At 71.1% G+C, this 57,671-nt stretch carries 47 protein-coding genes (1 of these 47 cut by a window edge); 19 read left to right on the top strand and 28 right to left on the bottom strand.

What is annotated here, in order from left to right:
- A protein-coding gene (locus tag AB0F88_RS07970) for an MDR family MFS transporter (protein ID WP_362678732.1) crosses the window boundary here: on the bottom strand, nt 1-314 show its 5' end (the start). It extends 1,144 nt beyond the left edge of the window; 314 of the gene's 1,458 nt are visible here — the first part of the coding sequence; the start codon lies at nt 312-314; its stop codon lies beyond the left edge, outside the window.
- 55 nt (nt 315-369) lie between these two features.
- Between AB0F88_RS07970 and AB0F88_RS07965 the strand changes: the two genes are divergently transcribed.
- Nucleotides 370-900: a PadR family transcriptional regulator gene (locus AB0F88_RS07965; protein WP_362678729.1), complete on the top strand. Its 531-nt coding sequence runs from the start codon at nt 370-372 to the stop codon at nt 898-900.
- Nucleotides 901-1,013: 113 nt separating this feature from the next.
- On the opposite strand, the gene AB0F88_RS07960 is transcribed toward AB0F88_RS07965, so the two are convergent.
- Nucleotides 1,014-3,419, bottom strand: a complete 2,406-nt coding sequence (locus AB0F88_RS07960) for a transporter substrate-binding domain-containing protein (protein ID WP_362680575.1) — start codon at nt 3,417-3,419, stop codon at nt 1,014-1,016.
- 275 nt (nt 3,420-3,694) lie between these two features.
- Between AB0F88_RS07960 and AB0F88_RS07955 the strand changes: the two genes are divergently transcribed.
- Nucleotides 3,695-5,245: a sigma factor-like helix-turn-helix DNA-binding protein gene (locus AB0F88_RS07955; RefSeq protein WP_362678726.1), complete on the top strand. Its 1,551-nt coding sequence runs from the start codon at nt 3,695-3,697 to the stop codon at nt 5,243-5,245.
- A gap of 644 nt (nt 5,246-5,889) precedes the next feature.
- Nucleotides 5,890-6,672 (top strand): methyltransferase domain-containing protein, encoded by a 783-nt coding sequence (locus AB0F88_RS07950; RefSeq protein ID WP_362678723.1) that lies wholly within the window; start codon nt 5,890-5,892, stop codon nt 6,670-6,672.
- 143 nt (nt 6,673-6,815) lie between these two features.
- Here AB0F88_RS07950 and AB0F88_RS07945 read toward each other — a convergent pair whose 3' ends face one another.
- The 3 genes from AB0F88_RS07945 to AB0F88_RS07935 all read right to left on the bottom strand — a co-directional run bounded on the left by AB0F88_RS07945 (nt 6,816) and on the right by AB0F88_RS07935 (nt 9,593).
- Nucleotides 6,816-8,033, bottom strand: a complete 1,218-nt coding sequence (locus tag AB0F88_RS07945; protein WP_362678720.1) for an NADP-dependent isocitrate dehydrogenase — start codon at nt 8,031-8,033, stop codon at nt 6,816-6,818.
- Between the two features lie 116 nt (nt 8,034-8,149).
- Nucleotides 8,150-8,437: a DUF3017 domain-containing protein gene (locus AB0F88_RS07940; protein ID WP_362678716.1), complete on the bottom strand. Its 288-nt coding sequence runs from the start codon at nt 8,435-8,437 to the stop codon at nt 8,150-8,152.
- A gap of 34 nt (nt 8,438-8,471) precedes the next feature.
- Nucleotides 8,472-9,593 (bottom strand): citrate/2-methylcitrate synthase, encoded by a 1,122-nt coding sequence (locus AB0F88_RS07935; protein ID WP_362678713.1) that lies wholly within the window; start codon nt 9,591-9,593, stop codon nt 8,472-8,474.
- A gap of 181 nt (nt 9,594-9,774) precedes the next feature.
- On the opposite strand from AB0F88_RS07935, the gene AB0F88_RS07930 reads away from it, so the two are divergent.
- Entirely contained in the window at nt 9,775-10,431 is a 657-nt protein-coding gene (locus AB0F88_RS07930) for an FHA domain-containing protein (RefSeq protein ID WP_344749230.1), read from the top strand.
- A 78-nt stretch (nt 10,432-10,509) separates the two neighbouring features.
- Here AB0F88_RS07930 and AB0F88_RS07925 read toward each other — a convergent pair whose 3' ends face one another.
- From AB0F88_RS07925 to purN, 4 genes are all read right to left on the bottom strand, one after another.
- Nucleotides 10,510-11,370: a bifunctional methylenetetrahydrofolate dehydrogenase/methenyltetrahydrofolate cyclohydrolase gene (locus AB0F88_RS07925; RefSeq protein ID WP_362678709.1), complete on the bottom strand. Its 861-nt coding sequence runs from the start codon at nt 11,368-11,370 to the stop codon at nt 10,510-10,512.
- 58 nt (nt 11,371-11,428) lie between these two features.
- Nucleotides 11,429-11,611, bottom strand: a complete 183-nt coding sequence (locus tag AB0F88_RS07920) for a hypothetical protein (protein ID WP_362678706.1) — start codon at nt 11,609-11,611, stop codon at nt 11,429-11,431.
- Nucleotides 11,612-11,761: 150 nt separating this feature from the next.
- Nucleotides 11,762-13,306, bottom strand: a complete 1,545-nt coding sequence (gene purH, locus AB0F88_RS07915; RefSeq protein WP_362678703.1) for a bifunctional phosphoribosylaminoimidazolecarboxamide formyltransferase/IMP cyclohydrolase — start codon at nt 13,304-13,306, stop codon at nt 11,762-11,764.
- Between the two features lie 46 nt (nt 13,307-13,352).
- Nucleotides 13,353-13,973, bottom strand: coding sequence for a phosphoribosylglycinamide formyltransferase (gene purN / locus AB0F88_RS07910; RefSeq protein ID WP_362678700.1), 621 nt, complete (start codon nt 13,971-13,973; stop codon nt 13,353-13,355).
- A gap of 79 nt (nt 13,974-14,052) precedes the next feature.
- Between purN and AB0F88_RS07905 the strand changes: the two genes are divergently transcribed.
- Nucleotides 14,053-14,463: a hypothetical protein gene (locus AB0F88_RS07905; protein WP_362678697.1), complete on the top strand. Its 411-nt coding sequence runs from the start codon at nt 14,053-14,055 to the stop codon at nt 14,461-14,463.
- A 218-nt stretch (nt 14,464-14,681) separates the two neighbouring features.
- On the opposite strand, the gene AB0F88_RS07900 is transcribed toward AB0F88_RS07905, so the two are convergent.
- The 6 genes from AB0F88_RS07900 to AB0F88_RS07875 form a co-directional block, all read right to left on the bottom strand.
- The gene (locus AB0F88_RS07900; RefSeq protein ID WP_362678694.1) at nt 14,682-16,097 is read right to left on the bottom strand and encodes a hypothetical protein; all 1,416 of its coding nucleotides are present in this window, start codon (nt 16,095-16,097) and stop codon (nt 14,682-14,684) included.
- A complete protein-coding gene (locus AB0F88_RS07895; protein WP_362678691.1) occupies nt 16,084-16,602 on the bottom strand; it encodes a SigE family RNA polymerase sigma factor in 519 nt (172 codons plus the stop codon). The genes AB0F88_RS07900 and AB0F88_RS07895 overlap by 14 nt, the downstream gene beginning before the upstream one ends.
- A gap of 210 nt (nt 16,603-16,812) precedes the next feature.
- Entirely contained in the window at nt 16,813-18,357 is a 1,545-nt protein-coding gene (locus AB0F88_RS07890) for a DUF6350 family protein (protein WP_362678688.1), read from the bottom strand.
- Nucleotides 18,358-18,741: 384 nt separating this feature from the next.
- Entirely contained in the window at nt 18,742-19,617 is an 876-nt protein-coding gene (sucD, locus tag AB0F88_RS07885) for a succinate--CoA ligase subunit alpha (protein ID WP_362678685.1), read from the bottom strand.
- Entirely contained in the window at nt 19,617-20,798 is a 1,182-nt protein-coding gene (sucC, locus tag AB0F88_RS07880) for an ADP-forming succinate--CoA ligase subunit beta (RefSeq protein WP_362678682.1), read from the bottom strand. The genes sucD and sucC overlap by 1 nt, the downstream gene beginning before the upstream one ends.
- Before the next feature lie 346 nt (nt 20,799-21,144).
- Nucleotides 21,145-21,552, bottom strand: coding sequence for a cobalamin B12-binding domain-containing protein (locus AB0F88_RS07875; RefSeq protein ID WP_362678679.1), 408 nt, complete (start codon nt 21,550-21,552; stop codon nt 21,145-21,147).
- Between the two features lie 426 nt (nt 21,553-21,978).
- On the opposite strand from AB0F88_RS07875, the gene AB0F88_RS07870 reads away from it, so the two are divergent.
- Together AB0F88_RS07870 and AB0F88_RS07865 are read left to right on the top strand one after the other, a co-directional pair.
- Nucleotides 21,979-22,890 carry a hypothetical protein gene (locus AB0F88_RS07870; protein ID WP_362678676.1) on the top strand — a complete coding sequence of 304 codons (912 nt, stop codon included), beginning with the start codon at nt 21,979-21,981 and terminating at the stop codon, nt 22,888-22,890.
- 265 nt (nt 22,891-23,155) lie between these two features.
- Entirely contained in the window at nt 23,156-24,064 is a 909-nt protein-coding gene (locus AB0F88_RS07865) for a hypothetical protein (protein WP_362678673.1), read from the top strand.
- A gap of 174 nt (nt 24,065-24,238) precedes the next feature.
- On the opposite strand, the gene pcrA is transcribed toward AB0F88_RS07865, so the two are convergent.
- Nucleotides 24,239-26,497 (bottom strand): DNA helicase PcrA, encoded by a 2,259-nt coding sequence (gene pcrA / locus AB0F88_RS07860; RefSeq protein WP_362680572.1) that lies wholly within the window; start codon nt 26,495-26,497, stop codon nt 24,239-24,241.
- A gap of 126 nt (nt 26,498-26,623) precedes the next feature.
- Between pcrA and AB0F88_RS07855 the strand changes: the two genes are divergently transcribed.
- Both AB0F88_RS07855 and AB0F88_RS07850 read left to right on the top strand, forming a co-directional pair.
- Nucleotides 26,624-27,343: a PIG-L deacetylase family protein gene (locus AB0F88_RS07855; protein WP_362678670.1), complete on the top strand. Its 720-nt coding sequence runs from the start codon at nt 26,624-26,626 to the stop codon at nt 27,341-27,343.
- 168 nt (nt 27,344-27,511) lie between these two features.
- Nucleotides 27,512-28,297, top strand: a complete 786-nt coding sequence (locus AB0F88_RS07850) for an ABC transporter permease (protein ID WP_362678667.1) — start codon at nt 27,512-27,514, stop codon at nt 28,295-28,297.
- On the opposite strand, the gene AB0F88_RS07845 is transcribed toward AB0F88_RS07850, so the two are convergent.
- The 6 genes from AB0F88_RS07845 to AB0F88_RS07820 form a co-directional block, all read right to left on the bottom strand.
- Complete coding sequence (locus AB0F88_RS07845; RefSeq protein ID WP_362680569.1) at nt 28,246-29,220, bottom strand: CPBP family intramembrane glutamic endopeptidase; 975 nt, start codon at nt 29,218-29,220, stop codon at nt 28,246-28,248. The two genes, AB0F88_RS07850 and AB0F88_RS07845, sit on opposite strands and share 52 nt — an antisense overlap.
- Before the next feature lie 118 nt (nt 29,221-29,338).
- Nucleotides 29,339-29,602 (bottom strand): WhiB family transcriptional regulator, encoded by a 264-nt coding sequence (locus tag AB0F88_RS07840; protein ID WP_362678664.1) that lies wholly within the window; start codon nt 29,600-29,602, stop codon nt 29,339-29,341.
- A gap of 223 nt (nt 29,603-29,825) precedes the next feature.
- Nucleotides 29,826-30,500 carry a neutral zinc metallopeptidase gene (locus tag AB0F88_RS07835; protein WP_362678661.1) on the bottom strand — a complete coding sequence of 225 codons (675 nt, stop codon included), beginning with the start codon at nt 30,498-30,500 and terminating at the stop codon, nt 29,826-29,828.
- A 181-nt stretch (nt 30,501-30,681) separates the two neighbouring features.
- Nucleotides 30,682-32,151: a glutamate-cysteine ligase family protein gene (locus tag AB0F88_RS07830; protein ID WP_362678658.1), complete on the bottom strand. Its 1,470-nt coding sequence runs from the start codon at nt 32,149-32,151 to the stop codon at nt 30,682-30,684.
- 92 nt (nt 32,152-32,243) lie between these two features.
- The gene (locus tag AB0F88_RS07825) at nt 32,244-32,882 is read right to left on the bottom strand and encodes a response regulator transcription factor (protein ID WP_362678656.1); all 639 of its coding nucleotides are present in this window, start codon (nt 32,880-32,882) and stop codon (nt 32,244-32,246) included.
- Nucleotides 32,883-33,063: 181 nt separating this feature from the next.
- Nucleotides 33,064-34,278, bottom strand: coding sequence for a PspC domain-containing protein (locus AB0F88_RS07820; RefSeq protein WP_362678653.1), 1,215 nt, complete (start codon nt 34,276-34,278; stop codon nt 33,064-33,066).
- A 142-nt stretch (nt 34,279-34,420) separates the two neighbouring features.
- Here AB0F88_RS07820 and AB0F88_RS07815 point away from each other — a divergent pair, with 142 nt between their 5' ends.
- From AB0F88_RS07815 to AB0F88_RS07790, 6 genes are all read left to right on the top strand, one after another.
- The gene (locus tag AB0F88_RS07815) at nt 34,421-36,079 is read left to right on the top strand and encodes a PspC domain-containing protein (protein WP_362678650.1); all 1,659 of its coding nucleotides are present in this window, start codon (nt 34,421-34,423) and stop codon (nt 36,077-36,079) included.
- On the top strand, nt 36,069-36,275 hold the full coding sequence (locus tag AB0F88_RS07810) for a hypothetical protein (protein ID WP_362678647.1): 207 nt from the start codon (nt 36,069-36,071) through the stop codon (nt 36,273-36,275). Before AB0F88_RS07815 ends, AB0F88_RS07810 begins: the two co-directional genes overlap by 11 nt.
- A 75-nt stretch (nt 36,276-36,350) precedes the next feature.
- On the top strand, nt 36,351-36,926 hold the full coding sequence (locus AB0F88_RS07805) for an ABATE domain-containing protein (protein WP_362678644.1): 576 nt from the start codon (nt 36,351-36,353) through the stop codon (nt 36,924-36,926).
- Nucleotides 36,927-37,123: 197 nt separating this feature from the next.
- Nucleotides 37,124-37,567 (top strand): VOC family protein, encoded by a 444-nt coding sequence (locus AB0F88_RS07800; protein WP_362678641.1) that lies wholly within the window; start codon nt 37,124-37,126, stop codon nt 37,565-37,567.
- A gap of 6 nt (nt 37,568-37,573) precedes the next feature.
- On the top strand, nt 37,574-38,464 hold the full coding sequence (locus AB0F88_RS07795; protein ID WP_362678638.1) for a pyridoxamine 5'-phosphate oxidase family protein: 891 nt from the start codon (nt 37,574-37,576) through the stop codon (nt 38,462-38,464).
- A 184-nt stretch (nt 38,465-38,648) separates the two neighbouring features.
- Nucleotides 38,649-39,758, top strand: coding sequence for an SRPBCC domain-containing protein (locus AB0F88_RS07790; RefSeq protein WP_362678636.1), 1,110 nt, complete (start codon nt 38,649-38,651; stop codon nt 39,756-39,758).
- Nucleotides 39,759-39,770: 12 nt separating this feature from the next.
- Here the strand turns inward: AB0F88_RS07790 and AB0F88_RS07785 are convergent, their stop codons facing one another.
- Nucleotides 39,771-41,036, bottom strand: coding sequence for a hypothetical protein (locus tag AB0F88_RS07785; protein ID WP_362678634.1), 1,266 nt, complete (start codon nt 41,034-41,036; stop codon nt 39,771-39,773).
- On the bottom strand, nt 41,033-41,572 hold the full coding sequence (locus AB0F88_RS07780; protein WP_362678632.1) for an RNA polymerase sigma factor: 540 nt from the start codon (nt 41,570-41,572) through the stop codon (nt 41,033-41,035). The genes AB0F88_RS07785 and AB0F88_RS07780 overlap by 4 nt, the downstream gene beginning before the upstream one ends.
- Nucleotides 41,573-41,787: 215 nt before the next feature.
- Here AB0F88_RS07780 and AB0F88_RS07775 point away from each other — a divergent pair, with 215 nt between their 5' ends.
- Complete coding sequence (locus AB0F88_RS07775; RefSeq protein ID WP_362678628.1) at nt 41,788-44,622, top strand: CDP-glycerol glycerophosphotransferase family protein; 2,835 nt, start codon at nt 41,788-41,790, stop codon at nt 44,620-44,622.
- 50 nt (nt 44,623-44,672) lie between these two features.
- Nucleotides 44,673-45,791 (top strand): glycosyltransferase, encoded by a 1,119-nt coding sequence (locus tag AB0F88_RS07770; RefSeq protein WP_362678625.1) that lies wholly within the window; start codon nt 44,673-44,675, stop codon nt 45,789-45,791.
- On the opposite strand, the gene AB0F88_RS07765 is transcribed toward AB0F88_RS07770, so the two are convergent.
- The 4 genes from AB0F88_RS07765 to AB0F88_RS07750 all read right to left on the bottom strand — a co-directional run bounded on the left by AB0F88_RS07765 (nt 45,781) and on the right by AB0F88_RS07750 (nt 52,614).
- Nucleotides 45,781-46,824: a sulfotransferase gene (locus tag AB0F88_RS07765; RefSeq protein WP_362678622.1), complete on the bottom strand. Its 1,044-nt coding sequence runs from the start codon at nt 46,822-46,824 to the stop codon at nt 45,781-45,783. The two genes, AB0F88_RS07770 and AB0F88_RS07765, sit on opposite strands and share 11 nt — an antisense overlap.
- Before the next feature lies 1 nt (nt 46,825).
- Complete coding sequence (locus tag AB0F88_RS07760) at nt 46,826-47,836, bottom strand: sulfotransferase (protein ID WP_362678619.1); 1,011 nt, start codon at nt 47,834-47,836, stop codon at nt 46,826-46,828.
- Nucleotides 47,837-47,861: 25 nt separating this feature from the next.
- The gene (locus AB0F88_RS07755) at nt 47,862-48,872 is read right to left on the bottom strand and encodes a CDP-alcohol phosphatidyltransferase family protein (protein ID WP_362678616.1); all 1,011 of its coding nucleotides are present in this window, start codon (nt 48,870-48,872) and stop codon (nt 47,862-47,864) included.
- A gap of 244 nt (nt 48,873-49,116) precedes the next feature.
- Nucleotides 49,117-52,614, bottom strand: coding sequence for a bifunctional glycosyltransferase family 2 protein/CDP-glycerol:glycerophosphate glycerophosphotransferase (locus AB0F88_RS07750; RefSeq protein WP_362678613.1), 3,498 nt, complete (start codon nt 52,612-52,614; stop codon nt 49,117-49,119).
- 479 nt (nt 52,615-53,093) lie between these two features.
- Here AB0F88_RS07750 and AB0F88_RS07745 point away from each other — a divergent pair, with 479 nt between their 5' ends.
- Nucleotides 53,094-54,602 (top strand): NAD(P)/FAD-dependent oxidoreductase, encoded by a 1,509-nt coding sequence (locus AB0F88_RS07745; RefSeq protein ID WP_362678610.1) that lies wholly within the window; start codon nt 53,094-53,096, stop codon nt 54,600-54,602.
- A gap of 121 nt (nt 54,603-54,723) precedes the next feature.
- Nucleotides 54,724-57,624 (top strand): bifunctional glycosyltransferase family 2 protein/CDP-glycerol:glycerophosphate glycerophosphotransferase, encoded by a 2,901-nt coding sequence (locus AB0F88_RS07740; RefSeq protein ID WP_362678607.1) that lies wholly within the window; start codon nt 54,724-54,726, stop codon nt 57,622-57,624.
- Nucleotides 57,625-57,671: the final 47 nt, after the last annotated feature.

Genomic DNA, 57,671 nt, shown 5'->3' with positions numbered 1-57,671 from the left:
ATGTCCTGGGCGACGCCACACAGGAGCGAGCCGAGCAGGAACACCACCAAGCCGGTCAGCAGCAGCGGCTTGCGGCCGTAGGTGTCGGACAGCCTGCCGTACAGGGGAACGGTGACGGTGGAGGTCAGCAGGTAGGCCGCCACGACCCAGACGTAGAGGTCGGCGCCGCCGAGCTCCTGGATGATCCGGGGCAGCGCGGTCCCCACGATCGTCTGGTCAAGCATCGCGAGGAACATCCCGCCGAGCACGGCGAGCAGGAGCAGGCCCCCGCCAGGGCGGGCCTTCGAAGGGGAATTCAATACGTCAGTAGGCACATGTTGATAGTGACCTGTCAGTCTTGACATGTCAATCCATAAGTATGATGAGGGCATGTCACTCCGGATCGCGCTCCTGGGCCTGCTCACCGTCACGGGCCCCTCCAGCGGTTACGACCTCACGAAACTCTTCGAGCGGTCGATCGGCTACGCCTGGCAGGCCGGGCACAGCCAGATCTACCCGGAGCTCAACAAGATGGCCGCGGAGGGCTGGGTGACGGTCGAGCAGGAGGGCCCCCGGGGCAGGAAGAGCTACGCGGTCACCGACGCGGGCGCGCTGGAGCTCCGGCGGTGGCTGCTGGATAAGGAGCCGTCCCGGCTATACCGTGACGAGAGATTGCTCCGCGCCTTCTTCCTGCCCACCCTGGAACCGCATGAGGCCGCGGCACTGCTCCGCACGGAGGTGGAGGCCCACAACGCCCAGCTGGCACATCTGGAGGCGCTCAGGGATGACAGGGAGCGCAAGGAGGCCGGTTTCGGAGACTATGCCCTTGACCTGGGCATCCGGAAAACACAGACGGTGTGCGACTGGGCCGCGGACACGGCGGCGACGATCGAGGAGTCCGCGGGCGAGGCGCGGCCCTAGCGCGGGTCCTCCGGCCCGGGCGGGCCGGACGCGGGCCGAGGCCGGACACGGGCCGGGGTCGGGGCCGGATGCGGGCCGAGGCCGGACGCGAACAGGGTGCGATCAGGGTGCGATCAGGTGCAGGCGGCCATGGTGGGGGCGTCGTTCTCCCGCGCCGGGAACTCGACCTTGGAGAAGTGCTTGTCGAGCAGCGTGCGGATCGTGCCGCTCCGGTAGAGGTCGGCGATGGCCCCCTTGACGGCCTCGCAGGTGCGCACGTCGCCCCTCTTGAGGGCCACCGCGTAGCGCTCGTCGGTGAGCTTCAGGCCGAGCAGCTTGTAGCGGATGCTCTCCCGGTTGGCGAAACCGGCCAGCAGCAGGTCGTCGCCCGGGATCGCGTCGACCTGCCCGGCCTGCAGCATGTTGACGCACTCGGAGTACGTCTGGGCGGCGACCAGCGTGAGACTCTCGACCGCGCCCTGCAGGACGGCCACGGCCGCGCTGGAGGCCGGCTGGCACATCCTTCCGCCCTCCAGGCCCGCCAGGTTCGTGATCGGCGAGCCGTCCTTGACGAGGACGTCGACGTGGGCGAGGTAGTAGGGCCCGGCGAAGGTGACGTCGTCGGTGTCGTTGATCGAGTACGTCGCCAGGACGAAGTCGACGTCTCCGTCCGCCAGCAGTTTCGGCCGTTCGGGGCGGCCGGTGCCCCGGAAGGTGACACCGCTCGCCGGCACTCCCAGCGCCTTGGCGATCTCCAGGGCCAGGTCGATCTCGAAGCCGCTCCACCTGCTCTGGTTCTGCAGGGCGATGCCGGGCAGGAAGTCGCGCACGCCGACGACGAGCCTGCCCGTCTTGGCGGCCTTGTCCACCACGGAGGTGAACGCGGTGGGGACGGGTTCCTCCGGTCCGCCCTCCGAGGCGGCCCCCGGCCACCAGCGGACCGCGGCGGCCCCGCCGGCGATCAGCAGCAGCACGGCCACGGCGGCGGCGATCCAGCGCCCCCTGCGCGGGCGCGGCGGCGCTTCCGGGGCCCCGACGAGGGTCGTGGACGCCTGCCAGCTGGGCGGCGGCACCTCGCCACCGTGATCCGTGTAACCCGTACCGTCACCGTACGCGGGAGGCGGAGGGTGGTCCCAGTAGTCCGGCGGCGACGGATGGTCGTGACGCGCCGGTGAGCGGCGATCCGGAGAGAGGTGGTCCGGTGGGCTCTGCTGCGGGAGGCTGCGGCCCTCGGGGCGCGACTCGGGAGAGCGCTGGTCCGGGAAGTGCTGGTCCGGGAAGCGCTGGCCCGGGAAGGACGGATGCTCCACGGGAGGCGGGGCGGGGAGGTGTGACGGCCCGCCGTGGGCGGCGGGTGCGCGACGCTCGCCCTGGCCCGGCCCGGTCTGACCACCCGGCCCCGGGCGAACCCCCTGACCGCCCAGCCCGGTCTGATCGCCGTGAACGGGGTGGGGGTGCTGGTCGTGGACGGGGTGCCGGGCCTGGAATCCCGTGGACGGGAGGGGCAGGTCGCCCGAGACGCCGCCCGTCCGGGGCTTCGGGGTGCGCATGGGACTGGTGGCGTCGTGGTCACGGCCATGATCGCCGTCGTCGGCGGGTCCCCGGTCACGGCCCTGCTCACGGCCCTGCTCACGGCCCTGCTCCCGGGAGCGGGATTCATCGCGGGGCGGCTCGGGGACGGCGACCTTGGCGCCCTGGGTGAGGATCGCGGGCGAGGCGTTCACCGTCTCCGTGTGGCCGAGCAGCCGCAGCAGGAGCTGGTCGGCCGAGGGCCGCGTGGCGGGCGACTTGGCCAGCGCCGAACCGACCACGCCGCGCAACGGCTCCGGCAGCGTGCCGAGGTCGACCTCGTGGTTGAGGATGCGGTTGAGCACCACGGCGATCGAGCTTCCGGCGAAGATCGTCTCACCGGTCGCGGCGAACGCGATGGTCGCCCCCCAGGCGAAGACGTCGGTGTGCGGCCCGACGTCGGCGCCGGAGATCTGCTCCGGCGCCATGTACGCGGGGGTGCCGATGGCCCGGCTGGTGATCGTGCCGGTGGAGTCGAGGATGCGGGCGATGCCGAAGTCGACGACCCTCGGGCCGTCGGCCGCGATGAGCACGTTGTCCGGCTTGAAGTCGCGGTGCACGATCGAGGCGTGGTGGATCGCGGTGAGCGCGGTGGCCGTGCCGATCGCCAGCCGCTGCAGCGGGGCGCCCTTGAGGGGGCCGTCGGTCTCCACGACCTCGCGCAGCGACCTGCCCTCGATGTACTCGCTCGCGATGTAGGGGGTGTCGCCTTCGAGGTCGGCGTCCATCACGCCCGCCGTGCAGAACGAGGCGACCCGCTGGGCCGCCCTCGCCTCCCTGGCGAACCGGGACCTGGCGACGGTGTCGCCGGAGAACTTCACGTGCAGCAGCTTGATCGCCGCCCGCTCCCCCGCGGCGTTGATCCCCAGGTAGACGATGCCCTGCCCGCCCTCGCCGACCCGCCCGACGACGCGGAACGGCCCGAGCTGGCGCGGCTCTCCCGCTTCCAGTGGCGCGATCTCCGGCATCATCGTCCCCACGGTCTCGTAATCTTCGACGTGGCAAACTTTACGGCGCCATGACCCGCCCTCTCCCCCTGTTATCCCGACGTGACCTCACATTTCTCACGACAACGACCTGTCCCCCGCCCGTGTCACGATGGAAAACGGCAGACGCCCTCACCCCCCAATCTCCGACATTCACCCCAATCTGGCGCTCCAGCCGCTTAGATCGCTACCGTTGTACGTCCCTCAGGCAAGCCGGAGCTAAAACTTCCATGCGCCGATATATCGGTTATCGCGAGTTCGTGCAGCGCGATCAGCGTTCCCTCGTCGGCACCGCCCTTCTCCTCACCGGCAGCCACGAGCAGGCCATCCGCCTCACCCTGCGCTCCTTCCACACCGTCGCCCTCTCCTGGCCGCCGCCGCTGTGGGAGAACCCCACCACGCACGCCCAGATCGCGCTCTACCGCCGCTTCCTCCAGCGGCCGAGCGCCGCCGGCGCGACGGCCCTGGTACGGATCCCGCCCCGGCAGCGGCTCCTCGTGGTCGCCTGCCTGCACGACGGCAGGTCCCGCGCGGAGATGGCCTCCCTCCTCGGGCTCCCGGAGGAGACCGTGAAGTCGGAGATCGCCGAGGCGGTCGACACCCTCACCAAGGGCAGCGAGAGCCGTCTGATCACCAGGATGGCCACGGCCGCGGGCGAGGCCTCCGTCCCCGACCTCACCGTCCGGTCCATGCGCACGCTCAGGCGGCGTCGCGCCAGGGGGGCCCTCCTGGGCGTGGCGGCGGCGCTCGTGCCGGTCGGCCTGATCGCCGCCTTCGTCGTGTCCCAGCAGGGCGAGGTGTGGAACTCGGCGCTGGGCGAGCGCAGCCGGCCGCACGCGGCACAGGCGCAGGAGCCCGTAGGAGCGGTCTCCAGCCCGGAGCCGGACGGCTCGGGGCCGGGCGGCGGGGAGCCCGGCGCCGTCCCGGCACCGTGGCGGGCCCCGCGGACCTCCTCGGTGATCCGCTACGCGGTCCCCGGGCCGTGTCCCGACGCCCCCGTCGGGACACCTCCCGCGCGCGCCGGAGACGTCACCTGCGCGGGCTGGACGCTGACAATGGTCTCCGGCGGCCCCGAGAGCCCCGCTCCCGGCCTGGCCGGGTGCGATGGCCGGAAACCCTGTACGGCGACGCTGCGCCTCCCCGACGCCGCCCAGCGCCTCGCGCACGGCGACGAGGAGAAGAGCCCGAGACTCTCCCCCGCCATCAGCCCTGACGGGCGCCGCATCGCCTACCTGAGCGCGGCGGAGCGCCGGTACGTGGCCCACGATCTCAGCAGTGGCGTGAAGCGCTACCTGTCACCGGTCCTCGTCCCCGCCGACACCGAGAACGGCGCGCGGGTGAGCGTCTCCCCCAACGGCCGCCACTTCACCGTCACCCTCGGCGAGCGGCGGCTGCGGACCGACTTCGCGACCGGCGCCCTGACGTCTGTACCCGCAGGACAGACGCCTCCGGCGCAGCGGATCGCCCCCTGGCTCCAGAAGAGGTACGGGACCTGGTCGGACTCTCCCGGCGGGAGACACTCCGCCGCGGTCGTCGCGGGGAAGGGCGAGAACCTCGGCAGCCTCCACATCATCGACGCCGAGTCGCGACGGGTCTTCAAGCGGCTCGCGCTCCCCGAGGTGAGGCGGCCCGCCACGGCCGAGGTCGTGAGCTGGCTGAACAACCGCGAGGTGGTCGTGAGGATGAGCGCCAAGGCCGGTGGAGGCCCCCTCGGCTCCTTCCGGGTGGACGCCGTCACCGGGCGGTCGCACCGCGTGCCCGGCCTGCCGGCGAACGCCCCGCTCGTCCTGGGGGCCGTGGCGGCACCGTGACCGGCCGCCCGGCGCCGTGACGACGGCCCCGAAGCGGTTGGCCGCGGCCGGTCCGGTCAGGGGCCTCCACCGGCGCGGTGGGGAACCGCCCGCCTTCCGCGCGAGCGATATCGCACCGCGCCTCCCCGCCTCCGGTCACCACCTGTGGTCATCGGCCGGTCATCGGCTCTGATCATCGGCGGGATGTGCGGGGCGCCTCCCTTCCGCGGCTTTCACGCGAGACATTCAATGGCGGATCGTCGGCGAATCGACGTCCGGAATCGCGTACCGTCGCCACGCATGTTCACACCGTGTCGACGACACGGGAGAAAGCCTTTGCGGGCGCGAGGTCTTCGGCTTGCCCCTGCCGCCATTCCGCCTGTCCGCCTGTCCGCCCAGGTCACGAGCCCTTTCCGCACCCGGCGCATCCGCCGCACACATCTCATCACATGCCCTTAACCACTCTTGACACTCGAATCACGATATAGGAATACTTTCTTTTGGCGCGCCTGAAAATACATTTCAGGTGAAACCGCATTTCCGTTGTGAAGTGTTGGCCTCTTGGGGGAGGGGGAAAAATGCGCGACCTCATCTGGACTTAGGAGAACCTCCGCGGCGAGCCGGCGCTCCACGGTGTCAGCTCGCCGCGCGTCCGACGGACTCTTTTGCTGGTCGACGAATTCTGGACGGCGACGAACTCCGGTCACCCGTATCCCGAGGGCCCTCGCATCGGTGACGCGTTCGGCGAGCTCTATCTCAGGTCCGTCATGGGCGAGAGCGCCATGGAGATCTACGAGCGGGACGACGGGTATCTCATAGTCAGCGACGTCGCCAAATACGTCGCGCCCCCCGGCGACTGGCCCCAGGTGGAGCAGTGGGCGCTGGAAAGGGCGAGCGGGCGTGTTCTCGACGTCGGCTGCGGTGCGGGCCGAGCGGCGGTGCCCCTGCAGGAGCGCGGCGAGTTCGTCGTCGGCCTCGACATCTCTCCCGGCGCCGTCGAAGCGGCCCGCAAGCGCGGCGTACGGAGGCTTTTCGAGGGAACGGTGCGCGAACACGCGGCCGAGTCGCCCCGCTACGACACGTTTCTCCTGCTCGGCGGCAATCTGGGATTGCTGGAAAGCGCGGAAAAAGCCCCCGGGTTCCTCTCCGCCCTCAGCGCGATGTCAGCGCCCGGCGCCCGGATCATCGGGATAGGCACCGACCCCTACGAATCGACCAATCCGCTCGCGACGAGCTACAACGAGCGTAACCGGCGTCTTGGCCGCATGGCCGGCCAGCTTCGGGCCCGGATCAGATTCGAGGATCTGGCCACTCCCTGGTTCGACTACCTCAGGTGTTCCCTGGACGAACTGAACGAACTCCTGACCGGCAGCGACTGGCGGCTCGGCGACGTGAACACGGATTGGCATCCGCACTACTGCGTCGAACTTCATCTGCGACGGGCATGACGCCGAACGTTCAAAAGCCCGTGACATTCAAAAGCCCGTGGCCACCGCGCATTTCTCCGTTCCACGCTCGCCGGAAAGCGACGGCCCGGAAAAAGGAAAAGGCCGCCACCCGGCACGGTGAGTGCGGGTAGCGGCCGTTTCGACTACAGGCTCATCTTCTTCTTCAGGTTCTCGTCCAGGGCCGCCAGGAAGTCCTGGGTGGTCAGCCACTTGGCGTCGCCGCCGACCAGCAGGGCGAGGTCCTTGGTCATCTGGCCGCCCTCGACGGTCTCGACGCAGACCTGCTCCAGCTTGTCGGCGAAGTCGATCAGCGCGGGGGTGTTGTCGAGCTTGCCGCGGTGCTGCAGGCCCCGGGTCCACGCGAAGATCGAGGCGATCGGGTTCGTGGAGGTGGGGTTGCCCTTCTGGTGCTCGCGGTAGTGGCGGGTCACCGTGCCGTGGGCGGCCTCGGCCTCGACGGTCCGGCCGTCGGGGGTGAGCAGGACCGAGGTCATCAGGCCGAGCGAGCCGAAGCCCTGCGCGACGGTGTCGGACTGGACGTCGCCGTCGTAGTTCTTGGCGGCCCAGACGTATCCGCCCTCCCACTTGAGCGCCGCGGCGACCATGTCGTCGATGAGACGGTGCTCGTAGGTGATCCCGGCGGCGTCGAAGTCGGCCTTGAACTCGGTCTCGAAGACCTCCGCGAAGATGTCCTTGAAGCGGCCGTCGTAGGCCTTCAGGATCGTGTTCTTCGTGGAGAGGTAGACCGGGTAGCCGCGCGACAGGCCGTACCGCATGGAGGCGCGGGCGAAGTCGCGGATCGACTCGTCCAGGTTGTACATCGCCAGCGCGATGCCGGGGCCGGGGAAGTCGTAGACGTCGAGCTCGATCGGCTCCGAGCCGTCCTTGGGGGTGTAGGTGAGGGTCAGGCTGCCCTCGCCGGGGATCTTCAGGTCGGTGGCGCGGTACTGGTCGCCGAACGCGTGACGGCCGATAATGATCGGCTTGGTCCAGCCGGGGACGAGCCTCGGCACGTTGGACATGATGATCGGCTCGCGGAAGATGACGCCGCCGAGGATGTTACGGATGGTCCCGTTCGGGGACTTCCACATCTTCTTGAGGCCGAACTCCTCCACCCGAGCCTCGTCGGGGGTGATCGTGGCGCACTTGACGCCGACTCCGTACTGCTTGATCGCGTTCGCGGCGTCGATCGTCACCTGGTCGTCGGTGGCGTCGCGGTGCTCGATCCCGAGGTCGTAGTACTTCAGGTCGACGTCGAGGTAGGGAAGGATCAGCTGGTCCTTGATGAACTGCCAGATGATCCGGGTCATCTCGTCGCCGTCAAGCTCGACGACGGGGCCCTCTACCTTGATCTTGGGCATGCGTGTGGTTCCCCTTCTGAACTAAATTGGCCAGACAGTCCTTTTTGAGGCTCACTGGCCGTTGAGGCTATCGGACGTGGTCGATCCCCTCGTGGCGCACCCGGCCATCCGACCCGTCACATCGGTATGTGGTCCTTGAACTCAAGGATGATCCCGGCCACCATCAGCACGACGCCGAGACCGCCCAGCGTGACGACGTCGGTGGCCTTGCGGCGGACGGCGAGCCGCCCGCCTCCGAACAGCCGGGCGAGCGCCCCCAGCGTCATGACGGCGCCCATGGCGATCCCGCCCCAGTAGGGCATGCCCAGCAGCACGGCGAGGACCAGCGCGACGAGCGCGCCGCCCACCACCAGGGGGTAGGCCCCCCAGCGTTCCCTGTTCACCTCGGCCGCTCGCGCGCTCACCGGCCCACCACCCGCTCTCGCCCCTGACGTCGGCTCATCGCTCGGAGATCGGCTTCCACTTCTGGTCGCGCTCGCCGATGTACTCGCTGTCCGGGCGGATCAGCCGGTTGTCGGCGTGCTGCTCGATGACGTGTGCGGTCCATCCTGACATGCGGCTGACCGAGAAGACGGGAGTGAACAGGTCCGTCGGGATGCCGAGATAGTGGTAGACGGTCGCCGCGTAGAAGTCGACGTTCGGGTAGAGGCCCTTCGTCTCGAAGACGACCTCCTCCATCTCCTTGGACATCCGGTAGTACGTGTCGTCGCCGGAGGCCTCGCCGAGCTCCTGCGACATCTTGCGCAGGTGCGTGGCGCGCGGGTCCTCGGTCTTGTAGACGCGGTGCCCGAAGCCCATGATCTTCTCGCCGGCGGCGAGCCGGTCCCGGACGGACCGGGCGACCGAACCCGCGTCGAGCGACTCCAGGGTGCGCATGACCTGCTCGTTGGCACCGCCGTGCAGGGGGCCCTTGAGGGTGCCGATCGCCGCCACGACCGCCGAGTGCATGTCGGACAGGGTCGCGGCGCAGACGCGGGCGGCGAACGTGGAGGCGTTCATCGTGTGGTCGGCGTGCAGGACCAGGCAGGCGTCGAAGATCTCGACCTCGCGCTCACCGGGGGTACGGCCGGTGATCTGGAGCAGGAAGTTCGCCGCCACGCTCAGCTCGGGGTCCGGATCGGGCACGGTGGCCCCGGTCCTGGCCGCGTGGTAGCGGGCCACGAGGATCGGCTGCTGCGCGGTCAGCCTGGCGGCCTTGCGCAGGTTCGCCTCGGGGGCGTTGGTGCCCTTGTCCGGATCGTCGCCTCCGGCCATCGAGACCAGCGTGCGCAGCGCCTCCATGGGAGCCTGCTTCTCCGCGATCTCCTGGATGTTGGCCTCGGCGAGCGTGCCGAGCGTGCGCCCTCGGACCAGTTCCTCACCGTACGTCGACAGTTGCTCCCGCGTGGGGAGGGTGCCGTACTGGAGCAGGTGGGCGGTCTCTTCGAAGGTGGTGCGGCCGGCCAGATCGTGGATGTCGTAGCCACGATAGAAGAGGCGACCGGCCTGACCGTCGATGTCACTGAGCGCTGTGGACGCGGCTACGACATCGGCGAGACCTTTGGTGGGCTTGTCCGCCATGAGTGTTTCCTCCGCTTATCTGTGTCCGAAGTCTACCTGTGAGCAGCGGAAACCCTCCCGAGAGGTACAGACCAATTTCACGAAGGATTCTCCTTCTGGCAAAGGCGATTCCCCATCACCTCGTTTGGGTAAGCCGGAGCTGTAGGAATAGTTACGGCGGGCTACCTGGGGAGGAACTGCCGTGGAGGGGCCGTTCATACGCATCGAGGACACTGGCGAGGTGGTCCCGTTGCGCCCCGAGATCACGACGATCGGACGTGGCCGGGGAGTGGACATCCGGCTCACCGATCCGAGTGTTTCCCGGCTGCATGCGGAATTCGTCCGGCGCGGACCCTACCTGTACGTCGTTGACCTGGGCCTGTCCCGCAACGGCACTCGGGTCAACGGCCGGCCGATCGCCCGGAGGGTGCTTGACGACGGTGACGTGGTGTCCTTCGGCGCGGCACGAGGCAGGATCGGCGGAGTGCCGCGCGAGGACTTCGCCCCGGAGGTCGAGCTCCGCCGCGCCGCGGCACCGGAGCTGACCAGGCGGGAGGTTGATGTCCTGACGTCGCTGTGCCGTCCGGCGCTGTCGGACGAGGCGTTCGTCGCACCGGCCACGGCCAGGGAGATAGCCGACGATCTGGTGGTGACGGAGGCGGCTGTCAAGCAGCACCTCCTGCGTCTCTACCAGAAGTTCCGCATCCCCGAGGGGACCAACCGGCGCACCAGGCTGGCGAACGAGGTCGTCGCCCTGGGGCTGGTCAGGCCCACTCCCGTGGTGCCGCCGCAGCGCGCGGCCGGTTCCCCGGAGCCTCAGACGGCGTCGTCCACCACCGCGAACCGCAGGGCCTCGTAGCGGCTCCACAGCGGTTTCGCGGAGAGCAACGGTTTCGTAGCGGTTTCGCGGAAGAGCCGCGGGCTCCCGCGAGTGGGATCAGCCCCGCTCGCGGGCACGCCTCTCGGCGGCCTCGACCACGTTGGTGAGCAGCATGGCCCGGGTCATCGGGCCCACGCCGCCGGGGTTGGGGGTGAGGAAGCCCGCGACGTCCTCGACGCCCGGGGCCACGTCACCGGCGATCTTCCCTTCGACCCGGGAGACGCCGACGTCGAGCACGGCGGCGCCCGGCTTCACCATGTCCGCGGTGATCAGGTGCGGCACCCCGGCCGCGGCGACGACGATGTCGGCACGCCGGGTGTGGGCCGCGAGGTCCTGGGTGCCGGTGTGGCAGAGGGTGACGGTGGCGTTCTCCGAGCGGCGGGTCAGCAGCAGGCCGAGCGAGCGGCCCACGGTGATGCCGCGGCCGACCACGACGACCTCGGCCCCCTTGATCGGCACCCCGTACGCCTGCAGGAGCGTGACGATGCCGTACGGCGTGCAGGGCAGCGGCGCGTCGACCATGTGGACCAGGCGGCCCAGGTTGACCGGATGGAGACCGTCGGCGTCCTTGGCCGGGTCCATCCGCTCGATCAGCGCCTGCGTGTCGAGGTGGCGGGGCAGCGGGAGCTGGACGATGTAGCCGGTGCACTCGGCGGAGGCGTCGAGCTCGTCGACGACCGCCTCGACCTCGGCCTGGGTGGCGTCCTCCGGCAGGTCCCTGCGGATGGAGGAGATGCCGACCTCCGCGCAGTCGCGGTGCTTGCCCGCGACGTAGATCTGGCTGCCGGGATCACCGCCCACCAGGACGGTGCCGAGCCCGGGGACGACGCCCCGCTCCCTCAGCGCGGCCACCCGCGCCGTGAGGTCTGCCTTGATCTTCGCCGCCGTGGCCTTGCCGTCGAGAATCCGCGCGCTCATGCGGACAACCCTCTCACGGGATCGGCGGGAGCGACGGGTCCGCCGGAAGCAGCCGGGATCAGCCGCGCTCCGCCTCCCTCGCTTCCCTCCGCTCGATGATCCTGCGGGTGAAGGGAATCCACTCCATGGCCCGCCCGCTGAGGTAGGCCGCGCCGAGCGCGATGATGATCATCATCCAGGGGCTGATCCAGAAACCATGCATGATCACGAAGGCGTACAGGGCGTGGTCGAGCAGGGGCATAGGGGAGCTCCACGACTGGGACGAAAGGGATGCTTCAGACTAACCGCAGGTCAAACCTTTTTCATCCAGGGAGTCCTGTCTAATCCGCCACTTTCTTATCTCCTGTGTGCGGCCGCCACAGCCGTGCGGCGGCCGCACACCGGGAACGGGTCAGTGGAAGAAGTGACGGGTACCGGTGAAGTAGAGGGTCACCCCGGCCGCCTCGGCCGCCGCGACGACCTCCTCGTCCCGGATCGAACCGCCCGGCTCCACGATCGCCCGCACTCCCGCGTCGATGAGGATCTGCGGGCCGTCGGCGAAGGGGAAGAACGCGTCGGAGGCCGCCGCGGCCCCCGAAGCGCGCTCGCCCGCCCGGGAGACCGCGAGCCGCGCCGAGTCGACCCGGTTGACCTGGCCCATGCCGACACCCACGCTCGCGCCGTCCGAGGCCAGCAGGATCGCGTTGGACTTCACCGAGCGGCACGCCTTCCAGGCGAAGGCGAGGTCGGCGAGGACCTCGGCGGAGGCGGCGGGCCCGGCCTTCAGCTCCCAGGTGGACGGGTCGTCGCCCGGGGCGTCGACCCGGTCGGCGGTCTGCACCAGCAGGCCGCCGTCGATCCGGCGGAACTCCGCCGGGTTGGACGGCCCCGCGGGGCAGGACAGCAGCCGGATGTTCTTCTTGGCGGTGAGCACCTCCAGCGCCTCCTCCGTGAAGGAGGGGGCCACCACGACCTCGGTGAACACCTCGGCGATCTGCCGGGCCAGCTCCCCGGTCACCTCCGCGTTGACCGCGATCACCCCGCCGTACGCCGAGACGGGGTCGCAGGCGTGTGCCTTGCGGTGCGCCTCCGCGACGTCGGCGCCGACCGCGATGCCGCACGGGTTCTGGTGCTTGATGATCGCCACGGCGGGCCCGTCGAAGTCCCAGGCGGCCCGCCAGGCGGCGTCGGCGTCGAGATAGTTGTTGTAGGACATCTCCTTGCCGTGCAGCTGCTCGGCGTTGGCCAGGCCGTCCTTCTGCCCCGAGTACAGGGCGGCGCCCTGGTGCGGGTTCTCGCCGTAGCGCAGCGGCGACCGCAGCTCCCAGGCCGCGCCCATGTAACGCGGCCACGCGCCGTCCTCGGCGGCGTAGACGTTCGCGAACCAGGAGGCCACCGCGGTGTCGTACGCGGCGGTGTGGGCGTACGCGGCGGCGGCCAGGCGGCGGCGCTCGTCGATGGTGAAGCCGCCCGCGGCGACCGCGGCGAGCACGTCGCCGTAGGAGGCGGGGTCGACCACGACCGCGGCGGTGCCGTGGTTCTTGGCACCGGCCCGGATCATGGCAGGACCGCCGATGTCGATCTGCTCCACGCACTCGGCGTCGGAGGCGCCGGAGGCCACGGTCTCCTGGAACGGGTAGAGGTTGACCACCACCAGCTCGAACGGTTCGATCTCCAGCTCTTCGAGCTGCTTGACGTGGGACGGGTTGCCGCCGTCGGCCAGCAGCCCGGCGTGCACGCGCGGGTGCAGCGTCTTGACCCGGCCGTCGAGGCACTCGGGGAAGCCGGTCAGCGACTCGACAGGAGTGACGGGGACGCCGAAGGAGGCGATCCTCGCGGCGGTGCCCCCGGTGGAGACGATCTCCACGCCCGCCGCGTCGAGCCCGCGGGCCAGCTCCTCCAGCCCGCTCTTGTCATACACCGCGATCAACGCGCGCCGGATGGCGATGCGGGTCACTTCGTGCTCCTCCTGGTTGGTTCCGGTTTTCTCCGAGGCGCCCGGCTCATCCACCGGGTCGTCCGAATCGGACAGTCCTGCCGGTCACGGTCCAGCCCTCGCGGGCCATCCGGCCGACGGTGTCGACGAGCAGATGGCGCTCGACGGTCTTGATGCGCTCGTGCAGGGCCGCCTCGTCGTCGCCGTCCAGCACGGGCACGGCCTCCTGGGCGATGATCGGCCCGGTGTCGACACCCGCGTCGGCGAGCATCACGGTGCAGCCGGTGACGCGCACGCCGTACGAGAGAGCGTCGCGGACACCGTGCGCGCCGGGGAAGGAGGGCAGCAGGGCGGGGTGGGTGTTGAGGACCGGGAAGGCCTCCAGCGTCGGCGCGCCGAGGATCTTCATGAACCCCGCGCAGACCACGAGATCCGGCCGGTACGCGGCGATGCGGGCGGCGAGCCTCTCGTCCCACTCCTCGCGGGTGGGGTGGTCGGCCAGCCTCTCCACGAAGGTCGGAACCCCCGCGCGCTGCGCGCGCACCAGGCCCTCGACACCGGCGCGATCGGCACCCACGGCCACGATCCGGGCACCGTAGGTTTCGTCTGCCACAGCGTCCAGCAGGGCCTGTAGGTTGGTTCCAGAACCGGACACGAGAACCACAAGCCGAACGGCCTGGGATGACACCGACGCACTCCATTCGGACGGGGACTCACGCCGCTGCAAGGGTATCGGCCTGTCCGCACGAACAACGCAAGGAGGTCAGGTGACACTACCGGTCGAGGTCCGGCCTGCTGAGAGCGCCGGTCGGAGGGCGCTGTGGCTCGCGGTCGCCGCGGTGGTGATGACGCTGGTGCTCCCCCTGGCGGGAATCGTCATGGCGATCTTCGCCCTCATCACCTCGATCCGCGCGATCAGGACGCTCCGCGCCATCCCCAAGCCGGCCGGCACCGCCGTGGTGGGCGTCGTGCTGTCGGCCGGGGCGTTGCTGATCTCGATCGCGGTGACGGCGCTGCAGTTCTACTTCGGTGACGAGCTGGCCGCCTACACCGAGTGCGGCAGGGGCGCGGGCACCATCGCGTCGCAGAACGAGTGCGTGGAGCAGCTCGAACGGGCCATGGAGCAGAAGATGCCCTTCCTCCAGCCGGGCCAGGTGCAGTTCCCCTTCCCGCCCTGAGCGATCTCTGAGTGGCTCCTGAGCGGCTTATGCGCGGCCTCTGCGCGGTTGTCGGCGGACGGGCACGGCCCGCACTCCCGGAAGAGTGCGGGCAGGTCCTGCCTCCCTGATCGGTCTTGATCGGTGCCCGTGGGGTCTACAGCCCGTGAGGCTTGTGGCCTGTGAGACCTACGGCCTTGTAAGAGCCGCGGCCTTGTAAGAGCCGCGGCCGGCGGGAGCTACGGCATGTAGGACGGGGGCGGGACGCGGATCTTCGCGGCGATCCTGTCCAGTTCGCCGGCCAGGGCGGGATCGACCTTGACATGGACGGCGACCTCCGTGCTCTCGAAGAAGATCCCCCGGCGACCGTCCGGATCGGTGGTCCGTATGCCCATGAGCGGCATTTCCGTGCGTCCGGGCTCCCGCTTCTCCCCGCGCAGGATCTCGTCCACCCACTGGCTGCTGTGCAGGACCGCGCCGCGTACCACGGTGACCTCGACGTCGCGCGAGCCGTCCGACCAGCGTCCGGCCTTCGCGCTCCAGCCTTTGCCGAGCCGCGTCGTCTCCCCGGCGACCCGTCGCAGGCCGGGGGGCAGGTAGGCGACGGCGACGTGGTCGACCGCGTTACCCGGGCCGGAAGGCTTGCCGGAGGTGGAGGGCGGCTCGGCGGGGACGAGGCCCTTCACGATCCTGTCCAGTGTGGTCGCGAGGCCCTCGTTCACCTCCACGACGTATCCGAGACCGGGCTTCTCCAGCCACAGGCGTAGCCGCGAGTACGAGGCGCCTCTGCCGCCCCCGTCCGCCCGGTACCCGGGTTTGCCCCGGACCTTCTCCGGGGTGGCGGTGTACAGGTTCTGGCGGACCCTGGCCCAGGTGAGCAACGTCTCCGGGTCCGCGGCGCTCAGCCCGCGCACCGCCAGGATCCGGACCGAGGCGCCGTCGTCCCCGCTCAATCGGATCTCGGTCCACCCGGTCTGGTCGACCACGGAGGAGAGGTCCGCCAGGTGCAGGCCGGGGGGAATGTAGGTGACACGCAGTCCCTGGAAGACTCCGCCGGTCGGATCCTTGGGGACGAGACCACCGGCGATCCTCCGCAGGGCGTCCCGGTGCAGGGCGCCCACCGTGACGCGCAGGACCAGGCCGGGCCGCTCCTCCCAGACCAGGTCGTCCCCCTCGGCCCGGGTGAACGCCCCGCGTCCGCGCACCTTCGCGACGAGGACTCCCGGCAGCGTCTCGGGCGTGCCCCTGATCCCGCCGAGCACGCGCTCGGCTCCCCCGAAGGCCGGGTCCCGGTAGACCGTGACGCGGACGAGGTCGTCCCCCGCCCCCCAGGTCGCGGCGGTGCCGCGCAGACCTCCGGCGTCGGCTCTCTCCAGTACGGGGGCGCCGAGACCCGCGGGCAGGTAACCGACCTTCACCCCGTCCACGCCCACCGCCTGGGTGGGAGAGGCGACGCCGCTCCGGTCCGTCACGGTCAGGTAGCCGGGTACGGCCGCCGCCAGCACGGCCGCGGCGACCAGGGCCGCCGCCGTCGCACGAGCCCTCCTTCCCCGCCTCGCGCCCTGTACGACCCGGTGGGCGAGGCCGGGAGGCGCGCCGAGCGCGGCGGTCTCCTCGACCATGGCCAGCCGGAGTTCTCGCTCAACGTTCGGCATGGGGAAACGCCTCCTCGTGAAGGTCGGCGCCGATCAGGGCGCGCAGACGGGCCAGTCCCTTGGACGACTGGCTCTTGACCGCCCCGATCGAGCAGCGGAGGATCTCGGCGGTCTGGGCTTCGGTCTGGTCCTCGAAGAAGCGCAGGACCAGTACGGCGCGCTGGTGGGGCGGCAGGCTCCGGAGACCGGCGATCAGGACCTGACGGAGCTCGACGCCGCTCAGGGAGTCGGGTGCCGGAGTCTCCGGGGGCGAGCCGGTCAGGAAGATCCGCAGGACCGCGCGACGGCGGGCACGGCTGATGGCGGTGTTGACGATGATGCGGCGCACGTAGGGTTCGGGGTCGCTGCCCGCGTGCAGGCGGCCCCAGCTGCGGTAGGCCTTCTCCAGGGCGCTCTGCAGGACGTCCTCGGCCTCGTCACGGGACCCGCAGGTGAGGTGGGCGATCCTGAACAGGCTCGCTCCCCGTGCCGCGACGAATTCGGTGAACCCCTCGTGACCGCTCACGCGACCGTCTTAGGTCTCATACCCGTCCATACGCCCGGCCCCGTGCGAAGGGTTTCCAGGCATGACCGGATTTCCGGCCACCGAATTTCCGGTCACGGTCCCAGGCGGTCACCGGTCCTGGGCGGCACGGTCCCAGGTGGCCCTGTCCCAAGTGGCCACGCTTCCCGGCCGCCACGACCTCAGGTGTGACGGAACACAGAGGCCCGGTTCTCAGTCGCGGTCCCAGGCGTAGGGGTCGACGTAGATGACGTGGCCGCCCTTGTCGTCGCTCTCGTCGACGATGTCGCGCCGGGGCGGGCGCGGCGGGTCGGGGCGGCGGGCCTTCTGCGAGCTCTCCGACGCGGCCGAGGCGTGCTCGTCCTCCCAGTCGTCCCTGATGACCGGGATCGGCTGGGTGTCGCACTCCGTGGCGTCCAGCCAGTAGCCGGGGAGCTTCTGGAGCTCCTCCGGCTCGGCGAAGCCGACCTTGCCGGCCGCCGAGGCCGCCACCTTGGCGATCTTGACACCCGCCTTGCGCACCGGCGCGGTGGCCGTGCCGACCTTGGCGGCCGCCTTGGTGACGGCCGTGTTGTGTCCACGGAAGATCAGCCACCAGTTGGCCAGCCCGGCGGCGATCCCCGCCGCGACGCCCACCTCCAGGGTCACCGAGAGCATCACCTCCCACCCCGCCGGGCCCAGCGCGGACAGCCGCGCGCCGCCCAGCGAGCCGCCGGAGAGCGCCGCGAGCAGACCCGCCGTCGCCCCGGTCGCCAGCCCGCAGACGAACCCCCACAGCGGTGCCCCCTCGTACGAGGAGGAGGGCGAGATCCGGACGACCAGGACGCCCGCCACGGCCCCGGCCACGAACGGCACCGCGATCACCATCATCACCCAGGCCGGGGTCGGGCCCGCCTCGGGCAGCGCGCCCAGGATCGGCAGGCTCGGCACCGTACCCAGTTGCACGCCCGTCGGCGCGACCAGCGTGCCGGTGCCGACCGCGAAACCGGGACCCGCGATGTAGGCCAGCCCCCAGATGACGGCGTTGAGCAGGTAGAGCCCCTGGACCAGCAGGAGCAGCATCCCGCCGACGAACCCCGGCGCCAGGATCCCGGACAGCTCCTGGACCTGCCCGAAGTTGACCACGACGGCCCCGAGCACCATGACGGCACCCGCCATGAGCATGATCGCCAGTGCGGCGGACGTCCCGACCACGACCGAGCGCAGCCGCTCGGGCAGCAGGCGCAGCATCGACCGCCAGGGCCCGATCGTCCTGGCGACGGCCACGGAGCCCGCGATGAAGGCCAGCGCCAGGTGGCTGACCAGCACGTCGCCGAGGAAGGGCTGGGTGATCTCGTTCCTGGTGACCAGCGCGATCAGCCCGGCCAGCAGCGCGTACGGCGCCGCCAGCGAGATGCCCGCCTGCGCGATCAGGACCAGCTGCGCCCTGCGGCGGGCGTTGGACACCTCCTTCGGGGTGTTCTTGGGCAGCCGGGCGGGCAGCCGGAGCCGCAGGTCCGCGTCGCGGGCCATCCACATCCCGGCGCGGTACAGCAGGAAGGCGGGCAGGACCGTCAGCCCGAGCGGGAGCAGGCCCACCGAGCCACCGGGTATCGCGAAGCCCGCGTGGTGCGCGGCCAGCCAGAGCTGCGACGCGGTGCGGAACACCGCGGGCAGGCCCGCGCCGAGCGCACCGCGGGGAGCGGCGATCCAGCCGACCAGGGTGAGCGTGGTGAGCACCGCCAGCCCCACGCCGAGGGTCCACGCGGCAGCGAGCATCCCGGAGACGGGAAGCGGCCGGCGGACGTCATCGTCGTCACCCGTGAGGCCGGGCAGGGGGATACGGCTGAGGACGTTGCGGGGAGCCGTCCGTAGCTGATCGAAAAGGGCCGTCACAGTAGTCGATGGTCTCAGGATCTTCGGCGCGGAAGGGACTCCCGCGCCCGCGTGTCGCGCACCGTGTGACAGGAGTCCCCTGTGGTATCCGGAGTGGTGTCCGGACCGCGCCGGCACGGGAACCGCTCGCGTCCCCTCCCCGGAGAAGGACATACGGCCGTCGGACGACCACCGGTGGGAAACCGCGACGGCGCGTCGCCCCGGAGCATGTCCGGGGCGACGCGCCGCGTTCGCCCGTTCCCGGGGCCGTGACCCCGGGGCCGTGCGCTAGAGCGACTCGACGACCTCGCGCATCAGGCGGGCGGTCTCGCTCGGGGTCCTGCCGACGCGGACGCCGACCTTCTCCAGGGCGTCCTTCTTGGCCTGGGCGGTGCCGGCCGAGCCGGACACGATCGCGCCCGCGTGGCCCATGGTCTTGCCCTCCGGAGCGGTGAAGCCCGCCACGTAGGCGACGACCGGCTTGGTGACGTGCTGCTCGATGTAGGCGGCCGCGCGCTCCTCGGCGTCGCCGCCGATCTCACCGATCATCACGATCGCGTCGGTGCCCGGGTCGTCCTGGAAGGCCTGCAGCGCGTCGATGTGGGTGGTGCCGATCACCGGGTCGCCGCCGATGCCGACCGCGGTGGAGAACCCGATGTCGCGCAGCTCGTACATGAGCTGGTAGGTCAGCGTGCCCGACTTCGAGACCAGGCCGATGCGGCCCGCGCTGGTGATGTCGGCCGGGATGATCCCCGCGTTGGAGGCGCCGGGCGAGGCGATGCCGGGGCAGTTGGGCCCGATGATCCGGGTCTTGCCGCCCTTGGCGACCGCGTACGCCCAGAACTCGGTGGTGTCGTGGATCGGGACGCCCTCGGTGATGACCACGCAGAGCGGGATCTCGGCGTCGACGGCCTCCTTGACGGCGTCCTTGGTGAACGCCGGGGGCACGAAGACGACCGACACGTCGGCGCCGGTGTCCTTGATGGCCTCGGCGACGGTGCCGAAGACGGGCAGGCCCTCGTGGACGGTGCCGGCCTTGCGGGCGTTGACGCCGCCGACGACGCGGGCGCCGGAGGCGAGCATCCGGCGGGTGTGCTTGGTGCCCTCACCGCCGGTCATGCCCTGGACGATGATCTTGCTGTTCTCGTTCAGCCAGATGGCCATTACGCACCTACCGCGGCGAGCTCGGCGGCGCGCTTGGCCGCATCGTCCATGGTGTCCACCAGTTCGACGCCGGAGAGCTTGGCGTCGGAGAGAATCTGACGCCCGAGTTCGGCGTTGTTGCCGTCCAGACGGACGACCAGCGGGCGGCTCACGCTCTCACCGCGGGCGTCCAGCAGCTGGAAGGCCGAGACGATGCCGTTGGCGACCGCGTCACAGGCGGTGATGCCGCCGAAGACGTTGACGAAGATCGACTTCACCGCGGGGTCGGAGATGATGATCTCCAGGCCGGCCGCCATCACCTCGGCCGAGGCGCCGCCGCCGATGTCGAGGAAGTTGGCGGGCTTGGGCTGACCCGGGAACGCCTCACCCGCGTAGGCGACGACGTCCAGGGTCGACATGACCAGGCCGGCGCCGTTGCCGATGATGCCGACGGAACCGTCGAGCTTGACGTAGTTGAGGTCCTTGGCCTTGGCCGCGGCCTCCAGCGGGTCCTCGGCGGCCTTGTCCTCGAAGGCCGCGTGGTCCGTCTGGCGGAAGGACGCGTTGTCGTCGAGGGTGACCTTGCCGTCGAGGGCCTTCACCTGGCCGTCGGCGGACAGGATCATCGGGTTGACCTCGACGAGGGAGGCGTCCTCGTCGACGAAGGCGCACCAGAGCTTCTCGATGAGCTCGGCGGCGCCGTCGAGCGCGGCCTCCGGCAGCCCTCCGGCCTGGGCGATCTCGCGGGCCTTGGCCCGGTCGACGCCGTCCAGGGGGGAGACCGGGACCTTGGCGACCTTCTCGGGGGCGCTGTGCGCGACCTCTTCGATGTCCATGCCGCCCGCCGCGGAGCAGATGGCGAGGAACGTACGGTTGGCGCGGTCGAGCAGGAAGGAGAAGTAGTACTCCTCCGCGATCGCGCTGGCCTCCTCGATCAGGACCTTGTGGACCGTGTGGCCCTTGATGTCCATGCCGAGGATGTCGGTGGCCTTCCGCTCGGCGTCGGCGGCGTCGTCGGCGACCTTCACGCCTCCGGCCTTGCCTCGACCACCGGTCTTGACCTGGGCCTTGACAACGACACGGCCGGTCAGCTGCTCGGCTGCCGCCCGTGCCTCCTCCACGGTGTGCGCGACCACGCCGCGCGGCACCGGGATGCCGTACTCCGCGAAGAGCTCCTTCGCCTGATGTTCGAACAGGTCCACGAGGGTCCGTCCTTGCTTGTCCGGCTGGTGTACAGATGTGAGCGAGCCGACTCCATGATCCAAGGGGGAGCCCGGCGGTTTTGCGCCAATGAAGCCTAGCCCGCCTCGTGGCATGACCAGGTAACCGGGTTCCAGATCGTACGCCCCGAATGCTGTTCGCGCCGAACCGGCCGGTCCCGCGAGCCGGTTCACCGGGCCGGCGGGCGATCCGCCGGCGATCCGTCAGAGGTTCGCCGGACACCGGCTCGGGCGCCACGGCGAGAGACCCGTCGGGCGGGTGGGGACCGCCAGACGGATGAGGCGTCGTCGAACGGGCGAGAGGACCGTCAGACCGGTGAGGGGACCGTCAGACCGGTGAGGGGACCGCGCTCCGCACCCAGTCGACGATCTCCTGGGTGGTGGCGCCCGGGGTGAAGACGCGTGCGACGCCCATCTCCTGGAGCGCGGGCATGTCGGCCTCGGGGATGATCCCGCCACCGAACACCACGATGTCGCTCGCGTCGTTCTCCTTCAGCAGCTCCAGCACCTTGGCGAAGAGCGTCATGTGCGCGCCCGACAGGATGGACAGCCCGACCGCCGCGGCGTCCTCCTGGATCGCGGTGCGCACGATCTGCTCGGGCGTCTGGTGCAGGCCGGTGTAGACGACCTCCATCCCGGCGTCCCGCAGCGCCCGCGCCACGATCTTCACGCCCCTGTCGTGACCGTCCAGCCCCGGCTTGGCGATGACGACGCGGATCCTTGACACGGCATCCATCCAGACCTCCTTGTCTGCGCTCCCCTCGCGACGTGGGAGCTGTCCGCAGCGTAACCGGCCGCGCCGCGCCGGGCTCGGCGGGTCACCGCGAACCACGGTACAGCGGCGCGAATCCCACCGCCTTTCCGTACGGCGCCACGGCCCGTCTCCCCGCCGGCCGCGCCCCGATTAAACGGCCCGGAATGCGCAGGGAACCGAGGCCCCGCGAAAAAGGGAAACTGACCGTCCGTGATTGCCCGGAAACGAATTCCCGTTCCGGCGCCGCCGGATGACGGCCACAAAGGCCGGGAGGACGCCTCTGCACCGAACATGCACAATTAATTCAGATCGGCCCTTCAAATGCGCTACTGTTTTGTGATCTTTCCCCGCCAGACTATTCCTCCCCTCCCCGATCAGGGCGGAGGGGTCAATCAGGAGGACTTCCCTTTGAAGCGATACATCGCCGGGCTGGCGTGCGCCGCTACGGCCGCGCTGAGCGTTCCGGCGCTGGCATCGACCGCGCACGCGCAGGCCGCCGATCCGGTCAGCGCGCTGAGGAGCCAGCTCAAAAGTGGCAACGGCGTCGCGTTCGTCGACACCGTCAAGATTCGAAGCGGCAAGAAGAGCACGCTTCTCGCCGACCGCAAGGGTGAATTGCAGCTCGGCCCCTCCGGAGTCGAGGCGTCGGACCACACCACCCAGTTGCGGGTCGAGGGGGACCTCTTCGCGTTCGGCACGGAAGAGAATACCTTCGGCCCGAAGGATGACGACGCCGAGGAAAAGAGCGAGGCGGAGAAGGACCTCGAGAGGCTGTTCGCCGGGATGGCCGAGCCGGAACGAGTCGTGCGGGTCAAGAAGAAGGCGTATATCTGGGGTGGGGCGCTCGGCCAGTTCCTGCCGGCGGACAGGCCCTGGCTCGCGTACCCGAAGGACACGTTCGGCTTGACCGGCTCGCTGGGCCAGTTCGTCAACCCCGCCGAACCCGCGACCCTCAAGGCCCTCCTCGCGCGCGCCACGGTCAAGCGTCCGACCGCCTACTCGGGGAAGATCACTTTTGGTGAGCTCCACAAGGTCTCACCGTGGTTCCGTGCCAGGCAGGAGATCCCCCTGTCCAAGCAGCAGGCGAAGCTCACGGTCAACTGGCGGCTGTTCCTCAACGCGGACCGCCTCCCCGTACGGCTGACGACCTCGTCCCTGGATTTCACGGACGGGCCCACCACCACGATCGACACCCGCTACAGCGGCTGGGGCTCGAAGGTCACGATCGAAGCCCCGCCCGCCGACCAGATCTCCACGATCAAGGAGCTGAACGAGCGGTTCGCGGCCGACACGCCCATTCCGCTGCTCGACGTCAAGTGATCCCTCCGCGCTGATCGCACCCCGGATCACCAGAGCCGCGCCCGGCGGGCCTCACCCGCCGGGCGCGGCTCGCGGCGTTCCGCGCTCCGCACGAGACCCGGCCCGTCGAGGAGTCCCCGCTCCCCCCGATGGCACCCATGGCGTTCTCCGCTCGCACGGGTGCTGACGCCTCCGGCGATTCTTGATCCGACATTTCGGGATATAGGTAAGAATCTTGGTCCACCCTCCGCGACGACGCGAGGACACCTACGGGAGGACCCCCTCGATGAGGCGAATCATCGCCGCCCTGACAGGCGCCACCATGGCAGCCCTTGTCGTTCCCACGCTGGTGACCGTCACCCCGGCGGGCGCCACGACCACCCGGACCTCCCAGGCCGCCGCGACCGACCCGGTCTCGGCGCTGAAGCGACAGTTCAGGACCCACCGGGGCGTGAAGCTCACCGAGAACACGAAGGTCATCGGTGAGGGCAAGAAGAACCGGACGATCTTCACCCGGCGGAACGGGGTGCTGGAGTTCGGCAGGACCGGCATGGTCGCCTCGGACCTGACCACCAAGTTCAACCTGCCTGTTCCGGACAGCGAGCTCAAGGGCATGTTCGCCCCGTCACGGACGATCTCGCTGAAGGGCGTCAGCTACACCTCGGGCGGCATCTTCGCCGAGTCCATGCCCGAGGGCAAGAAGTGGCTGCGCACGCCCAGCGGCAAGGTCTCCCTGGTCAGCGCCGTCCAGCAGATCATCAGCACCGTCGAGCCCGGCACGCTCAGGGCGACCCTCGCCCACACCCGCGCCAAGCGCCCCGGCGGGACGTGGGACGGCACCCGGACCACGGTCCACTCGGGCACGATCACGCTGGCCGAGCTCTTCAGGGTCTCTCCCGCGGTGCGCACGATGCTGGGCAGGAAGCCCACCGGCCGGTCCGCGACGCTCCCGGTGACCTGGAAGATCTATCTCGGCTCCGACCAGCTGGTCCGCCGGATCGTGTCGTCGTACACGGAGTCCACCCGGGGCCTCAACAGCACCGAGCTGACCTACGTCAACGACACCCGCTACACCGGCTGGGGCACCAAGGTCACGATCAAGGCACCGCCCGCCGGCCAGGTGGTCGAGTTCGACGAGCTCCTCGGCGACGTCAGCCAGCCCGAGGACCCCATCCAGGAGCTCTTCCAGGGCTGAACCGGCCCGAGGTGATCGGGGACGAACCGGCCACGCCGATTCGTGGGCCGAACCGGCCCACGGTGCTCGGGAGGGCACCGCGGACACGGGAAGGGCCCGGGAGCAACCGCTCCCGGGCCCTTCCCGAACTTTCCCGGGCCCTTGCCGGCTTCCCCGGACGCCGTCCGGCGGAGGCTAGAGCTTCTCCAGGGGCGCGTACGCCAGCAGCAGGGTCTTCTCTCCCCCGCCGCCGAAGTCGATCTTGACCTTGGTCTTCTCCGCGACGCCGTCCACGGACACGACCGTGCCCAGGCCGAACTGGTCGTGGGTGATCCGGTCGCCGGGGGTCAGGTTGGGGATCTGCCTGCCGCCGGGCTTCCTGGCCGGGGCGGGGCGGGAGTCGCGGCGGGTGGCGGCGCTCCAGGCGCTCTTCTCCGGGTCGCTGCGCCAGTCGACGAGATCGGACGGGATCTCGGCGACGAACCGGGAGGCCGGGTTGAACGCGGGCGAGCCCCAGGAGCTGCGGACGGCCGCCCTGGAGATGTAGAGGCGCTGCTCGGCCCGGGTGATGCCGACGTAGGCCAGGCGGCGCTCCTCCTCCAGCTCCTTGGGCTCGCCGAGCGAGCGCATGTGCGGGAAGACGCCGTCTTCCATGCCGGTGAGGAACACCACCGGGAACTCCAGCCCCTTCGCGGTGTGCAGCGTCATCAGCGTCACCACGCCCTGGCCGCCGTCGGCCGCCGGGATCTGGTCGGCGTCGGCGACCAGGGAGACCTGCTCCAGGAACTCCACCAGCGTGCCCTCGGGGTTGGCCTCCTCGAACTCGGAGGCGACCGAGACCATCTCGTCCAGGTTCTCCAGGCGGCTCTCGTCCTGCGGGTCGTTGGAGGCCGTGAGCTCCAGGCGGTAACCGGTGCTCGCCAGCACCTCCTGGGCCAGCTCCGAGGGCGTCATGTCGTCGGCCTTCACCATGAGCTCGTCCATCAGCGCGACGAACTCCTTGATCGCCTTGAGCGAGCGGGTGGCCATGCCCGGCGCCTCGTCCGCCCGGCGGAGCCCCTCCCAGTAGGGGATCCGCTCCCTGGTCGCGAACGCCTCGACCATCGCCTCGGCCCGCTCGCCGATGCCGCGCTTGGGCACGTTGAGGATGCGGCGCAGCGACACCACGTCGTTCGGGTTGGACAGGAAGCGCAGGTAGGCGAGCAGGTCGCGGACCTCCTTGCGCTCGTAGAAGCGCACCCCGCCCACCACCTTGTACGGCAGGCCGGTCCGGATGAAGATCTCCTCGAACACCCGGGAGGCGGCGTTGGTCCGGTAGAACACCGCGACCTGGCCGGGCACGACGTCCTCGTGGTCGGTGAGCCTGTCGACCTCCTGCGCGACGAACATGGCCTCGTCGTGCTCGTTGTCGGCGACATAGCCGATGATCTTCGCCCCGGCGCCCTGGTCGGACCAGAGGTTCTTGGGCTTGCGGCTCGCGTTGCGCGAGATCACCGCGTTGGCGGCGGACAGGATCGTCTGGGTGGAGCGGTAGTTCTGCTCCAGCAGGATCGTCCTGGCCTCCGGGTAGTCGCGCTCGAACTCCAGGATGTTGCGGATCGTCGCGCCGCGGAAGGCGTAGATCGACTGGTCGGCGTCACCGACCACGCACAGCTCGGCCGGGGCGACCGCGCCCTCTCCGCCCTCCCTGACCACGTCCCCGTCGGCGGTGCGCGGCTCGGGACGGCCGGCGATCTCGCGGATCAGGGTGTACTGGGCGTGGTTGGTGTCCTGGTACTCGTCGACCATGATGTGGCGCCAGCGGAGCCGGTAGTGCTCGGCCACGTCGGGGAAGATCTGGAACAGCGTCACCGTCAGCATGATGAGGTCGTCGAAGTCCATCGCTCCGGCCTCGGTGAGCTTCCGCTGGTAGTTGCGGTACGCCTCGGCGAGCTTGCGCTCCAGGTGGGTGGACGCCTGGGCCGACGCCGTCTCGTAGTCGATCAGCTCGTTCTTGAAGTTGCTGACCTGGGCGGAGAACGACCTCGGCGGGTAGCGCTTGGGGTCGAGGTCCATCTCGCGGCAGACCATCGCCATCAGCCGCTGGGAGTCGGCCTGGTCGTAGATGGAGAAGCTCGTGGGGAAGCCCAGGCGCCTGGCCTCGCGGCGCAGGATCCGCACGCACGCGCTGTGGAAGGTCATCACCCACATCGCCGCCGAGCGCGGGCCGATGAGCCGGTCGACCCGGTCCTTCATCTCCCTCGCGGCCTTGTTGGTGAAGGTGATCGCCAGGATCTCCTGCGGCTGCACGCCCCGCTCGCCCAGCAGGTAGGCGATGCGGTGGGTCAGCACCCGGGTCTTGCCGGAACCCGCGCCCGCGACGATGAGCAGGGGGCTGCCGTGGTGCACGACGGCCTCGCGCTGCTGGGGGTTGAGCCCGTCGAGCAACGGATGGGTCAGGGAAGAGGCTGGGATCGACACGTCCCCTAGGTTAGAGCGACCGACCGACAACCGGGTCCAGCCACCGCAAAGGAATGCGGGCGGGCTCCCCCTCGGTTGTGATGACGGAGCGGTACGCGGAAAAAACGGAAAGGCCTCCTCATGCTGTCCGAGAACGAGATCAACCGCGTATTGGCGGTCACCGCACACCCCGACGACGTCGACTTCGCCGCCGCGGGCACGATCGCGCTGTTCACCGACCGAGGCGTCGAGGTGACGTACTGCGTGGTCACCGACGGTGACGCGGGCGGCTTCGACCGCGAGCTGGACAACGGCGGCATGGCCGAGCTGCGCCGGGCCGAGCAGTCCAACGCCGCCAAGGCCGTCGGCGTGACCGACGTGCGCTACCTCGGCCACCACGACGGGACCGTGGTGCAGAGCCTGGAGCTGCGGCGTGACATCACCCGGGTCATCCGCCAGGTCAGGCCCGACCTGGTGATCACCCACAGCCCCGAGCGCAACTACCGGTTCATCGCCCCCAGCCACCCCGACCACCGCGCGGTCGGCGGCTGTGCCCTCGACGCCGTCTATCCCGACGCGCGCAACCCGTACACCTTCCCGTCGCTGCTGCTCGACGAGGGACTGGAGGCGTGGACCGTCCGCGAGGTGTGGCTCAACGGCGGTCCGGCGCCCGACCACCACGTGGACGTCACCGACACCTTCGACCGCAAGCTCGCCGCCCTGCGCGCCCACGCCAGCCAGATCGGCCACCTGGAGGACTTCGAGAGCTTCCTGCGGGGCCGCTTCTCGCAGATCGCCGTCGAGGCGGGCTTCGGCGAGGGCCGCTACGTCGAGGCCTTCCAGCGGGTCTCCACCGTCTGACCCTCCCGGAGGTTCGAAGAGCGCCGCCGGAGGCGGGCCACGACCGGGCCGGCGCTCCCGCCGCGAGTCCGAAGGGCACCCGGCGGGAGGAGCCGGAGACGGGTCCTCCTCGCGGTCGCCGCCGGAGATCTGGGAACCTGGAAGGCACCCGACGGGAGGTCCGCGCCGTTGAACGGCATCGATCTGTCTCTCACCACCGCCGTCGTCGTCCTCCTGCTGGCCGTCGGGGCCGCCGCCGTCGCCCGGCTCGGCCGCCTCGGGCACGCGCCCGCGGTGCTCGTGGCGTGCCTGCGCGCCGCCGCCCAGCTCGGCGCGGTGTCCCTGATCATCGTGTGGGCCGTCGAACGCGCGCTCGCGGTGACGGTCTTCGTGCTGGTCATGTACGGGGTGGCGAGCGTGACCGCCGGGCGCAGGATCACCTCGGGTTCCGCCGTCCGGTGGGCCGCGGTGCCCATCGCGGCCGGGACCCTGCCGGTCCTGGCGCTGCTGTTCGGCAGCGGCGTCGTCCCTCCGCTGGGCATCACGCTGATCCCGGTCGCGGGCATCCTGCTGGGCGGATGCCTGACGGCCACGGCCCTCGCCGGACGGCGGGCCCTGGACGAGCTGGCCCACCGGCGCGGCGAGGTGGAGGCGGCGCTCTCGCTGGGTTTCTCCGAGCGGGACGCGGCACTGGAGATCTGCCGCCCGCCCGCGGCGCAGGCGCTGGTGCCCGCGCTGGACCAGACGGGAACCGTGGGCCTGGTCACGCTGCCCGGAGCCTTCGTGGGGATGCTCCTGGGCGGGGCCGGCCCGCTCCAGGCCGGAGTGGTGCAGCTCGTCGTGCTGGTCGCGCTGCTGGCCGCCGAGGCGGTGGCCGTGGTCGTCACGATCGAGCTCGCCGCCCGCGGCCGCTTCGGCGGCGGTCAGCGGCCGGGGGCGGGCCCCTCCGGCGGGGCCAGGCGGGCGAACAGGTAGCCCAGGGAGTTGGTCGCGACGTGGAACATCGCGGGGGCGGCCAGGCCTCCCCTCCTGCGCAGCTCGGTGAAGAGCACCCCCGCGAGGCCCGTCATGATCACCGACCCGGCCACGACGCGTGCCACCTGCCACCCGGGCGCCCTCCCGGGGGCCCCGGACACGCCCGGTGTGCCCCGCCCGTCCTGCGCGTTCGACCCGGCGGGCGTGCCCCGCACGTCCTGCGCGTCCGACCCGGCGGGCGTGTCCGGGGCGCCGGGGGTGTGCTCGTTCCCCGGCCCGCCCCCGGGGCCGCTCCCCGTGCCCTCCGCGCCGGGGTCGCGGGCGGCCGTGGTGTCGAGGGCCTCCCCCGCGGCCAGGCGGCTCAGGGCGGGGTTGGCGGCCATCATGTCGACGGCGGGCAGGACGTGCCAGAGGCCGAAGAGAACCGAGGAGATCGCGGTCGCCGTGCCGTGGCCGTGGGAGCGGGCGACGAGCGCGTGCAGCACCCCGCGGAAGCCGACCTCCTCGAGCAGGACCGTGCCGACCGGCACCTGGAGCAGGGCCTCCTCCAGCGCGCGGGCGCGGGACAGCGACAGGGCGCGCTCGTCGCGGAAGAACCGGCGGGTGGCCGGGACGGCGACGCCCACGGTGTAGGCCGCGGCCACGGCGGAGGCGAGCGCGCCGCCGATCCGCAGGCCCCGCGCGCGCCGGTGGAATCCCAGCTCGGCCCAGGAGAGCCCGGAACGGCGGGCCATGACGACCAGCGCGCCGGTGGCCGCGGCCGAGGTCAGCGGCGCCAGCCTCGGCGCCACACGGTTGTTGAGCACGTTGGCCGCCACCAGCACGGCCACCGCGCCCGCCTGCACGCCCGCACGCACGCCCGCGGACACACCGGGCACCGCCTCGGGTCCGGCGCAGGCGGCTCCCCCCGGCTCGCGCTCCATGCCCACGACTGCCCACGACTCCCTCGGACGCCGCCCCGCGCCCCGCGTGCCGGGCCGCGCCGGGGATCATGATCTTCGGGATCCCCTCGAATCCGGTTCGAGGCTACGCGATCGGAGCTCAGCCCGCGGCGGCCTGGCGCCAGCCGGCGGGGAAGCGCAGGAGACGGCGTTCACGCACCGTCAGGCCGCCCCAGATCCCCTCGGGCTCGGCCGCGCGGAGCGCGTAGGCCCGGCACTCCTTCAGCACCGGGCACCGCTCGCAGACCGCCTTCGCCCGCGCCTCGTGCTCGGCCGACTGCGTCAGCGGGAAGAACAGCTCGGGGTCGCTCGTACCGCAGGCACCCCGCGCGGCCCAGCCGATATCCCGCACCGTCGTCCGCATGACATCGCCCCCTGATCGCCCCCTGGTGGCCCGCTGGTGGCCCGGCGTCCCCAGCCAGACTAGGCGGGCCTCAGCGACGGGACATCAGCCTCTTGGCGGATTCATCCGTACTCATCGCGGCGTACTCCGGCGGCGCGCCACTCCCGTGACGCCCCGCGGCGCCCCGCGGCGCCCCGGCGCCACCTCGTGGCCCGTCCCGGCGCCCGCGTCCCGCGTCGCGGCCTCAGCAGGCGGTCGTCCCCTGGTTGTATCCCTTGGCGAACAGCTCCTGGCGCTGGCCCGCCGTGCCGTGGGCGTCCGGGCGCAGCCAGTCGTCGGTGGGGTCGCCCGCCGCGGCGAGGTTGATCAGGAGCTCGTCCTCGTCGCCGGGCTCGGTCTGCAGCGAGCCGCCCTTGACGAGCGCCCCCAGGGTTCCCCCGGCGTAGCAGTCGGCCTGGAGCTCCTGCTCGATGTTCAGGCGGAACGCGGTGTTCAGCTGCGCCTGCACCGCGTGCCCGAACTCGTGCGGGATGATCACGTAGACCGAGCCGTCGCCCATCCGCTCGTAGAGCTCGTTCATCCACTGCGCGTCGTAGGCGATGAAGTGTCCCGCCGAGCAGTAGAAGGCGTTGTTCGGCACCGACGGCCGCCCGCCGCAGTCGGGCCCGCTCTCTCCCTGGTAGGCGATGAACCCGGTGACCGGGCGGTAGGTCAGGCCGGCCGCTGCGAAGGTCTGCTTCCAGTAGGCCTCGGTGAGCTCCCTGGCCAGCTCGACGTCCGACTCGAACGTCTGCCCCCGCGCGCCGGGCGTGGCCTGTCCACCGGTGGGGCCGGCCTCCGGCTCCGTACCCTGCTCAACGCTCCCGCAGGCGGTGACGGCCGCCAGGACCAGGGCCAGGACGAAGGAGAACGCTCTCATACGCCCATCGTGACGGAGTCCGCGGCCCCGCGCGAGCGATCGGTCCGACCGGGGACCGGCCGGCGCGGAGGCCGGTGGGGCACGGCGGGCCCCGCCGGCCCTCGCAGCGGCGATCCCACCGGCGTTCCTGGCTGCTCCGGCGGCTCGGGCCGCGGTCCCGGAAACGATCTCGGCCCCGGTCTCACGGGGACGGCCAGGTGTGGACGGGCTCGTTGGTGTGCATGTTCTCGATGTAGCGCAGGGTCATCCGGCGCAGCGCCTCGTGCCTGTCGAGGTCGCCGAGCGCGTTCACCGCGTCGATCTGCCAGCTCGCCCCGGTCGTGCCCGTCAGGCAGCGCTGCTCGACGATCCCCAGCAGCCGGTCCCTGGCCCCGGGGTCCACCCCCCACAGGTCGAGTCCCTCGTGGGCGAGCGGCAGCAGGCGGCGCAGGATCAGCTCGGACGCGACCACCTCGCCGAGCCCCGGCCAGAACAGCCGGGCGTCCAGGCCGTACCGGGCGGCGGCGTGCAGGTTGTCCTGGGCCGCGGCGAACGACATGCGCGTCCAGACCGGGCGTTCGGCGTACGGGAGGACGCGCATGAGCCCGTAGTAGAAGGCGGCGTTGGCGGCGACGTCCGCCACCGAGGGCCCGGCGGGCAGCACCCGGTTCTCCACCCGCAGGTGCGGGGTGCCGTCCACGACCGCGTAGACCGGCCGGTTCCACCGGTAGACGGTGCCGTTGTGCAGGGTCAGCTCGCCGAGCTGCGGGGTGACGCCGCGCGCCAGTTCCTCGCGCGGGTCCTCGTCGTCGCACAGGGGCAGCAGCGCGGGGAAGTAGCGGGCGTTCTCCTCGAAGAGATCGAAGACCGAGGTGATCCACCGCTCGCCGAACCACACCCTGGGCCGCACCCCCTGGGTCTTCAGCTCCACCGGGCGGGTGTCGGTGGCCTGCTCGAACAGCGGGATCCTGGTCTCCTGCCAGAGCCTGCGGCCGAACAGGAACGGGGAGTTGGCCGCCAGCGCCACCTGGGGGCCCGCGACGGCCTGGGCGGCGTTCCAGTTGGCGGCGAACGCCTCGGGACTGACCTGCAGGTGGAGCTGGAGGCTCGTGCAGGCGGCCTCGGGGGTGATGCTGTCGGCGTAGGCCTCCAGGAACTCCTCGCCCTCGATCGACAGGTGCAGGTCCTCGCCCCTGGCCGCGAAGATCTGCTCGTTGAGGAGCTTGTAGCGGGGGTTGGCCGACAGCGTGCCCTCGTGCACGTCGCTCTCTCGCAGCGTGGGCAGGATCCCGACCATCACCATGTGCCCGCCGACGGTACGGGCCCGTTCCTCGGCGTGGTTGAGCCGGTCCCTGATCACCTTCTCCAGCCGGGCCGCGCCGCCCCCTTCCAGGGATTCGGGCAGGACGTTGATCTCCACGTTGAACTGGCCCAGCTCGGTCGCCCAGTCGGGCTCGGCGATGGCCTCCAGCACCTCGACGTTCTTCATGGTGGCCTCGCCGCGATCGTCCACCAGGTTGAGCTCGATCTCCAGCCCGGCCCTGGGCTCGTCGAACTCGAACCTGGACTCGCGCAGCATCTGCGCGAAGACGTCAAGGCACCGGCGAACCTTGTCCCGGTAGCGCCGCCGGTCCTCGCGGCTGAACACCATCGCAGGTACATCGCGTCCCATACTTCGCAGAGTCGCACAGAAGTAACTGCTCGTACAGAAGTCCGCGAGGTGAGGATGTCGTGGACGCCGGGGACGCCGGGGACGCCGGGGACTCAGACCAGGCGCCGCGCCGTGGCCCAGCGGGAAAGCTCGTGGCGGTTGGAAAGCTGCAGCTTGCGCAGCACGGACGAGACGTGGGTCTCCACGGTCTTCACCGAGATGAACAGCTCCTTGGCGATCTCCTTGTACGCGTAACCGCGGGCGATCAGCCGCAGCACCTCGCGCTCGCGCTGGGTGAGCGAGTCGAGCTCGGGGTCGATCGGCGGGGCCTCGCTGGAGGCGAACGCGTCCAGCACGAACCCGGCCAGCCTCGGGGAGAAGACCGCGTCGCCCTCGGCCACCCGGCGGACGGCGTCGGTGAGCTCGCGCCCGCTGATGTTCTTGGTCACGTATCCCCTGGCACCGCCCCGGATCACGCCGATGACGTCCTCCGCCGCGTCGGAGACCGACAGGGCGAGGAAGCGGACCGTGGAACCGGAGCCGAGCACCCGGCGCAGCACCTCCTGGCCGCCGCCGCCGGGCATGTGCACGTCGAGCAGGACCACGTCGGGCGCCAGCGCGGCGATCGCCTTGACCGCGGACTCCACGTCCTCGGCCTCCCCGATCACCTCGATGGAGTCGCCCAGCTCGGCCCGCACGCCGGAGCGGAACAGGCGGTGGTCGTCGACGATCAGGACCTTCACCACACTCATCGGACTTCTTCCCCTCGCGGTCCCGAGGGCCGCTCTCCAGCTCGTCGCGATCCCGGGAGTCGTCCCGGGATCCGCTCTCCGGCCCGCCGCGATCCCGGAGGTCGTCCCGGGATCCGCTCTCCGGCTCGTCGCGATCCCGGGGGTGGGGCCCCGGCTCGCCGCGTCGTGGCTCGCTCGCCGCTCACGTCTTCTCCAGCTTCATGGTCAGCATCACTTCCGTGCCCTCGCCGGGCTCGGTCCGCACACGGGCGCTGCCCCCGTGGCGTTCCATCCGGCCGATGATCGACTGGCGGATACCCATACGATCCTCGGGCACATCGTCCATGTCGAACCCGATCCCCCGATCCCGGACGAAGACGGTGACCTCATCCGGTTCCGTCTCGGCGTACACGGAGACGACCTCGGACCCGGAGTATTTCGCGGCGTTGACCATCGCCTGCCTCGCGGCCTGCATCATCGCGGACAGCTCGGGGGTGAGCGGGCCGTCGCCGACGCAGACGACCTCGATCGGCACCCCGTGCGCGTCCTCCTCCTCGGCCGCGACCCGCCGCACGGCCGCGGCCACCGACGCGTCGGCGTCCTGCTGGGGCTGGTAGAGCCAGTTGCGCAGCTCCCGCTCCTGGGAGCGGGCCAGCCGCATCACCTCGCGCGGGTCCTGGGCGTTGCGCTGGATGAGCGTCAGGGTGTGCAGCACCGAATCGTGCACGTGCGCGGCCACCTCGGCGCGTTCCTCCTGCCGGATGCGCTCGCGGCGTTCGCGCTGCAGCTCCTTCCACAGGGCGGCCAGCCAGGGCGCCGCGATCAGCGCGACACCGCCCACGACCACCAGGGTGAACATGATCCCCGGACGCGCGTTGCCCAGCTCGTCGTTGGCCACCAGGAAGCCGATCGCGCCGACCACGACGAGCACGAGCCCGAGGAAGGTGCGGACCCGGTTCTGGCGGACCTGCCCGACGGTGTTGCTCATCCAGCGCTGCCGCCGGTCGGGGTCGGCCTGCTGCCACAGGATCAGCGAGCCGATACCGCCCACGGCGATCGGCCAGGCCCCGATCCCGGCGCCCGAGGCGCCGGTGAGCCAGCCCAGGGCAATCAGCGCCAGCCAGATCGCGGCGTACGCGGTGAGCTGGCTCCAGTCCCTCCCCGGCTCCCTGCCCTCGTACGGCTCTCGCGGGGTGAACATCCACAGGGCGGCGTACGCCAGGGCGCCGAACCCGTCCAGGACGGTGAGCAGCACGAAGGCCAGCCGCAGCACGACCGGGTCGAGCCGGAGCTGGGCGGCGGCACCCTGGGCCACCCCGGCGACCAGCCGCCCCTCCACCGGTCTCACCAGGCGGGGGAAGGGGGCGTCCTCGGAGGTCACGGGCGCCGCGTCGCGAACTGTCTGTCGGTCAGCCATATCGTCAGCATCGTCACATGAACCAGCCTGCCAGTGCATCAGGCGTTCCCCTGAAGCGACCCTGAGAGAGACCTGCCCTCTCCGGGACGACTCAGGGGTCTCCCGGATGCGTCATGGGCCGGGAAAGGCCACGATGAGGAACATGAACGACACCGGGCGGGCCCAGGATCCGGCGAGCTCGCCGTCCGCCTCCTCCCCCTTCGAAGAGCGCGATCTGAGGCGTAGCAACGAGGGGCGCATGCTCACGGGCGTCTGCGCCGGCCTGGGGAGATACGCCCGCATCGATCCCGTGGTGCTCCGGGTCGGTTTCGCGGTGCTGGTGCTCGGCTCCGGAATCGGCATCATGCTCTACATCGCGGCGTTCCTGCTGATGCGCGAGACCGACGGCGGCCCCGGCTACCTGGAGCAGTGGATCCGGCGCGACTTCGACGGCGAGACGGTCCTGACCCTGCTGGCCGGCCTGTTCGCCCTCGGGCTGATCGTCAACGTCTCCTCGGACGGCGTGGGCACCGGCACGATCGTGGTCGGCACGGTGCTCGCCATCGCCCTGCTCGCCGCCCACTCCCGCGGGGTCGACCTGCTGGCCGTGGCGAGGTCGCTGCCCGACCGGCTGCGCAGGCACCGCGCCCCGTCCCCGGCCCCGGCCGACCGGTGGCCCGGCTCGCCCGCCCAGGCGCCGGGCGCCCCCGCCGGGCAGCGTCCCGTCGGCGGGCGGGATCCGGTCACCCAGGCCGCCGCGTCTCCGGCCGGCCGGCCGGGCGCCGAGACGGTCTCGGAGCCGTACGCGCCCGCGGCAGGCCCGGCGTCCGCGACGGTCGCGGAACCGCACGCGGGCGCGGCAGGCCCGGGATCCGCGACGGTCGCGGAACCGCACGCGGGCGCGGCAGGCCCGGGATCCGCGACGGCCCCGCCGCCCGCCCCCGGGACCCGGCCCGCGCCCGCCTTCGAGGACCGTGCCGGACAGGCGCCGGGCATGCCCCCGGGTCCCGCCAGGCCGCCGGAACACGGGCCGTGGGACACCCCGCCGGGCCCGTACGGCGCCGCGAGGCCGTTGTTCGACTCCTCCGGCGAACCCTTCTCGCCCTATGGCCCCTACCAGCCTCTGGATCCCCGGAGACGGCAGCAGCACTACTCCCCCTACGACCCGTCCGCGTACCTGGGGACGGTGGTGGCGCCGCCCAGGCCGCGACGGCGCGGATCGCTCGTCGGGAGCATCACCATCTTCCTGGCCATCATCGTTGGAGGGATCATCGTGGCGATCCAGTCCGCCTCGGGATCGGTCAACATGACGGTCGCCGGCGGCGCGGTACTCGTCGTCATCGGCGCCGGCCTGCTGGTCGCCACCTGGTTCGGCCGGGGGGCGGGGCTGGTCGCGACCGGCACCGTCCTGTCGCTCGCCCTGATCGCGGGGTCCACGCTGGGCGGCGTGCCGAAGAAGTTCGGCGACTACACCTGGCGGCCCACCGCCCTGTCCGAAGTGGCCCGCACCTACTCGGTGGACGTGGGAGAGGGCAGCCTCGACCTGGGAGACCTGGTCCTGCCCCCCGGTTCGCGGACCGTCGTGAACGCCTCGGTCTCGGTCGGCGAGATAAGGGTGATCCTGCCCCCGACGGCCAGGGCCGAGGTGAACGGCTCCACCAGGTTCGGCGACGTCAAGATCGACCATGCGGTGGAGGGCGGGGCCGACATCCAGCACAACAAGATCCTGGAGCCCGAGGTGCTCCCCGAAGGGGATGTGGCCACCATCGTGCTGAACATCAAGGCCGGCCTCGGGGACGTGGAGGTGCGCCGTGCGGCCTGACATCGACAGGACCGAGCGCCGCCGCGTGCACCGCACCGACTGGATGGCCCTGCTCAGCGGGGTGGTGTTCATCGCGGCCGGCATCGTCTTCATCAGCGAGCCGTCCGTCCAGCCACTGGTCATGCTCATGGTCCTGGTGAGCGGTCTGGGCTTCGCGGGCCTGGTCGCCATCCTGGCCAAGGCCATCCGGCGCTAGGTGTTCCGTCCCGGCGATCGCCGGCGACGGCAGGACCTCACGGCAAAAGGCCAGACCAGGCATTAGAGTCGGAGCATGCCGGCCCTGGAGTTCGTCAGCACCGTCCGCGCGACGCGGGCCGGTCTGACGGACACGCTCGCCGACGTCGAGGGCATGACCGCGTGGGGCCGGGCGCACGCCGCCGAGCTGGGGATCGACCCGGGCTTCCTCGCCTCGGAGGAGCTGCGTGCCGAGGTGGTGGAGCTGCGGCAGGCCGTGCGGGCGCTCTTCGCCAGGGCTGTGCGGCCGGGCCCCGCGAGCAGCGCGGACGCGCACCGGCTCCCGGGGTTCGCCGAGTCGCTCGACCTGGTCAACGCCGCGGCGCTGGCCGTGCCGCTGGCCGCGCGGCTGGAGTGGCCCTCCGACGACGTCCCCCGCGCGCGGACCGTCCCGGACGGGGGTGCCACGGAGTCGGCGCGGATCCGGGCGGCCCTGGCGACGTCGGCGATCGAGCTGCTGGCCGGGCCCCTGCGCGAGCGGCTCCGCACCTGCCCCGCGCCGCGCTGCGTGCTCTACTTCCTCAAGGAGCACTCCCGGCAGGAGTGGTGCTCGGTCGGCTGCGGCAACCGGGCCCGCGCGGCCCGCCACTACCACCAGCACCGCGACGGCTGACCCCGCCCGGCCGGTTCTCCCTTTTCACGCCCCGACCGGTGGATCTCACCGCCCCGACCGGTGGATCTCATGCCTGGATTCTCGCAGGTGTGATTTACGTCATATATTTATAATGGGAAAACTGACAATTTTGCATTAGATTTGCCTTCAGTCAAACTAACGGAACCAACCGTTAGAAAGCTGAAGGGAGAGACCAGATGACCTTCCAGACCGGCCACGTCGGCCTCAACGTCTCCGACCTCGACAGGTCCAGGGACTTCTACGTGAAGATCTTCGGCTTCGAGGTCCTCGGCGAGTCCGGCGAGGCGGGCCGCCGGTACGCCTTCCTCGGCCTCGACGGCACGCTGGTGCTCACCCTCTGGCAGCAGAGCGAGGGCCGCTTCGCCACCGGCCTGCCCAGCCTGCACCACCTGTCCTTCCAGGCTCCGGACATCGAGACGGTCCGCCGGGCCGAGGGCGCGATCAGGGAGGCCGGTGCCACGCTCCACCACGACGGCGTGGTGGCGCACCGCGAGGGCGCGTCCTCCGGCGGCGTGTTCTTCGAGGACCCGGACGGGATCCGGCTGGAGATCTACGCGCCCACCGGCGCCGAAGGTTCCCCCGTACCGGTCGCCGCCGCCCCCACCTGCGGCTTCTTCTAAACGATCGTGGAGCACGCAGGAGAGCTCGCGGTTCAGCGGAGGGCCGGGGTACGCGCGGTGGCGCTGGGTTCGGCCAGGACCCGGCCGGAGATCCCGGCGGTGGCGGCCGAGTTCCTGGGGCGGCAGCGGATGCTGCTGATCGGGGCGAGGGGGCGGGACGGGCTCCTGTGGGCGTCCGCCCTGACCGGGCCCGAGGGCTTCGCCCGGGCGCCGGACGAGCGGACGGTCGTGATCGACGCGGTTCCCGGCGAGCACGACCCGCTGGCGGGGCTGGACGGGGGACAGATCGGGATGCTCGCGATCGAGCCGTCGAGCAGGCGCAGGATGCGGGTCAACGGCACGGTCTCGCGGGAGGGCGGGCGGCTGATCGTCCGTACCGAGCAGGCGTACGCCAACTGTCCCAAGTACATCCAGGCGCGGGAGATCGTCGCGGAACCGGCCGAGCCGGGGGAGCCCTCCGCCGCCTCCCCCGGCTTCTCCTCGGGGACGGTGTTCGGCGACGAGGACCGGGCGTGGATCGAGGGCGCCGACACGTTCTTCGTCGCCACCTCCGCGCCCGGCCTCGGCGCCGACCTGTCACACCGGGGCGGCGACCCCGGGTTCGTCCGGGTACTGGACGACCGGCGGCTGGTCTGGCCGGACTACGTCGGCAACTCCATGTACATGACGCTGGGAAACCTGGAACTGGACGACGGCTGCGGTTTGCTCTTCCTCGACTGGGAGAGCGGCGACGCCCTGCACCTGACCGGGCGTGCCCAGGTCGACTGGGATCCGGGAGACGTCCCGGGCGCGCAGCGGCTGGTCCGGTTCGAGGTGGACCGGATCGTCCGCGTACGGGGAGCCAGCCCGCTCCGCTGGGGACGCGCGGAGTACTCCCGTCACAACCCGCCGGTCTGAGGGCGCGGCGCGGCGGGCGCATCGTCCCCGCCAACGGGGGCAGTACCAGGGAGCGGGCACCGAACTGGAGTGCGGACACGGACCGCCGCAGGAGGTCCGGCCGGGCTTCAGGGCGGCATACTGGCAGTACGCCCCCGTGTAGTCGTAATGTCGCGACAGCGGCCAAGCGGTGAGGAGCGCAGCGATGGCGATGCGATTCGAGCACGAGTTCACGGTTCCCGTACCTGTCGACCAGGCGTGGCCGGTGCTGCTCGACGTCGAGCGGATCGCGCCCTGCCTGCCCGGAGCCGCCGTGGACAAGGTCGAGGGTGACTCCTTCACCGGCCGGATGAAGATGAGGATCGGGCCGATCACGGTGACGTACCAGGGCCGCGCCGCCTTCGAGAAGGTGGACGAGGACACCCACTCCATGACCATCAGGGCCTCCGGCAAGGAGGCCAGGGGCCCGGGCACGGCGGGTGCCACGGTCGTCGCGCGCCTGCACCCGCAGGGCCGGCACACCCGGGTCACCGTCGACACCTCCTTCGACGTGACCGGCCGCCCGGCCCAGTTCGGCCGGGGCGTGATGACCGAGGTCGGCGAGAAACTGGTCGACAGGTTCGCGGCCGGCCTCTCCCGACTGCTGGGCGAGGGCCCCGGCGTGGAGACGGCCGCCGAGACGACTGCGGGGACGGCCGGCGTGGGCGGTTGGAACGCACCCGCGAAGCGGGAGCCGGTGTCCGCGGGATCGGCCTCGGACGACGACGTTCCGGCGGTCTCGGAGACCTGGGGTCCCGGCCCGGCACGCCCCGCCGATTCCGACGACTCACGCGAGCCCGTCGACTCCACGACCGCACCCGCCGCGTCCACCGGTCCCGCGGGCTCGACGGCCTCCGGCCAGGAGAGCCCCGGCACCACCGGCTCGGCGTTCCCCGGCCCGGCGGGCTCGACACGTCACGGCGCGGGAGGCCACGAGGGCACGGCGGCGTCCGGCGGCACGGACCAGGGCGCGGCGGCGTCCGGGCTGGGCGGCCCCGGCGGCCCGGAGGACCTGAACGGCTCCGGCGTCCCGGGCGGGCCGGAGCGTCACCTCAGCGCGGTGCCGACGCCGGCCGGCCTCGTGATCGACGAGGAGGAGGAGTCCCGTCAGAGCCACCCGGCGGGCACCTCGCGCACCTCGCTCAGCCCCGACGAGGAGGCTCTGAACCTCCTGGAGGTGGCGGGCATGCCGCTGCTCAAGCGCGTCGCCCCGCTGGTCGCCGCGCTGACGGCCCTCGTCCTGCTCGCCTGGCTGATCCGCCGCGCCCTGCGCTGACGGATACGCGCCCTAGCGGGCACACTTCTCCGGGCCCGCTCCCCGCACACACCCCTCGGGCAGCAGCGGAGCCTCGTCGGTCCAGCCCATCTCCTCGAACGCGAAGACGGTCTCCACGTTCGCCGGGAGCAGACCCGTCTCCTTGCTCAGGGTGGCGGGAGCCCGCTTGTCCGTCCTCAAGCTCACGAGGAGGAGCGCGCTCGGGTCGCCCTTCCCCCTGTCGATCACGAGGTGCTCTTCCGCCCCCCTTCTGCCTGTCGACACGATCAACTTCACCTCGCTCTCCGAGGCGGAGACGCGGTTGCCGGGAAGGTCCGCCAGCATGAGGTAAACGGCCGCGCGGGTGGCCGGGGAGGTCGGCGTCCACAGGAGGGTGTTCAGGGCCGCGCTCGAGAGCCACTCATCCCTGGTTTTCAAGTCGGGCGACGTCTCGACGTCCCTGACGTAGCCGGGTCCCCGCCTCTTCTTGAAGACCGGCGCGGACGTGAGCAACGTGGTCCTGAGCTTCTTGGGATCAGCCGGAAGCCGCATGGAGTCCTCGGGCTCCCGGTAGAGATCCTTGACGACCAGGTGAACGCTCGACTCGCCGTGCGCGTCCAGCAGATACCGCGTCGGGCTCCGGGCGGGTTCACCGGGCGGGCACGGCACACCGTACTCGCACAGCCTGGGTGAGCCCCTCTCCTTCCATCGAGCCAGGTCCTCCGGTGTGGACGGTTCGGCGCCCAGATACCTTCTCTCCTCGATCACAGGTCGTCCCGAGCTCAGCCACAGCGTTTCCACCGTGTGATCGACGATCTTGTAATCTATGGATCGGTCGACTGCCGCCTCGACCCACCTGCGCTTCGTGGTCTGGGACCTCACCCGCCAGTACCGACCGCTCGGGGACTCGGATCGTGCCGCCAGCCGGTCGGCGATCTCCTTCAGAACCCCCTTGGGGTCACTCGACGCGCGCTTCCGCGAGGTGGTCGCCGACGGCCGGGGATCGGGCGGCGGGGATTCCAGCCGGGACACCGGAGGCTCGGTGGTCTCCCCCAGCCGGGGCACGACCACGACGGCGGCGACGACCGCGGCCGTCGCGACGGCCGCGACCATCCATCCGAACCGGCCGGGACGCCGCGACCTCTCGAACCGCGTCGCGAGGCCTCTCCCGTACGTTCTCCCGGGCCGCCGCCCGCGGGGCCCGCTCTCCAGGATCCCTGCCCTGATCGCGGCGACCCTCGCCGGTTCGGACGGCGGGACGTCCGGCATCACCCGGTCGACGATCTGGAACTCGTTCAACGGACCTCAACTCCCAGCGCGTCGCGCAGCTTGGTCCTGGCCCGGCTGAGCCGGGAGGCCACGGTGCCGTAGGCGACGCCCAGCGCCTCGGCGATCTCCTCGTAGGTCAGCCCTCCGTACGCGATCAGCAGCACCACGTCGCGCTCGCCCTTGGACAGCCGCGCCAGTGCCCCCGACAGTCGCCCGACCGTCACCCCCGCCGTGACCCGCTCGGCGACCCGCTGGTCATGACCGTCGTCGTCGGCGGGTGGCCCGGTCCTGGCCAGCGCCCGGTAGCGGCGGATCTCGGCCCGGCGATGACGGCCGATCAGATTGGTGGCGATGCCGTACAGCCACGGCCGCACCCCACCCCTGGCGGCGTCGAACCGGTCGCGCCGGCGGAAGGCGATCAGGAACGTCTCCGCGGCCAGATCCTCGGCGATGTCAAGATCGAGCCTTCGCCCGATGTAACGGCGGATCTCCTCGTAGTGGGCGTCGAAAACGGTGGCGAACCGCTCCCGGTCGGCCACCGAGGCCGCGTCAGAAACAGTGATCATGCAAGGGGCCCCCTTGCCGGAAGGACAAGACATCCCTTCTTGCCCGCCGGTCGCCCTACCCTTCCGTGTTTTCTCACCCGCCCGCGCTCCCCCGCCGTCCGCCTTCCCGAGCGCCGTACCGGCCTGTTTCCCTGACTTTCACACAACCCCAAAAACAGTGTCATCAGTGCACAAGTAGGACAACTGGCTACTTTTTCTCGGGAATACCTCGGATCGTGATCAATATCCCGGAATGCAGCGTTGTGGTCATCACCTACAACGATGCCGGGCGGCTGGCCAGGGCCGTGCGGTCCGCGCTCCGGCAGTCCCTGCGCAACATCGAGGTGATCATCGCGGACGACGCGAGCACCGACGGCACGGGAAAGGTGGCCAGGGAGTTGCAGCGCAGGGACGCGAGGGTCCGCTACCTGCGCGGGGAGGTCAACAGCGGTGGCTGCGGGGTGCCGCGCAACAGGGGGGTGGCGGCGGCGCGGGCGCCGTACGTGATGTTCCTGGACAGCGACGACGAGCTGACGAGACACGCCTGCAAGAGCATGCTGCTGGAGATCGAGCGGACCGGAGCGGACTTCGTCACCGGGCAGATCGCGAGGCTGTACGAGCAGACGGGGAAGACCGCGCGCTACTACCCCGCGCTGTTCACCAGGCGCAGGACGGTGGAGGGCATCGCCCGGGAACCGGAGATGTTCCTCGACTCCTTCAGCACCAACAAGCTCTACCGGGCCGAGTTGCTGCGGAGGGTGCCGTTCCGCGAGGACATGCACTACGAGGACCACGTCTTCAGCACCGCCCTGTACTGCGCGGCGCGGCGGTTCGCCGTGGTCCCCTGGGTGGTCTACCTCTGGCACCGGGCCTCGGCGGAGAGCGACGAGCGGCTGTCGATCTCACTGTGCCTGACGGAGATGGCCAACGTCCGCTCCAGGATCAGGGCGGCCCGGCTGAGCGACGACATCCTGCGGGACAGTGGCCTCGGTGGCCTCGGTGGCCTCAGTGGCCTCGGTGGCCTCGGCGACCTGGTGCACGAGCGGCAGCGCCGCTTCATCCGCCAGGACCTGCGGGTCTACCTCAACCCGTTGCCCTCGCGCGACCCGGCGTGGATCGAGGAGTTCGTCTCGGTGATCCACCCCTACCTCGCGGAGCTCGACCCTGCGGTGTTCGAGACGATCGACCCGCTCATGCGGGTCTGCTGCAGCTTCATCCTCGACGGCAGGCCCGACGAGCTCCTGGTGGCCGCCCGGTCGCTGAACGGGCCGAAGGCCCCGCCGCGCGTCGCCGTACGGGAGGGCGGGCGCACCTACTGGGGCACCGTCGCCGACGAGAGACGGGAGATCACCTCGCTCCGGATGGCCGAGCTCCCCTACAGCGCCTCCCGGCTGCGCCACGAGGCGGTCGTCACCGGGGAGGGCCCGCTGATCAGGCTGGCGATCACGACGTACGACCCGTTCGGGGTGCTCGCCGCCACGCCGGGCTGGACCGCGTTCCTGCGGTTCAGGAACCATCGGGTACGGCTGGACCCGCGCCCGCGGGAGGGCGACGGCGGGTACACGAGTGAGGCGACGATCGACCTCGCCGCGATCCGCCACGGCCGCCTGGGCTTCGAGGGCCGCTACGACCCGGTGATCGAGATCGTCAACCCCGACGGGCGGGTCACCTCCGACCGCCTGCTCGTCGACCCGTGCACCGCGTCGTTCGGCACGACCGTCCTGTGGCACGAGGTCGTCGTCAAGGCGGAGGGGTCCGCCGCGTTCCTGCGGGTGCTCTGGCGCCGTCAAGGGCTGCTGCGGCAGCTGCCCAGGCTCAAGCGGGCCGCCACCCGCCTGCTGCGGAAGGTGGGCGGGCCCGAGGTGAAGCTCCGCGTCTACAAGGGGCTGATCTCAGTGCTGCCGCCGCGCGCGGACCTGGCCCTGTTCGAGTCCGACGTCGGCACCGGCTACACCGGGAACCCGCGGTACATCTACGAGGAGCTCAGGCGGCGCAACACGCCGCTGAAGGTGGTGTGGTCGGTTGCCGAACCCCAGGGGAACCTTCCCCCCGAGGTCACGCCGGTGCGGCGGATGAGCTGGCGCCACATCTGGACCATGGCCAGGGCGGGCTACTGGGTCGACAGCCACGGCATGCCGCTGGCCTACCCGAAACCGCCGGGCACCCGCTACCTGCAGACCTGGCACGGCCAGGGCATCAAGTCGGTCGGCTTCGACGCGCCCGACCTGCGCGCCGACTTCGACGGGCCGAGGGCGACCTGGCGGGCCGCGGTGGAGCGCTGGGACGCGCTGGTCTCGCCCAGCGCCGAGTTCGAGCGGATCTTCGTCCCCTCCAACGGCTACCGGGGGCGGCTGCTGCGGCACGGCTCGCCCCGCTGCGACGTGCTCGTGCACGGCGACCGGGAGGCGGCCGGGCGGGCGAGGGCGGCACTGGAGATCCCGCACTGGTCCAGGGTGCTGCTGTACGCCCCCACCTACCGCGACCGGGCCAAGGGGTCCGGGCAGTCGGTCAGGGCCGACCTGGCCTCGATGGCCGAGGCCCTGTCGGGCGACTGGACGGTGGTCCTGCGGACCCACCCGGTCGAGCGGTTCGAGGTGCCCGAGCACCTGCGCCACTTCGTCCGGCACGCGGGATCGTACCCCGAGGTCAACGACCTGATCCTGCTCTCGGACGCGCTGCTGACCGACTACTCGTCGCTGATGTGCGACTACGCGGTCACCGGACGGCCGATGCTGTTCCTGATCGACGACTGGGACGAGTACCGCAGGGTGGAACGCGGGGTCTACCACGACCTGCCCTCGATCGCCCCCGGCCCCTGCCTGACCACGACCGAGGAGCTGATCGAGGCGCTGCGCGACCTCGAAGGGATGACGGCGGCGTTCGCCTCCAGGTACATCGCGTTCCGCAGGACGTGGTGCGCCGACGAGAAGGGCCATGCCTCGGCGAGGATCGTGGACGCCTTCTTCCCTCCCGCCCACGCCCAGGCCCCCCGCCCCGCCGGCGTGCGGGAACGCGCCCCGGCCAGGGCGCGGCAGCCGAGCCGCCTGCCGCTGCCGGGACGGCCGCGGTGAGCGGCGGGCGTACGGGGGGCGGGCGCACCGGGGCGGTGGTGTTCGCGTGCATGGACGCCGACACCCTGGGCGGCGTCCAGCGGGTCACCCACACCATGGCGCAGGGCCTGGCCGAGCGGGGCCGCGAGGTGCACGTGATCGGGCTGCACCGGGCGGAGAATCCGTTCCGCTACGTGGAAAGGCCGCGCTACACCAGCCATGTGATCCACCGCGCTCCGGTGGGAAGGCTCTCGCGGCTGGGCAGGCGCCGCGAGCGGCGGGCGCTGGGCAGGCTGCTGCGGGAGGTGGGGCCGGGGTTCGCGGTGCTCGCCTCGCCCGGCGTGGTCGCCCGGATCGGGAACCTGCTGCCCGAGGGGCTGCTGCCGATCGGGCAGTACCACGGCTCGTACGAGCACGCGCGGGGATCCTGGCACCTCGGCTCGGTCCGCGGCCACTACGCCGCCCTGGAGAAGGCGGTGTTCCTCAGCGAGGAGGACGCGTGGCTGTTCTCCGAGCACGCGCTGCTGCCCAACACCTGGTCCATCCCGAACCCGCTGCCCGCCTGGCCGGCGCGGACCGCGGACCTGACCGCCCGCCGGGTGCTCGGGGTCGGCAGGCTGGAGGGCGTGAAGCGGTTCGACCGGCTGATCTCGGCCTTCGCGGAGGCGTGCGGCCGGCCGGCTCCCGGGGGTTCCGGAGTCCACCCGGAGCTCGTGGAGACCCGTCGCGCGGCGGGTGAGGACTGGGAGCTGCACCTGATCGGCGAGGGGGTCGAGCGGGGGCGGCTCCTGTCGCACGCGGCGGCGTGCGAGGTGAGCGACCGGGTGGTGTTCCGCGGCGCGGTGCCCGCCGCCCTGATGGGGGACGAGTACCTGGGCGGGTCGGTGCTGGCGCTGTCCAGCGAGCACGAGGGGCTGCCCCTGGTGGTCGGCGAGGCGGCGTCCTACGGGGTGCCCTCGGTGGCGTTCGACGTGTCGGGCGGCCTCAGGTCACTCGTCCTGGACGGGCGGACCGGGGTGCTGGTGCCCCCGGCCGACGTGGCCGCGCTCGCCGCCGCGCTCGCCGGGCTGATGGCCTCGGCCGAGGAGCGGCGGCGGCTGGGAGCCGCCGCCCGCGCGCACGTCGAGGCGTTCCGCCCGGACCGCGTCCTGGACCGGTGGGAGGCGTTGTTCGAGCAGGTCACCCGCTGACCGCGACGGGCTCGTTGCGCGGCAGCGGCACTCCCGCCATCACGATCTGGGCGGAGGTGAGCCGTGCCCCCATCGGGTTCGGCTCGCGGAGCCGGATCAGCCGGTCGAACGCGACCCGCTTGACGCGGGCCAGCTTCCGCTTGGCCGCTGTCCGCTCGTAGGAGACCATCCGCGAGGTCTCGACCTTCGGCGCGCCGGTGAGCTCGTACCCGTACGTCTCCAGCCGGTCCCCGAGCACGCTCTCGCACAGCGAGACCTCGCCGGGGTCGAGCCGGTCGCGCCACGAGCCGGTCCGCACGGTGGTCACCTCGCCGAAGGTGCGCGCGTGCCAGGTCTTGCGCGCGGGTACGGCGATGTCGGCCATCGCGCCCGGGTCGCACATGGCGGGGTCGAAGTCCTCGCCGAGGAACTCGCACAGCCTGCGCAGGTGGGCCTCGGGCTCCGCGGTCAGGTCCTCGTAGCGCAGCTCGTGGTAGCTGCCCTCGGGGAGCTTCGGCGCGCCGTGCCGGGCGAAGTCGATCGCCTCGGCCCAGGCGGACACCGCGCTGTAGACGCTCCCGTTGTACCAGGGCATCTCCTTCAGCGACGCCACGCAGTCGCGGCCGTCCCTGATCAGGTGCACGAACTGCGCGTCGGGGAACAGCCGCAGGAGCACGTCGGTGTACTGGAAGTACGAGGGCCGCTTGTCGCCCCAGCGCGGCTTGCCGTGCCTGGCCGCGTACGCGCGCAGCACGATGCCCAGCGCGGAGCCGAGCGTCGGCGGCCCGTCGACGATCTGCTCCAGCACCTCGTCGCGGTCCAGGTCCAGCTCGTGAAAGCGCGTCTGGCGCCGGTCGACCACCCATTCGCCCAGCTCGCGGCGGTGCGCGGCGTCGTTGAGATCACCGAACTGCAGTCGCCTCTGGTAGGTGGAGACCATGAACCGGGTCTCCGGCGGGATGGCGACGCGCGGGTGGGCGTGCAGCATCAGCTGCAGCATCGTCGTCCCCGAACGGGGACAGCCCAGGATGAAGATCGGGCGATCGGACGTCATGTCAGACCTTCGCAAGCTCGCCGAGCTGCCGGCTGGTGAGCCTCGCGGCCACCGGGCTCGGCTCGCGGAACCGGTTGACGCGGTCGCGGAACTCCTTGCGCCTGCGCGCCCAGCGCCGCTTGGACGCCGCCTTCTCGCACGCCTGGACGTGGGCCTTGCTCGCCTTGGGCGCGCCGCTCAGCTCGTAGCCGTTGGCGGTGAGCCGGTCGGCCAGCACGGTCTCGCACACCGAGATCTCCCAGGGCTCCAGCCTGGCCTTCCACGAGCCCGCCCGCGCGGTCGTGACGTCGCCGTGGGTGTTGCTGTGCCAGACCTTGTGCTGCGGGATCGCCACCCTGGCGACGTGGTACGGCTCGGTCATCGCCGGGTCGTAGTCCTCGCCGAGGAAGTCGCAGAGCTTGCTCAGCTCGGTCTCCGGGTAGGCCGTCAGGTCCTCGTAGCGCAGCTCGTAGTAGCTGTCGGCGGGGAGCCTCTTGGCGTGCCGGCGGCCGTAGTCGATCGCCTCGCTCCAGTTGACCGCCGCGTGGAAGACGTCCTTGGTGTACCAGGGCATCTCCTTCAGCGACGCCACGCAGTCGCGGCCGTCCCTGATCAGGTGCACGAACTGGGCATCGGGGAACAGCCTCATCAGCAGGTCCACGTGGTGGTAGTAACTGGGCCGCTTGTCGCCCCAGCGGCTCTTGCCGTACTGCTCGGCGTACGAGCGGAAGGTGATGCCCATCGCCGACCCCAGCGTGGGCGGCCCCGCGACGATGTCGTCGATCAGCCTGTCCCCGTCGAGCTTGAGCTCCTTGAACTTGGTGTCCTTGTCGCTCACGATCCACCGGCCGACCCTGCGCCGGTTGCGCTCCTCGCGCAGGTCCCCGAAGGAGAACCTGCGGTAGTAGCCGGGCACCACGAACCGTGTCTCCGGAGGCACCGCGATGCGCGGGTGCGAGTGCAGCATCAGCTGCAACATCGTGGTGCCGGAACGCGGACAACCGATCACGAAGATCGGACGGTCGGACTGCATGACAACGAACCCCCGTAAAGCTTGGTCAAACAGATACGCGTGGCGCCTTCTGCACGAGCGGCATGACGGGCACCACCCGGGCGAAGAGCCACATTCGATAGATCAGGACGACCTCGTTCAGCAGAAGCAGCACACCCGCCGCGACCGAGAGGGGCACCAGGGCGACCGGCCCGATCAGCGGGGCGACCACGAACACCGCGGCGTGGAACTCGATACCGCTGATCAGGTGGGTCCGCACCCGGTGACGGGCCAGCAGGCGGCCGAACCTGCGGGGCAGTTTCGGACGCCTGCCCCCCCGGCCCCCCGGCCGCCCGGCCCGTTTCCCGTCCCGGCCCTCGTCCGGGTTCCCGTCCCGGTCCTCGAACCCGGCGACGCGCATCGGCTCGCGCGGCGTGATGACCTCGACGGGCCTGACGTGCCCCGCATGTCCTGCGTGTCCCGCGTGTCCCGCATGTCCCGCGTGGACGGTGTGCCCGGCGGCCACCGTCGCCTCCCCGGGCCTGGGGTGTCCCACGGTCACCACGGACTCGACGGGCGTCAGGCGCCCGAGCCGGTTCTCCTTGACCACCTCGCGCACGCGCTTCATCTGCGGCGCGTTCACGTAGCGGAACAGGTCGAGCACGGCCACCCCGGCGCCGAGCAGGATGTAGGAGACGTCCCCCGTCGCCACGTACTGTCCGGACGCCAGGCCGGCGGCGCAGCACACCACCCTGATCCGGTCTCCCACGTAGTCGAGCCAGAGCCCGAACGCGGTCCCCGTCCCCTTGAGCCGGGCGATCTTCCCGTCCATGCAGTCGACCATGAAGCTCACGTAGAACAGCAGGGCCCCCGCGACCAGCCGTCCGGACGCGAAGCAGATCGCCGAGCACATCCCGAGGATCAGGGAGAAGCGGGTGAGCCCGTTGGGGGTGATGGACGTGTGGTTGGCGACGAGCAGGGTGAGCCTGCACGCCACCGGGTCGACCAGGAAAACGGTCCACCAGGAGTCTTTTCGTTTCCGGGTCGCGTGAACGTCGTCCAACGAATAGGCCCTCATGCGTTCCAGCATGGCCACGAGGAGTCTCCTCTCATCTACGCTCTGTAACTACTAGAAGATCTCCATGCCACTTCTTGACCGACCCGCGCCACAGCGATCGGGGGCTTTGATGACGCGAAAGGCCGCGGAGGGCTTCCCCGGCCTTTCGGCCTGACGGGGTGGGCGGTCACCTCGCCCTCGCGGGGTGGGCGGTCACCTCGCCCTGGCGAGGCGGACGGTCACCTCGCCCTGGCGAGGCGGGCGGTCACCGGAAGATCCGGTCCACGACCCTGGCCGACGCGCCGCCGTCCTCCAGCGGGCAGAACCTGGCGGTGAAGGCGTCGTACAGCTTCCGGTACTTGGCGTGCACCTCGTCGGCGTCCCGTACGGCCGCCGCGACCTCCTCGGTCGTGCGCAGCAGCGGCCCGGGGGCCTCGGCCTCGAAGTCGAAGTAGAAGCCGCGCACCTCGTCGCGGTAGCGCTCCAGGTCGTAGGTGTAGAACAGCATCGGCTTACCGGTCACCGCGAAGTCGAACATCGCCGACGAGTAGTCCGTGATCAGCATGTCCGCCACCAGGTACAGCTCCTGGATGTCCGGATACGCCGAGACGTCGAGGACGAAGTCCGTGCCGACCCTGGGCAGCCTGTCGGTGACGCTCGGATGCTTGCGGATCATGAGCACGTGGTCCTCACCCAGCTCCTCGTCCAGGTGCCGCAGGTCCAGCCGCAGGTCGAGCCGGTAGCGCCCCTTGCTGTAGAACTTGTCGTCGCGCCAGGTCGGGGCGTACAGGACGACCTTCCTGCCCTCGGGCAGGCCGAGCCGCTCCCGGATCTCCCGGGTCCGCGTGGCGGCTCCGGCGCGGCGCAGCAGGTCGTCGCGGGGAGAGCCGATCTCCAGGACCTCCCCCTCGAACCGCAGGGCGCTGTCCAGGACCGAGGTGCACCAGGGACTCGGCGAGATCAGGTGACTCCATCTGGCGACGGCCCTGGCCAGCCGCTCGTGGTGGTCGGACCGGGTGAACGGCACCTTCTCGACGTCGAAGCCGATGCGCTTCAGCGGGGTGCCGCGCCAGGTCTGCAGCACCGTCTGGCCCTCCCTGCGCTCGAACCAGGAGGGCAGGTGACTGTTGGTCACGATGTACTGGCAGCGGGCCAGGGCGTCGAAGAACTCCCGTCCGTACCGCCGGACCGGCGTCACCCCCTCGGGCAGCTCCACCTGCCCGTCCCTGACGATCCACATGAACTCCAGGTCGGTCCCCCGCCGCACGAGCTCCTCGTAGATCGCCTTCGGGCTGTCGGAGAACTGCCTGCCGCCGTAGCTGTCGAAGAGGACGGCGGGCCGCAGCGGCTCCCGGCACCTCGCGGGGTAGAAGTCCTCGCGCAGCAGCCGCTGCTGCTTCGGCCTGCCCGAGGCGCGCAGGTCGTCGCTCACGGTGAAGACGGCCTCGTCCATCAGGTCGGTGTCGAAGGTGAAGGTGCGGGTGGCGGAGATGTGCTCCAGCGGCGCGGACAGCCGGAACTCCACCCGCATGTCGCCGGTGCCGGTACGGATCGCGAAGCCGTGGGTGCCCGCCGGCAGCGGCAGCCGGCCGCCGAGCGTGTCGCTCCCCTCGGGCGTCACCGTGGCGCTGCCGCCGTCGAGCGGGAAGAGCCGTTCGCTGAGCCGGTTGCGCGAGGTGACGACCAGCCACGCCGGGCCGTCGATCGGGCGCATCGGGGCCCCGGTCACCTTGAGGTGGCCCAGGTCGGTCCACTCCACCCGCTCGACGTAGAACGTCGGCCGCTGCTCGCGCAGCACGAGCCCGCCCGCCTGCGACCGGTCCAGCACCACGTCGCGGCCGCGGAGCCGGTAGAGGCCGCGCTCCACGTCGCGGCCGACGAGCAGCGGCCGGGCCTGACCCCGGTTCTCCGAGCGTTCCGGGTTCTCCGAGGGTCCCGGACGCTCCGGGTTCCCCGGGAGGACCTCGAAGTGCCATTCGGCGCCCGGGTTGAGCGCGCTCATCTCCAGGCCGGCCGGGTCGAGGCCCGGCCAGCGCTCGGACAGCACCTCGTCGAGGTCGATCACCGTCTCGAAGGCGCCGTCCGTCACGGTCATCGGGTAGCGCCGGTCGCGGCCGCCCTGCGGCCGGGTCAGCCGCAGCGTCGGCGCGGCGCCGAGTTCGCCGAAGTCGCCGTCACAGCGACCGCTGATCCGCAGCCTGCCCTCGGCCACCCGGTGGCCGGTGACCCGCCCGCCCGGTCGCTCCACCCGGAGCCTGAACTCCTCGGCGGGCGTCCACTCCGTCCACGCCACGGTCCCCGACTCGCGCTCGGTGAACTCCAGCCGCCGCGCGGCCGGGCTCGGCTGGGACAGCCTGCCCCTGCGCAGCAGGCCCCGGGACAGCACGCACAGGTCGATCCGCCAGGTCGATCCGGCCGGAAGCGCGGCCGGGTCGACGGCCAGCCGGAACCCGCACCAGTCCTTGCGCCTGCGCGGTCCGGTGTCGACCAGCGACAGGCCGCGCCGGATCGTGACCGGGAGCCGGACCCTGCGGCTGTGACCCTCGGGACCCTCGGGACCCTCGGGGACCAGCCAGGCGAGGACGTGCTGCTGGATCCGCCTGCGGGGGCGCAGGTAGCGCAGCGAGACCCGGCCCTCGACGACCAGCTTGTCGTCCTTCCAGTCCAGGCTGTCCACCCGCTGCCGCAGGTCCAGTTCCTCGCGCATCCGCGTGATCGGCCGCTCGACCTGCACGGGGCTGTTGAGGTGGTACCCGCGCAGGCCGCCGCCGACGACGCGGGCGGTCGGCTTGACCGTCCTGTCCCACTCCAGCAGCTGGAGGAGGTCGTCGATCCGGCGTTCCCGTACGAGAGCCCACTTCGCCCGGCGCTGCGCGGGGATGAGCGAGAGGACCTTCGGCCCCGCCTGGTCGAGATAGGCGCACGCCAGGTCGAGGAAACGGTCGCGGAACTCCTCCCCCGCCTGGTCCAGCACCTGCAGGAAGTTCGGCAGGTCGCTGTCGAGGACCATCCGGTCCCATGCCTTCAGGTGCTGGGCCCGCCCGGTGCCGGTGAGGAAGCTCCGCACCGAGTTGACGGCGGCGAACCGGTCCTCGATCCCCTTGACGTGCCCCCGGTTCTGCGTGATCGAGACGCTCTCCCCCTCACGTTCCCGCCACAGGTAGACCGGGGTGGACAGCACGTCCACCGCCCCGGCCATGAAGTGGGCGGGCAGGGAGACGGCGATGTCCTCCCACAGGACCCCCTCGGGAAAGCTCAGTCCCTGCTCGTCCCAGAAGGAGCGGCGCCACAGCTTGTTCGTGACCAGCCGGTCCTTGAGCAGGATCTCGTCACCGGTCACGTGGGTCCGCCTGGCGGAGCGGGCGAAGATCACCTTGTGCATCGCCGACTGGCGCACCCCCTGCCCGCTGAAGCGGAGGACGTTGCCCGTGACGAAATCGGACCCGCTCTCCCGCAGGCTGCACACCATCGTCTCGACGGCCGTCAGCGGGAGCATGTCGTCACTGTCCAAGAAGGCGAGGAAATCACCGGTGGCGTGCCTTATCCCGGTGTTGCGCGCGGTGCCGATGCCCCCGTTCTCCTGCCGGATCAACCGGAACCGGTCGTCACGCTCGGCGAAGGCCCCGGCGATCTCCGCGCTGGAGTCGGGAGAGCCGTCGTCCACCATGACGACCTCGATGTCACTCCAGGTCTGCGCGACCAACGACTCCAGACACGCCTCAAGGTACGGTTCCACGTCGTAGATGGGCACGATGATGCTCACTGGGGCCACGATCGGTCCTCCGGTAGTCGAAAGCTCACAGTCCGGTCCATCGGCGTGAACGCCGGACACGGCACACAGGTGAAGATCCACTCATCGTGGAAGACGTCACGGGCGCGCGGCGGAGGGCCCAGCGGTCGCCGGAAAGCGGCGGAAGGAGCCCGTGTGCCCGTCGACACAACCTGGCGGCCATGAGCGCGACGTAGACGTCACGTCAGCAGCATGGTCTTCGCGACAGGCCGGGCGAACCCGAAACATGACCGCGATGGAGTGAGCTGACCGAGACTTGACCATCTCCCGTGCATCTCCCGCGGGCGGCCCGCCCGTGACGCGGCAACGCCTTCCCCAAGCCCAGGTCAAGGCTGGGAATGCACACGTCCTAGTAAGACGTGATGACCCCTCGGTCCCCCCTGGCCGTCCGACACGATCGTGTGACCGAGACGGGCGAGATCGCGGGAAACGGCATTCGCGGGGGGAAGCGCATGGATTCAACAGTGGTCGTGGGAGCGGGGCCCGCCGGGCTCACCGCGGCCTACGAGCTGGCCCGGCGAGGACACCCCTGCGAGGTCTTCGAGGCCGACCGCGTGGTCGGCGGGATCAGCCGGACGGAGGAACGCGACGGCTGGCGCTTCGACATCGGCGGGCACCGCTTCTTCACGAAGGTGTCGCGGGTGGAGGACTTCTGGAACGAGATCCTCGGCGAGGACGACTTCCTGCTCCGACCGAGAATGAGCCGCATCCACTACAAGGGCCGTTTCTACGACTACCCGCTCAAGGCGTCCAACGCCCTGCTCAATCTCGGTGTCCTCGAATCCCTGCGGTGCGTCGGCTCGTACGCCTGGGCCCGGATCAGGCCGCCCGCCGACCAGTCGACCTTCGAGGGCTGGGTCGCGGCCAGGTTCGGCCGGCGACTCTACGGGATCTTCTTCAAGACCTACACCGAGAAGGTGTGGGGCGTTCCCGCCGCGAGCATCCAGGCCGACTGGGCCGCGCAGCGGATCAGGAACCTCTCCCTGGGCAGGGCCATCGCCGACGCGCTGACCCCCGGGAGGAACCGCAAGGAGGTCACGAGCCTCATCGAGGAGTTCCGCTATCCCAAGCTGGGACCGGGCATGATGTGGGAGGCCTGCGCCGACCGGGTCCGCGAGCGGGGTTCCACCGTGCACCTCGGCACCCGGGTCGAGCGCATCCGCCGCCACCGGGGCCGCCTGGCCGTCACCGTCCGCCAGGACGAGGGCGGTGCGACTCACCCGGACGGCGGGAGCGCCACCCGCGAGGTGTACTGCGACGACCTCATCTCCTCGATGCCGCTCGACGCCCTGATCCGCGCGTTCGGGCCGGACGTGCCCGACGCCGTCGCCGAGGCCGCCGCGGGACTGAGACACCGCGACTTCCTCACCGTCGCGCTGGTCGTCCCCGAGCGGTTCTCCTTCCCCGACAACTGGGTCTACATCCACTCCCCCGAGGTCCGCCTCGGCCGGGTGCAGAACTACGGTTCCTGGTCGCCGTACCTGGTGCAGGCCGGGCGGACCTGTCTCGGCCTGGAGTACTTCGTCAACGAGGGCGACGACCTGTGGCGCGCCCCGGACGACGACCTCGTCGCGTTCGGCACCCGGGAGCTGGAGCAGCTGGGCCTGGTGACCCCCGGCTCGGTCCAGCGGGGATACGTGGTGCGGATGCCGAAGGCCTACCCGGTCTACGACGCCGGTTACGCCGGCAACGTCGAGGTGCTCAGGAAGTATCTCGACGTGGAGTGGCCGGAGATCCACCCGGTCGGCCGCAACGGCATGCACCGGTACAACAACCAGGACCACTCCATGCTCACCGCGATGCTGACCGTGGAGAACATCGTCGACGGAGCCCGGCACGACGTCTGGGACGTCAACGTCGACGCGGAGTACCACGAGGAGCGCGCGGACCGGAAGCGGGCCGCGAGCGCCACCGGCCGTGACGCCCCCGTCCTCCTCCCGGACGCGCCCGCCTCGGCCTGACGCCCCCTCTCCCACCCCGACCAACACCAGCGATCCCATGACGCCTTGCCTGGCTCGCGCCCACCGGGCCTGAGCCACCGCAGGTCAAGGCTCTCCTCCCAGCCGCCTTGGAGTTGCGCGCATGACAACACAGCGATACACGGCCCCGGACGTCAGCGTCGTCGTCATCACCTACAACGACGCGGCCCGGTTACCCCGGGCCGTGCGCTCCGTGCTCAGCCAGACGCTCAAGAACCTCGAAGTGATCATCGTGGACGACTGTTCCGGCGACGACACCCCCGCGGTGGCCAAGGCGCTCACCGAGGAGGACGGCCGGGTCCGCTACGTACGGCTGCCCGCCAACAGCGGCGGCTGCGGCGCGCCGCGCAACGCGGGCATGGACGCCTCGCGCGCACCCTTCCTGATGTTCCTCGACAGCGACGACGAGCTGCCCAGGCACGCCTGCAAGAGCCTCCTGCTGGAGGCGGAGGCGACCGGTGCCGACTTCGTCATGGGCACCGTGGAGCGCGTCGACGAGGCGACCGGCGCCGTCACCCTCTGGTACCCCCAGCTGTTCGCGGAACGGCGGGTCGTGGACGGCATCCGCGCGGAGCCCGAACTGCTCTTCAACTGCCTGGCGACCAACAAGCTGTACCGGCGGACCTTCCTCGACGTCACCGGCATCCGCTTCCCCGAGGACATCCACCACGAGGACATCGTCTGGTCGACGGAGCTGTTCTGCCGCAGCAAGCTGTTCGCCATCGTGCCGTGGCCGGTCTACCGCTGGCTGCTCGCCGCCACACCCGCCACCAGGTCGATCTCGTCCCGGCGGCACGAGCTGGAGAACGTGCGCCAGCGCGTCGCCGCCGCCGTCCTGAGCGACCGCGTCCTCGCGAACACCCACTCCCTCGACCTCAAGGAGGACAAGGACTTCCGCTTCCTCTCCCACGACCTCCGCCTCTACCTGGGCGACCTGCCCCAGCGCGACCCGGCGTGGATCTCCGAGTTCGCCGACATCGTCATCCCGTACGTGGACACGCTCGACCCCGCCGCGATCGGGCGGCTGACCCGGGCGGAGCGGGTGTGCGTCCAGCTCGTCCGCGAGCGGCGCGGAGCGGAGGCGGCCCTCGCCGCCGTCGAGCTGGGGGGCAGGCACTCGGTCCCGCCCCGGGCGGTCACCGCGGACGGCGAGCGGGTGTTCTGGGGGGCGACGCTCCCCGGAGGCGAGCAGGGACGGAGCGAGCTGGACGTCACCGAGCTGCACCTGGCGGAGCAGCCGCTGTCCGGCGCGCTGCTCCGGCACGAGCTCGTCGACCTGCAGGCGTCGAGGGACCAGATCCGGTTGCGCCTGCGGACCTACGACCCGGGCCGGGTGCTCGACGGCCGCACGCTGACCGCGTGGCTCCGCATCGGCGGAAGGAAGAGGGCGATCACCTCGATCCCCGTCCAGATGGCACCCGTCGTGATCGAGGCGCCGGGCGAACCGGAGGAACGGGCCCCGAGGGGCCTCGAAGGACAGTGGGACCCGGAGGAGCCGGAGAGACCGAGAATCCCGCCGATGCCGGGAGCCGCCCCCGAGGGGACGGGCATCCTGGAGGGGACGGTGACGATCTCCCTGCCCGACCTGGACTGGCCGGACAACGCCGTCAGGCCGCAGGCGGTCACGATCTCGCTCCACGAGGGCGAGCGGCGGAACCTCAGGCCCCTCCTCGCGATCCCGGGGCTGTCGTTCACCTCCGTGGGCACTGTGGGTCCGGTGGGTCCGGCGGGCTCGGGCCGCCTGGTCCTCGAGGCCTCGGCCGACATCCCGTTCCGCCTCACGGCGCGCAGGCTCGGCCCCGCGTCCGGGCGGCGTCTCCCGAAGGTGGCGGACCTCTGGCGGGACCTGCTTGCCGGCCTCGCCACCCCCCGCAACCTGGGCCGCTTCTACCGGCTGGTCAGCGCGACGGTGCCGGTGAACCGCCGCCTGGTGCTGTTCGAGTCGGCCGAGGGCACCGGCTACACCGGCAACCCGCGCTACGTCCACGAGGAGCTGCAGCGGCGCGCCACGGGCCTGCGGGCGGTCTGGTCCCACGCGGACGTCCCCGAACGCTTCCCCGAGGACGTCGACCTCGTCCGCCGCGACACCTTCCGCTACGCCTGGACCCTGGCGCGCGCCGGGCACTGGGTGGACAGCCACAACCTCCCCTACTGCTACCGCAAGCGTAAGAGCACCCGCTACCTGCAGACCTGGCACGGTCAGGTGCTCAAGAAGATGGGGCTGGACGAGCCCCGGCACCGGGCGCAGCCGTCCCTGGCCAGGAAGTACGCCGAGGCGGTGGCGCGCTGGGACGTGCTGCTCACGCCGGGCCCCGACTTCCGCCGCGACTTCGCGGAGGCCAGCGGGTTCAGGGGCGAGCTGCTGCACGCCGGCTACCCGCGTACCGACGTGCTGGTACGGCACATGGAACCGGCGCAGCGCGAGCGGGCGCGGCGGGTCAGGGAGTTCTTCGAGATCCCCGCGGGAAAGCGGGTGATCCTCTACGCGCCCACCTACCGCGACAGCAGGCGCTTCAGCGGCGACTCGATCCGGCTCGACCTGCCGGCCCTCGCCGGCGTGCTGCCCCCGGACTGGGTGATCCTCGTCCGCGCCCACCAGTACGACCGTTTCGCGGTGCCCGACCCGCTCGGCTGGCTCGTCCGGGACGCCTCGGCGTTCCCCGAGGTCAACGACCTGATGCTCGCCTCGGACGTGCTCGTGACGGACTACTCCTCGATCATGTTCGACTACGCCTGCCTCGGCAGGCCGATCCTCTACTACGTCGACGACTACGAGCGCTACGCCTCCACCCAGCGGGGCGTCTGCTTCGACCTGGCCGAGGTCGCCCCCGGGCCGCTGCTGCGCGACCCCGGAGAGCTGGCCGGGGCACTGGACGGGCTCGCCGAGATCACCGAGCGGTACGGGCGGCGCTACGCGGAGTTCCGCGACCGCTGGTGCGGCCTCGACGACGGGCAGGCGAGCGGCAGGGTCGTGGACGCGTTCTTCCCGGAGGTCACGCGGTGAGATCGCTTCTTCCCGAAGGCCGCACAGTGAGATCGCTTCTTCCCGGA

The sequence above is a fragment of the Streptosporangium sp. NPDC023963 genome (genome assembly GCF_040639135.1).
Taxonomy (GTDB): Bacteria; Actinomycetota; Actinomycetes; order Streptosporangiales; family Streptosporangiaceae; genus Streptosporangium.
Note: the sequence above shows the minus strand (reverse complement) of the source record. Positions and strands in the feature narration are given on the sequence as shown.

Coding starts and splice junctions, on each gene's coding strand:
- AB0F88_RS07875 (WP_362678679.1), bottom strand. CDS start 21,552: ATGGATGCCGTGTCAAGGATCCGCGTCGTCATCGCCAAGCCGGGGCTG.
- AB0F88_RS07815 (WP_362678650.1), top strand. CDS start 34,421: ATGAACGACACCGGGCGGGCCCAGGATCCGGCGAGCTCGCCGTCCGCC.
- AB0F88_RS07935 (WP_362678713.1), bottom strand. CDS start 9,593: ATGGCGGACAAGCCCACCAAAGGTCTCGCCGATGTCGTAGCCGCGTCC.
- AB0F88_RS07740 (WP_362678607.1), top strand. CDS start 54,724: ATGACAACACAGCGATACACGGCCCCGGACGTCAGCGTCGTCGTCATC.
- AB0F88_RS07770 (WP_362678625.1), top strand. CDS start 44,673: ATGGACGCCGACACCCTGGGCGGCGTCCAGCGGGTCACCCACACCATG.
- AB0F88_RS07965 (WP_362678729.1), top strand. CDS start 370: ATGTCACTCCGGATCGCGCTCCTGGGCCTGCTCACCGTCACGGGCCCC.
- AB0F88_RS07825 (WP_362678656.1), bottom strand. CDS start 32,882: ATGAGTGTGGTGAAGGTCCTGATCGTCGACGACCACCGCCTGTTCCGC.
- AB0F88_RS07920 (WP_362678706.1), bottom strand. CDS start 11,611: ATGCCCCTGCTCGACCACGCCCTGTACGCCTTCGTGATCATGCATGGT.
- AB0F88_RS07755 (WP_362678616.1), bottom strand. CDS start 48,872: ATGAGGGCCTATTCGTTGGACGACGTTCACGCGACCCGGAAACGAAAA.
- AB0F88_RS07805 (WP_362678644.1), top strand. CDS start 36,351: ATGCCGGCCCTGGAGTTCGTCAGCACCGTCCGCGCGACGCGGGCCGGT.
- AB0F88_RS07835 (WP_362678661.1), bottom strand. CDS start 30,500: ATGAGAGCGTTCTCCTTCGTCCTGGCCCTGGTCCTGGCGGCCGTCACC.
- AB0F88_RS07945 (WP_362678720.1), bottom strand. CDS start 8,033: ATGCCCAAGATCAAGGTAGAGGGCCCCGTCGTCGAGCTTGACGGCGAC.
- AB0F88_RS07840 (WP_362678664.1), bottom strand. CDS start 29,602: ATGCGGACGACGGTGCGGGATATCGGCTGGGCCGCGCGGGGTGCCTGC.
- sucD (WP_362678685.1), bottom strand. CDS start 19,617: ATGGCCATCTGGCTGAACGAGAACAGCAAGATCATCGTCCAGGGCATG.
- AB0F88_RS07925 (WP_362678709.1), bottom strand. CDS start 11,370: ATGAGCGCGCGGATTCTCGACGGCAAGGCCACGGCGGCGAAGATCAAG.
- AB0F88_RS07960 (WP_362680575.1), bottom strand. CDS start 3,419: ATGATGCCGGAGATCGCGCCACTGGAAGCGGGAGAGCCGCGCCAGCTC.
- AB0F88_RS07865 (WP_362678673.1), top strand. CDS start 23,156: ATGAGGCGAATCATCGCCGCCCTGACAGGCGCCACCATGGCAGCCCTT.
- AB0F88_RS07820 (WP_362678653.1), bottom strand. CDS start 34,278: ATGGCTGACCGACAGACAGTTCGCGACGCGGCGCCCGTGACCTCCGAG.
- AB0F88_RS07800 (WP_362678641.1), top strand. CDS start 37,124: ATGACCTTCCAGACCGGCCACGTCGGCCTCAACGTCTCCGACCTCGAC.
- AB0F88_RS07765 (WP_362678622.1), bottom strand. CDS start 46,824: ATGACGTCCGATCGCCCGATCTTCATCCTGGGCTGTCCCCGTTCGGGG.
- AB0F88_RS07745 (WP_362678610.1), top strand. CDS start 53,094: ATGGATTCAACAGTGGTCGTGGGAGCGGGGCCCGCCGGGCTCACCGCG.
- AB0F88_RS07900 (WP_362678694.1), bottom strand. CDS start 16,097: ATGCCGAACGTTGAGCGAGAACTCCGGCTGGCCATGGTCGAGGAGACC.
- AB0F88_RS07830 (WP_362678658.1), bottom strand. CDS start 32,151: ATGGGACGCGATGTACCTGCGATGGTGTTCAGCCGCGAGGACCGGCGG.
- AB0F88_RS07760 (WP_362678619.1), bottom strand. CDS start 47,836: ATGCAGTCCGACCGTCCGATCTTCGTGATCGGTTGTCCGCGTTCCGGC.
- AB0F88_RS07780 (WP_362678632.1), bottom strand. CDS start 41,572: ATGATCACTGTTTCTGACGCGGCCTCGGTGGCCGACCGGGAGCGGTTC.
- AB0F88_RS07845 (WP_362680569.1), bottom strand. CDS start 29,220: ATGGAGCGCGAGCCGGGGGGAGCCGCCTGCGCCGGACCCGAGGCGGTG.
- AB0F88_RS07790 (WP_362678636.1), top strand. CDS start 38,649: ATGGCGATGCGATTCGAGCACGAGTTCACGGTTCCCGTACCTGTCGAC.
- AB0F88_RS07890 (WP_362678688.1), bottom strand. CDS start 18,357: ATGCTCGCTGCCGCGTGGACCCTCGGCGTGGGGCTGGCGGTGCTCACC.
- AB0F88_RS07855 (WP_362678670.1), top strand. CDS start 26,624: ATGCTGTCCGAGAACGAGATCAACCGCGTATTGGCGGTCACCGCACAC.